This window comes from Pseudomonas sp. CHM02 (genome assembly GCF_000612585.1).
In the GTDB taxonomy this organism is placed as follows: Bacteria; Pseudomonadota; Gammaproteobacteria; order Pseudomonadales; family Pseudomonadaceae; genus Aquipseudomonas.
The window spans coordinates 56,351-103,522 of sequence record NZ_JFCA01000028.1; the positions used below are offsets into that span (position 1 = coordinate 56,351).

The 47,172-nt window shown below is 56.8% G+C and carries 56 protein-coding genes and 4 tRNA genes (1 of these 60 running past the window's edge); 5 read left to right on the forward strand and 55 right to left on the reverse strand.

Features of this window, described 5'->3' with window-relative positions:
* Both clsB and BM70_RS0117440 read left to right on the forward strand, forming a co-directional pair.
* Positions 1-90 carry the 3' end of a cardiolipin synthase ClsB gene (gene clsB / locus BM70_RS0117435; RefSeq protein WP_025857193.1) on the forward strand. It extends 1,173 nt beyond the left edge of the window, so the window shows 90 of its 1,263 coding nt (coding positions 1,174-1,263); its start codon lies off the left edge, out of view; its stop codon occupies positions 88-90.
* The gene (locus tag BM70_RS0117440) at positions 80-1,036 is read left to right on the forward strand and encodes a lysylphosphatidylglycerol synthase domain-containing protein (RefSeq protein WP_025857194.1); all 957 of its coding nucleotides are present in this window, start codon (positions 80-82) and stop codon (positions 1,034-1,036) included. Before clsB ends, BM70_RS0117440 begins: the two co-directional genes overlap by 11 nt.
* Positions 1,037-1,125: 89 nt before the next feature.
* Here BM70_RS0117440 and BM70_RS0117445 read toward each other — a convergent pair whose 3' ends face one another.
* The 3 genes from BM70_RS0117445 to BM70_RS0117455 all read right to left on the reverse strand — a co-directional run bounded on the left by BM70_RS0117445 (position 1,126) and on the right by BM70_RS0117455 (position 4,111).
* Positions 1,126-1,881 (reverse strand): S9 family peptidase, encoded by a 756-nt coding sequence (locus BM70_RS0117445; RefSeq protein ID WP_025857195.1) that lies wholly within the window; start codon positions 1,879-1,881, stop codon positions 1,126-1,128.
* Positions 1,871-2,980 (reverse strand): DUF3182 family protein, encoded by a 1,110-nt coding sequence (locus tag BM70_RS0117450; RefSeq protein ID WP_025857196.1) that lies wholly within the window; start codon positions 2,978-2,980, stop codon positions 1,871-1,873. Before BM70_RS0117450 ends, BM70_RS0117445 begins: the two co-directional genes overlap by 11 nt.
* 171 nt (positions 2,981-3,151) lie before the next feature.
* On the reverse strand, positions 3,152-4,111 hold the full coding sequence (locus BM70_RS0117455) for a GlxA family transcriptional regulator (RefSeq protein ID WP_025857197.1): 960 nt from the start codon (positions 4,109-4,111) through the stop codon (positions 3,152-3,154).
* 96 nt (positions 4,112-4,207) lie between these two features.
* Between BM70_RS0117455 and BM70_RS0117460 the strand changes: the two genes are divergently transcribed.
* Entirely contained in the window at positions 4,208-4,759 is a 552-nt protein-coding gene (locus tag BM70_RS0117460; protein ID WP_025857198.1) for a cysteine hydrolase family protein, read from the forward strand.
* A gap of 33 nt (positions 4,760-4,792) precedes the next feature.
* Here BM70_RS0117460 and tam read toward each other — a convergent pair whose 3' ends face one another.
* Positions 4,793-5,554 (reverse strand): trans-aconitate 2-methyltransferase, encoded by a 762-nt coding sequence (gene tam / locus BM70_RS0117465; RefSeq protein WP_025857199.1) that lies wholly within the window; start codon positions 5,552-5,554, stop codon positions 4,793-4,795.
* A 101-nt stretch (positions 5,555-5,655) separates the two neighbouring features.
* On the opposite strand from tam, the gene BM70_RS0117470 reads away from it, so the two are divergent.
* Complete coding sequence (locus BM70_RS0117470; RefSeq protein WP_025857200.1) at positions 5,656-6,564, forward strand: LysR family transcriptional regulator; 909 nt, start codon at positions 5,656-5,658, stop codon at positions 6,562-6,564.
* Positions 6,565-6,631: 67 nt separating this feature from the next.
* Here BM70_RS0117470 and BM70_RS0117475 read toward each other — a convergent pair whose 3' ends face one another.
* Positions 6,632-7,147: a single-stranded DNA-binding protein gene (locus BM70_RS0117475; protein ID WP_003232445.1), complete on the reverse strand. Its 516-nt coding sequence runs from the start codon at positions 7,145-7,147 to the stop codon at positions 6,632-6,634.
* 9 nt (positions 7,148-7,156) lie between these two features.
* Positions 7,157-8,551: an MFS transporter gene (locus tag BM70_RS0117480; protein ID WP_025857201.1), complete on the reverse strand. Its 1,395-nt coding sequence runs from the start codon at positions 8,549-8,551 to the stop codon at positions 7,157-7,159.
* A 178-nt stretch (positions 8,552-8,729) separates the two neighbouring features.
* Here BM70_RS0117480 and uvrA point away from each other — a divergent pair, with 178 nt between their 5' ends.
* Entirely contained in the window at positions 8,730-11,564 is a 2,835-nt protein-coding gene (gene uvrA / locus BM70_RS0117485; RefSeq protein WP_025857202.1) for an excinuclease ABC subunit UvrA, read from the forward strand.
* A gap of 66 nt (positions 11,565-11,630) precedes the next feature.
* Here the strand turns inward: uvrA and bfr are convergent, their stop codons facing one another.
* From bfr to birA, 49 genes are all read right to left on the reverse strand, one after another.
* Complete coding sequence (bfr, locus tag BM70_RS0117490; RefSeq protein ID WP_003176400.1) at positions 11,631-12,095, reverse strand: bacterioferritin; 465 nt, start codon at positions 12,093-12,095, stop codon at positions 11,631-11,633.
* 155 nt (positions 12,096-12,250) lie between these two features.
* Positions 12,251-13,699 (reverse strand): catalase, encoded by a 1,449-nt coding sequence (locus BM70_RS0117495; RefSeq protein WP_025857203.1) that lies wholly within the window; start codon positions 13,697-13,699, stop codon positions 12,251-12,253.
* 238 nt (positions 13,700-13,937) lie between these two features.
* Positions 13,938-14,324 (reverse strand): 50S ribosomal protein L17, encoded by a 387-nt coding sequence (gene rplQ / locus BM70_RS0117500; RefSeq protein WP_003176402.1) that lies wholly within the window; start codon positions 14,322-14,324, stop codon positions 13,938-13,940.
* A 41-nt stretch (positions 14,325-14,365) separates the two neighbouring features.
* Complete coding sequence (gene rpoA, locus BM70_RS0117505) at positions 14,366-15,367, reverse strand: DNA-directed RNA polymerase subunit alpha (protein WP_003176403.1); 1,002 nt, start codon at positions 15,365-15,367, stop codon at positions 14,366-14,368.
* A 22-nt stretch (positions 15,368-15,389) separates the two neighbouring features.
* Positions 15,390-16,010, reverse strand: a complete 621-nt coding sequence (gene rpsD, locus BM70_RS0117510; protein ID WP_003176404.1) for a 30S ribosomal protein S4 — start codon at positions 16,008-16,010, stop codon at positions 15,390-15,392.
* An 18-nt stretch (positions 16,011-16,028) separates the two neighbouring features.
* Positions 16,029-16,418 (reverse strand): 30S ribosomal protein S11, encoded by a 390-nt coding sequence (gene rpsK, locus BM70_RS0117515; protein WP_002555466.1) that lies wholly within the window; start codon positions 16,416-16,418, stop codon positions 16,029-16,031.
* Positions 16,419-16,448: 30 nt separating this feature from the next.
* The gene (gene rpsM, locus BM70_RS0117520) at positions 16,449-16,805 is read right to left on the reverse strand and encodes a 30S ribosomal protein S13 (RefSeq protein ID WP_003194635.1); all 357 of its coding nucleotides are present in this window, start codon (positions 16,803-16,805) and stop codon (positions 16,449-16,451) included.
* Between the two features lie 129 nt (positions 16,806-16,934).
* Positions 16,935-17,051, reverse strand: coding sequence for a 50S ribosomal protein L36 (gene rpmJ, locus BM70_RS32510; RefSeq protein WP_002555468.1), 117 nt, complete (start codon positions 17,049-17,051; stop codon positions 16,935-16,937).
* 28 nt (positions 17,052-17,079) lie between these two features.
* The gene (gene secY, locus BM70_RS0117525) at positions 17,080-18,408 is read right to left on the reverse strand and encodes a preprotein translocase subunit SecY (protein WP_003194637.1); all 1,329 of its coding nucleotides are present in this window, start codon (positions 18,406-18,408) and stop codon (positions 17,080-17,082) included.
* Positions 18,409-18,846, reverse strand: a complete 438-nt coding sequence (gene rplO, locus BM70_RS0117530) for a 50S ribosomal protein L15 (RefSeq protein ID WP_003176407.1) — start codon at positions 18,844-18,846, stop codon at positions 18,409-18,411.
* Between the two features lie 3 nt (positions 18,847-18,849).
* Complete coding sequence (gene rpmD / locus BM70_RS0117535) at positions 18,850-19,026, reverse strand: 50S ribosomal protein L30 (RefSeq protein WP_003176408.1); 177 nt, start codon at positions 19,024-19,026, stop codon at positions 18,850-18,852.
* 2 nt (positions 19,027-19,028) lie between these two features.
* Entirely contained in the window at positions 19,029-19,529 is a 501-nt protein-coding gene (rpsE, locus tag BM70_RS0117540; RefSeq protein WP_003176409.1) for a 30S ribosomal protein S5, read from the reverse strand.
* A 3-nt stretch (positions 19,530-19,532) separates the two neighbouring features.
* Positions 19,533-19,883, reverse strand: a complete 351-nt coding sequence (gene rplR, locus BM70_RS0117545) for a 50S ribosomal protein L18 (protein WP_003186037.1) — start codon at positions 19,881-19,883, stop codon at positions 19,533-19,535.
* 10 nt (positions 19,884-19,893) lie between these two features.
* Positions 19,894-20,427, reverse strand: coding sequence for a 50S ribosomal protein L6 (gene rplF, locus BM70_RS0117550; protein ID WP_003194640.1), 534 nt, complete (start codon positions 20,425-20,427; stop codon positions 19,894-19,896).
* A gap of 12 nt (positions 20,428-20,439) precedes the next feature.
* Entirely contained in the window at positions 20,440-20,832 is a 393-nt protein-coding gene (gene rpsH, locus BM70_RS0117555) for a 30S ribosomal protein S8 (protein ID WP_010566853.1), read from the reverse strand.
* A 208-nt stretch (positions 20,833-21,040) separates the two neighbouring features.
* Positions 21,041-21,346, reverse strand: coding sequence for a 30S ribosomal protein S14 (gene rpsN / locus BM70_RS0117560; protein ID WP_003176414.1), 306 nt, complete (start codon positions 21,344-21,346; stop codon positions 21,041-21,043).
* Positions 21,347-21,359: 13 nt separating this feature from the next.
* Positions 21,360-21,899, reverse strand: a complete 540-nt coding sequence (gene rplE / locus BM70_RS0117565) for a 50S ribosomal protein L5 (RefSeq protein ID WP_003194642.1) — start codon at positions 21,897-21,899, stop codon at positions 21,360-21,362.
* A gap of 22 nt (positions 21,900-21,921) precedes the next feature.
* Positions 21,922-22,236, reverse strand: coding sequence for a 50S ribosomal protein L24 (gene rplX, locus BM70_RS0117570; RefSeq protein ID WP_007896770.1), 315 nt, complete (start codon positions 22,234-22,236; stop codon positions 21,922-21,924).
* A gap of 11 nt (positions 22,237-22,247) precedes the next feature.
* On the reverse strand, positions 22,248-22,616 hold the full coding sequence (gene rplN, locus BM70_RS0117575) for a 50S ribosomal protein L14 (protein ID WP_002555479.1): 369 nt from the start codon (positions 22,614-22,616) through the stop codon (positions 22,248-22,250).
* Between the two features lie 23 nt (positions 22,617-22,639).
* Positions 22,640-22,906 carry a 30S ribosomal protein S17 gene (gene rpsQ, locus BM70_RS0117580; protein ID WP_003176419.1) on the reverse strand — a complete coding sequence of 89 codons (267 nt, stop codon included), beginning with the start codon at positions 22,904-22,906 and terminating at the stop codon, positions 22,640-22,642.
* A gap of 2 nt (positions 22,907-22,908) precedes the next feature.
* The gene (gene rpmC, locus BM70_RS0117585) at positions 22,909-23,100 is read right to left on the reverse strand and encodes a 50S ribosomal protein L29 (protein ID WP_002555481.1); all 192 of its coding nucleotides are present in this window, start codon (positions 23,098-23,100) and stop codon (positions 22,909-22,911) included.
* Positions 23,100-23,513, reverse strand: a complete 414-nt coding sequence (rplP, locus tag BM70_RS0117590; protein WP_003176421.1) for a 50S ribosomal protein L16 — start codon at positions 23,511-23,513, stop codon at positions 23,100-23,102. Before rplP ends, rpmC begins: the two co-directional genes overlap by 1 nt.
* A 12-nt stretch (positions 23,514-23,525) precedes the next feature.
* Positions 23,526-24,212: a 30S ribosomal protein S3 gene (gene rpsC, locus BM70_RS0117595; protein WP_003176422.1), complete on the reverse strand. Its 687-nt coding sequence runs from the start codon at positions 24,210-24,212 to the stop codon at positions 23,526-23,528.
* 13 nt (positions 24,213-24,225) lie between these two features.
* Complete coding sequence (gene rplV, locus BM70_RS0117600; protein WP_003103908.1) at positions 24,226-24,558, reverse strand: 50S ribosomal protein L22; 333 nt, start codon at positions 24,556-24,558, stop codon at positions 24,226-24,228.
* An 11-nt stretch (positions 24,559-24,569) separates the two neighbouring features.
* A complete protein-coding gene (gene rpsS, locus BM70_RS0117605; protein WP_002555486.1) occupies positions 24,570-24,845 on the reverse strand; it encodes a 30S ribosomal protein S19 in 276 nt (91 codons plus the stop codon).
* A 16-nt stretch (positions 24,846-24,861) separates the two neighbouring features.
* Entirely contained in the window at positions 24,862-25,686 is an 825-nt protein-coding gene (gene rplB / locus BM70_RS0117610) for a 50S ribosomal protein L2 (RefSeq protein WP_003186055.1), read from the reverse strand.
* A gap of 14 nt (positions 25,687-25,700) precedes the next feature.
* The gene (rplW, locus tag BM70_RS0117615; protein ID WP_002555488.1) at positions 25,701-26,000 is read right to left on the reverse strand and encodes a 50S ribosomal protein L23; all 300 of its coding nucleotides are present in this window, start codon (positions 25,998-26,000) and stop codon (positions 25,701-25,703) included.
* The gene (gene rplD / locus BM70_RS0117620; RefSeq protein WP_003176424.1) at positions 25,997-26,599 is read right to left on the reverse strand and encodes a 50S ribosomal protein L4; all 603 of its coding nucleotides are present in this window, start codon (positions 26,597-26,599) and stop codon (positions 25,997-25,999) included. Before rplD ends, rplW begins: the two co-directional genes overlap by 4 nt.
* A 12-nt stretch (positions 26,600-26,611) precedes the next feature.
* The gene (gene rplC / locus BM70_RS0117625) at positions 26,612-27,247 is read right to left on the reverse strand and encodes a 50S ribosomal protein L3 (protein WP_003194649.1); all 636 of its coding nucleotides are present in this window, start codon (positions 27,245-27,247) and stop codon (positions 26,612-26,614) included.
* An 81-nt stretch (positions 27,248-27,328) separates the two neighbouring features.
* Positions 27,329-27,640, reverse strand: a complete 312-nt coding sequence (rpsJ, locus tag BM70_RS0117630; RefSeq protein WP_003186070.1) for a 30S ribosomal protein S10 — start codon at positions 27,638-27,640, stop codon at positions 27,329-27,331.
* Between the two features lie 158 nt (positions 27,641-27,798).
* On the reverse strand, positions 27,799-28,992 hold the full coding sequence (gene tuf, locus BM70_RS0117635) for an elongation factor Tu (protein ID WP_025857206.1): 1,194 nt from the start codon (positions 28,990-28,992) through the stop codon (positions 27,799-27,801).
* A 30-nt stretch (positions 28,993-29,022) separates the two neighbouring features.
* Positions 29,023-31,128: an elongation factor G gene (fusA, locus tag BM70_RS0117640; protein ID WP_003210087.1), complete on the reverse strand. Its 2,106-nt coding sequence runs from the start codon at positions 31,126-31,128 to the stop codon at positions 29,023-29,025.
* Between the two features lie 30 nt (positions 31,129-31,158).
* Positions 31,159-31,629, reverse strand: coding sequence for a 30S ribosomal protein S7 (gene rpsG / locus BM70_RS0117645; protein ID WP_002555493.1), 471 nt, complete (start codon positions 31,627-31,629; stop codon positions 31,159-31,161).
* 118 nt (positions 31,630-31,747) lie between these two features.
* Positions 31,748-32,119, reverse strand: coding sequence for a 30S ribosomal protein S12 (gene rpsL / locus BM70_RS0117650; protein ID WP_002555494.1), 372 nt, complete (start codon positions 32,117-32,119; stop codon positions 31,748-31,750).
* Between the two features lie 217 nt (positions 32,120-32,336).
* Positions 32,337-36,536 (reverse strand): DNA-directed RNA polymerase subunit beta', encoded by a 4,200-nt coding sequence (gene rpoC / locus BM70_RS0117655; RefSeq protein ID WP_025857207.1) that lies wholly within the window; start codon positions 36,534-36,536, stop codon positions 32,337-32,339.
* Positions 36,537-36,600: 64 nt separating this feature from the next.
* Positions 36,601-40,674, reverse strand: a complete 4,074-nt coding sequence (rpoB, locus tag BM70_RS0117660) for a DNA-directed RNA polymerase subunit beta (RefSeq protein ID WP_025857208.1) — start codon at positions 40,672-40,674, stop codon at positions 36,601-36,603.
* 219 nt (positions 40,675-40,893) lie between these two features.
* Positions 40,894-41,259 carry a 50S ribosomal protein L7/L12 gene (gene rplL / locus BM70_RS0117665; RefSeq protein ID WP_025857209.1) on the reverse strand — a complete coding sequence of 122 codons (366 nt, stop codon included), beginning with the start codon at positions 41,257-41,259 and terminating at the stop codon, positions 40,894-40,896.
* A 78-nt stretch (positions 41,260-41,337) separates the two neighbouring features.
* Complete coding sequence (gene rplJ, locus BM70_RS0117670) at positions 41,338-41,838, reverse strand: 50S ribosomal protein L10 (protein WP_016969477.1); 501 nt, start codon at positions 41,836-41,838, stop codon at positions 41,338-41,340.
* A 200-nt stretch (positions 41,839-42,038) separates the two neighbouring features.
* Positions 42,039-42,734, reverse strand: coding sequence for a 50S ribosomal protein L1 (gene rplA, locus BM70_RS0117675; protein WP_003176434.1), 696 nt, complete (start codon positions 42,732-42,734; stop codon positions 42,039-42,041).
* Positions 42,734-43,165 carry a 50S ribosomal protein L11 gene (gene rplK / locus BM70_RS0117680; protein WP_003176435.1) on the reverse strand — a complete coding sequence of 144 codons (432 nt, stop codon included), beginning with the start codon at positions 43,163-43,165 and terminating at the stop codon, positions 42,734-42,736. The genes rplA and rplK overlap by 1 nt, the downstream gene beginning before the upstream one ends.
* 117 nt (positions 43,166-43,282) lie before the next feature.
* Positions 43,283-43,816 carry a transcription termination/antitermination protein NusG gene (gene nusG, locus BM70_RS0117685; protein WP_003176436.1) on the reverse strand — a complete coding sequence of 178 codons (534 nt, stop codon included), beginning with the start codon at positions 43,814-43,816 and terminating at the stop codon, positions 43,283-43,285.
* A gap of 9 nt (positions 43,817-43,825) precedes the next feature.
* Positions 43,826-44,194 (reverse strand): preprotein translocase subunit SecE, encoded by a 369-nt coding sequence (gene secE / locus BM70_RS0117690; RefSeq protein ID WP_025857211.1) that lies wholly within the window; start codon positions 44,192-44,194, stop codon positions 43,826-43,828.
* A 45-nt stretch (positions 44,195-44,239) separates the two neighbouring features.
* A tRNA-Trp gene (locus BM70_RS0117695) sits at positions 44,240-44,315 on the reverse strand.
* Between the two features lie 158 nt (positions 44,316-44,473).
* A tRNA-Thr gene (locus tag BM70_RS0117700) sits at positions 44,474-44,549 on the reverse strand.
* A 25-nt stretch (positions 44,550-44,574) separates the two neighbouring features.
* A tRNA-Gly gene (locus BM70_RS0117705) sits at positions 44,575-44,648 on the reverse strand.
* A gap of 24 nt (positions 44,649-44,672) precedes the next feature.
* A tRNA-Tyr gene (locus BM70_RS0117710) sits at positions 44,673-44,757 on the reverse strand.
* A gap of 143 nt (positions 44,758-44,900) precedes the next feature.
* Positions 44,901-45,347: a hypothetical protein gene (locus tag BM70_RS0117715; protein WP_025857212.1), complete on the reverse strand. Its 447-nt coding sequence runs from the start codon at positions 45,345-45,347 to the stop codon at positions 44,901-44,903.
* Positions 45,348-45,354: 7 nt separating this feature from the next.
* Positions 45,355-46,104, reverse strand: a complete 750-nt coding sequence (locus BM70_RS0117720; RefSeq protein WP_025857213.1) for a pantothenate kinase — start codon at positions 46,102-46,104, stop codon at positions 45,355-45,357.
* Complete coding sequence (gene birA, locus BM70_RS0117725; RefSeq protein ID WP_025857214.1) at positions 46,094-47,053, reverse strand: bifunctional biotin--[acetyl-CoA-carboxylase] ligase/biotin operon repressor BirA; 960 nt, start codon at positions 47,051-47,053, stop codon at positions 46,094-46,096. The genes BM70_RS0117720 and birA overlap by 11 nt, the downstream gene beginning before the upstream one ends.
* Positions 47,054-47,172: the final 119 nt, after the last annotated feature.

A 47,172-nucleotide genomic window follows, 5' to 3' on the forward strand; every position in this document is an offset into this window, starting at 1 on the left:
GTGATGCGCCACTTCCCGGCGCTGACGGGCTGGTTGCCGGCGCACAAACCGCGACTCAAACCGTTTGAGGCCCAGCACCATGACGCCTGAAACCAAAGCCTCGCGGTTCAAGCGCTGGAAGAAACCGCTGACCATTGCGTTCTTCCTGGTGCTGATCGTCCTGTTCACGCTACTCGCGCGGCGCATCGACTGGAGCGAAGTGGTGCAGACCCTGGGCGACTTCAAGGTGCGCACCTTGGTGATCGCCAGCGCGCTGACGTTGTGCAGCTTCCTCGTCTACGCCAGCTTCGACCTGATCGGCCGCACCTACATTCGCCAGAACCTGGTGTGGAAGCAGATCCTGCCGGTGGGCATCATCAGTTATGCATTCAACCTCAACCTGAGCGCGTGGGTCGGCGGTATCGCCATGCGTTATCGGCTGTATTCGCGGCTGGGCGTGAGCACCAGCAATATCGCCAAGATCCTCGGCCTGAGCCTGGCCACCAACTGGTTTGGCTACATGGCGATCGCCGGGGTGATTTTCAGCAGCGGCCTGGTCACCATGCCGCCGGGCTGGAAAGTCAGCACCACGGCATTGCAGGGCATCGGCGCGTTGTTGGTACTGGCCAGCCTGGGTTATCTGGTGGCCTGCCAGTTTTCGAAAAAGCGTGCGTGGACCATTCGCGGCATGGAAATCAACCTGCCGTCGGTGCGCATGGCATGTCTGCAGTTGCTGCTGGGCGCGTTGAACTGGTCGCTGATGGCGGCGGTGATCTTCACCCTGCTGCCGGCCAAGCTGGACTATCCGCTGGTGCTGGGCGTGTTGCTGATCAGCGCGATTGCCGGGGTGCTCACCCATATTCCGGCCGGGCTGGGCGTGCTGGAGGCGGTGTTTATCGCACTGCTGCAGCATGAGGCGTCGCGGGGCAGTTTGCTGGCCGGGTTGATTGCGTATCGGGCCATCTATTTTATTGTGCCGTTGCTGATTGCGCTGGTGATGTACCTCGGTGTGGAGGCCAAGGCCAAGGCGTTGCGGGTGAAGAAGACACCGGCTTGATCGCTATCGTTGGCAAGCCAGCGCCTACAGTTGGAATGCGCCCCTATAGGAGCCAGCTTGCCGGCGATAACAATCTAAAGCACACCCACCTATTGAGATTGAATGATGCTCAACCGCTCACCCACCACCATCTCGGTGATCCAATCCACCAGGATTGAGGTGTAAGCCTGCTGTGACACCGGATCGCTGAGGGAATGGTCGGCACCGTCGATGATGCGATGGGTCAGCGAGTGCGTCTGCTGGCACGCCGCGCGGTAACTCATGATCGTGGCGTGGGGCACATGATCATCGGTTTCCGATTCGACGATCAGCACATCCCCGGTAAACGCCGAACACGCGTGCAAGGCGCGGTTGGTTTCGGCGTGGACCAGCGTGCTGCGATAATCCATCAAGTCCGCTTTATCCAGATCGCGCTTGGGCTTGAGCCATTCCTGGTCGCGGTACAGCGCCGGCACGCGCAGCGCCAGCCAGCGCACCGGGCGCAGTGAAGTGAGGATGGCCGCCAGGTAACCGCCGTAGCTGGTACCCACCACGGCGACCGCCGAAGTGTCGATGGCTGGGTGGGACAGTAGCCGGTCGTAGGCCGCCAGGAGGTCGCGCAGGTTGTCCTCACGGGTGACGCGGGACAACGGAATGCCGGTACCGGCGTGGCCGCGCAGGTCGAAGGTCAGGCACACGCACCCAAGGCCGGCGATGCCTTTGGCGCGTTCAAGGTCGCGCTCCTGGCTACCGCCCCAGCCGTGCACAAACAACACGCCCGGCACTTTGGATTTGGGGCTCAGGAAAGTGCCGCTCATCTGTTCGTCGTCGATATCGATCGCAATGCTTTCGCTTCTAGCCGTCATAAGATTTAACCGTCACGTACTTGAGAAGAAACTCGCTGTGTTCCGCCGGGCCGCGATACACCTCGATGGCATCGGCCGGCAATGGTTGGTCCACGTAGGTTTCCACCGAGGACACATGGATCGCGCGCAAGCCGGGGTTATTGATAAAACTCTGCAGCGCCGCGACTTCCGCACTGCTCGCCCCGCCCATGCGCCAGGATTGTTCAAGCACGCCACTGCGCCGCTGGCCGTCGCTGTCCAGGCCCTGGGCGATGTCGTAGTTGCGCCGCGAGGCGTAAAAGCCGGGGTAAGCCTCATCGGCGGCATGGTCGAAAACCTGGGCTTGCTGGATGGCTTCGCGCACATCGTCGGCCAGGTCGAGCGTTAACAAGTCGTCGTAGTCACCCGGCACCACCAGCAGGTTGGAGCCGCCGTAGACGTCTTCACCCTGCCCATCTTTCGTCAGGTATTGCTCACCGCAGTAACTGAACACGTATTCGCCGATAAAGCTCTGGCCGACGCTGTGGGTGACCACGTCGCGCAGGTCTTGCTCCAGCACCACGCCTTGGTTGAACACGTTCGCGGCGTCAGGTCGCGCCAGCACGGCGTCGAGTTCGTCGAGGCTGTGGATAACTTCCTGCCCACGGCCCGCGCAGGCGTGCACGGGTTTCAAGCGGACGGGCCCGCTGTAGAGCAAGCGCGTGGCGGCGGGCCGTGCGTCCTCCAGGGCGAAGACGCTCAGGCCATCCAGCACGACGTCTCGCACACGCTCGCAGAACAATGCCGACCAACCTTCCGGCGCTTTGGCCTCAGGTCCGAGCAAACCGTGGCTGATGGCTTTGGTGCAGATAAAGTCGTGGTCCACGTACCCGCCCCACAGGTCCTCCAGGCCGTTGATATTGAGCGCCCGCGCCTGGTCCGGGCCGACCAGGGTTTGCGTGGGCAGCAGGTACAGCGCGCGCCCTGCATGCAGGTCGGGGTCGTAGCTGCCACCGAATGTGAGCCCAAGAATCTGCGCCAGCCAACGCGCCAGGGCGCGATTGGTTTCGATCTCATGCAGCGGCGCGCCCTCACGCAACGAGTGAGCGACGACCAGCTTCTTGCGTTGAGTCGGGGTCATGCGTCCCCCTTGGCCTTACCGCCATGTGTGTGCAAGCAAGGTTGCAGGGATCAGGCCAAGGCGCTTTCGGGACGCAGGGTTGTTAAATCAAGCAGTTGCCGAAAAACCGATGGCAGTTGGCCTGCCCCATTCTGCACGACATGCCGTTGGCGTCGCGGCGTTCTGCACGATTCAGACGCCAAAACGGCTGCGGTAATCGCTGGGCGTCAGGCCGGTGATTTTCTTGAAGGTGGCACGGAAGGCGCTGGGGTCCTGGTAACCCACGGTCCAGGCAATATGGTCGATGGTGCCGTTGGTGAACTCGAGCATCTGCCGCGCCTTGCCCACGCGCAGGTGCTGGCAGTATTCAGTGGGTTTCAAGCCGGTGGCGCTGCGAAAACGCCGCAGGAACGTACGCTCCTCCAGGCCGGCCTCCTGGGCCATCGCCGCCACGGAAACATCCACCGCGCCGCTGGCCTGCAGCCAGTGCTGAACCTTGAGGATGGCCGCGTCACCGTGGCCGAGAATGGGCGCGAAGTTGCTGCCGCACTGGCTGGCGCTGTCACTGTGTTCGATCACCAGGAAACGCGCCGTGTCTGCCGCGATGCTTGGCCCCATCAGCCGGTCCACCAAGCGCAAGCCGAGTTCAGACCAGGCCATCAAGCCGGCGGTGGTGATCAGGTCACCGTCATCGACGATCGGTTTATCCGCCTCCAGGCGTACGGCCGGGTAGCGAGCGGCGAAGGATTTGGCGGACGACCAGTGGGTGGTAGCGCTGCGGCCATCCAGCAACCCGCTGCGCGCCAACATGATCGAGCCAATACACACGCCGCCCAGCACCGTACCGGCTGCGTGTTGCTGGCGAAGCCATTCCAGCAGCGCAGGGGGCGCCTGGTCTTCGGTGAACTCACCAATCGACGGCGGCACCAGCACGGCCATCATCGGCTGATCGGGGCCGGGATGACTGCTGAATACGCGCTCCGGTTTGCCGCGGGTATCCACCTGCCAATGGCTGACCCGCAGCAGCGGCAACTGCGCGGATCGATGCTCGGCGGCGATGCGGTTGGCCACGCCGAACAGGTCGGTCAAGCCATGCACGGCCGCCAACTGCGCACCTTGGTAGATCAACACGCCCAACTCGACAACGACCATTGTCAGTTTTCCCCCTGTTATTGTCGGTGCAGCCAATCCCAGGTGCAGGCGCCAGCTAAGATACTGGCCCCATCAACCCATCACGAGGCAATACACATGGCCAAGCAAGCGCTCATCCTAATCGATATCCAGAACGACTACTTCCCCCAGGGCAAGTGGCCACTTGACGGTGTGGACGCCGCGGCAGACAAGGCCGCGCAGGTGCTGCAGGCGTTTCGCCAGGCGGGCGATGCGGTGATTCACGTGCGCCATGAGTTCACCTCAGAGGATGCGCCGTTCTTCACACCGGGCTCCGAGGGCGCGCACCTGCATAGCAAAGTGCTGAACGAGGGCAACGAGCCGGTGGTGCTCAAGCACTTCGTGAATGCGTTCCGCGAGACCAACCTGCGCGCCCTGCTGGAACAACGCAGCATCACGGACCTGGTGGTGGTCGGCAGCATGAGCCACATGTGCATCGACGCGGTGGTGCGGGCGTCGGCGGACCTGGGCTACAAGGTCACGCTGATCCATGACGCGTGCGCCACCCGGGATCTGGAATTCAAGGGCAAGGTGATCCCGGCGGCGCAGGTGCATGACGCTTATATGGCATCACTGGCGTTCGGCTACGCAACCGTAGTGTCGACCGATGAATTCCTCGCCCCCGTGTAGGCGCCGGCTTGCCAGCGATAGCATCATCACGGCTTACGCAGTGGCAATGATGAACAGGCGCGGAAAGGGCAACAGCACGGTGCCATCGGCCAGCGCGGGATAAGCCTGGCTGATCCGCGCCTGGTATTCCCGTAGGAAGGCAGCTTTTTCGCCGTCATTCAAAGGCGCGAGGAATGGCCTCAGCGCCGAAGCCTTGAACCACTCCACCACCGCCGCGTGATCTGCCAGCGGATGCAAATACATGGTGCGCCACACATCGACAGTGCTGCAGTGCTGACTCAGCAGCTCGTAGTAGTAACTCGCGGTGTGGCGCTCATTGTGTTTGACCGCGCCGATCCTGGCGGACCATGGGCCGTCCGCCGCGACTTCGCGGGCAAGCCGGTGGGCGGGCTCGTCGAGGTTGTCCGGCGTTTGCACCGCCAGCGTACCGCCCGGTGTCAGTTGGCGGACCAGGTGCGGGTACAGCGCTGCGTGGTCGGGCAGCCACTGCAGCGACGCATTGGCCAGGATCACATCGAAGGCTTGCGTCGGGTTCCACGCAGCGATATCCGCCAGTTCAAAATTCAGCGCCGGCAGCCGCTTGCGGGCGTCGACCAGCATGTCATCGGAGCTGTCCATGCCAGTCACGTGCGCCTGCGGGAAGCGTTCGGCCAGGACTTCGGTGGAGTTACCGGGGCCGCAGCCCAGGTCGACGGCAGTACGCACCTCAGTATTCGGGATAGCCGCGACCAGGTCACGGACGGGACGGGTGCGTTGCTGTTCGAACATCGTGTACTGCTTGGCTGACCAGGTCATCACGGCTTTCCTTCTTTTTGAGGTTGGCTACAGCCTAATTCTTGTGAGCCATGAGAACAAATGCCAGGATTGGAGCCCTCCCATACCTGAAAAGTATTCATATGCTGGAACTTCGCCAACTCAAGGCCTTCGTGGCCATTGCCGAGGAAGGCTATATCACCCGTGCCGCCGAACGCCTGGGCATGCAGCAACCACCGTTGACACGCATGCTGCAAAGCCTGGAGGCCGAGTTGGGTGTGGTATTGATGGAGCGTCTGCCCCGTGGCGTGCGCCCCACTACCGCCGGGCTCGCCTTACTGGACGAAGCGCGGGACATTCTTGCCCAAGCCGAAGGGATTGCAGAGGTGGTTCGCCGCGCGGCACGCGGTGAGCGCGGGCGCCTGGCGATCGGTTTCACCAGTTCGGCGGCGCTGCATCCCTTCGTACCGAGTGTGCTGCGGCGGTTTCGCGAAACCTTTGTCGGCGTCACCGTGGTGCTGGAGGAAGCCGGTACCGGCGAACTGCTGGACGCGTTGCTGCACGAGAAACTCGACGCGGCGTTTATCCGCTCGCCACTCAGCGGAACGCAATCGCTGCAGGACGAACCGATCCTGGTGGAGCCCATGTTGCTGGCGCTGCCGACGGATCACCCGTTGGCAATCGATTCAGCATCACCCCTGCCCTTGGCGGCATTGGCGACCGAGTCCTTCGTGCTGTATCGCCGTCGCGTGGGCCTGGGGTTGTATGACGCGATTCTGGTGGCCTGCCGCGAGGCGGGGTTCAGCCCGCAGGTGGTACAGGAAGCCCCACGCATGACCGCGACATTGAGCCTGGTGGCAGCGGGACTTGGGGTGTCCATCGTGCCGGCGTCGATGCAGCGGTTGCGCGGCGACGGGATTGTTTATCGGGAACTGACGGAGTGCCGGAGCCTGGTGGCGCCGTTGCATTTGGCGACGCGGATTGGGGATGGCTCGGCGGTGTTGCAGCGTTTCCGGGCAATGGTTGTCACGGCAGCCTCGACCGACGCTTGATCACCGGCAATAAAAAACCCCCGTGGCATGAGCCATCGGGGGTTTTGTTCGTTCAGGGTCGTGGACCTTAGAACGGGATATCGTCATCAAAGCTGTCGAAATCCGGAGCTGGCTGCGGCGCGGCCTGTTGTGGCGCTGGGCGCGACTCACGCTGTGGCTGCTGGCTTGGCTGCGGACGGGACTGCTGTGGACGCGGTGCCGAGTTGGACATGCCGCCCTGACCCTGTTGGTCGCCCTGTGGACGGCCGCCCAGCAGTTGCATGGTGCCTTGCATGTCGACCACGATTTCAGTGGTGTAGCGCTTGATGCCGTCTTTTTCCCACTCGCGGGTCTGCAGTTTGCCTTCGATGTAGACCTGCGAACCTTTGCGCAGGTACTCACCGGCGATCTCTGCGACCTTGCCGAACATCGACACACGGTGCCATTCGGTTTTCTCGACCTTCTGGCCGGTCTGCTTGTCGGTCCACTGTTCGCTGGTCGCCAGACTCAGGTTGGTCACGGCGTTACCGTTAGGCAAGTAGCGAACTTCGGGATCCTGGCCGCATGTACCGACCAATATGACTTTGTTAACCCCACGGGCCATAACGTTCTCCTAGGCTGGGCGCGCTGTCGGCACTGGGTTGACCAGTTGCTCGAGCGTCGCGCGATCCAATAATTCGGTGTCCAATTTGATGTAAATGGCCGCCTCTTCCGCGACCACGACTGCATCTGTTACTCCAACAACGGCCTTAAGGCGCTCGACCAGGCCAGCTTCACGAATGGCTTCGGGCGACAACGGCAGGCGCAGGCTTGTGACGTATGGAGGTTCGCGCATGGTAACAGCAAAGGCTAGCCAAAGTGCAGCCAGCCCGGCGCATCCCAGGAAGACAACCGACAAACCGCCATGCTGGAACATCCAGCCACCCATGATGCCGCCCAGTGCAGAACCCAGGAACTGGCTGGTGGAATACACCCCCATCGCCGTTCCTTTGCCGCCGGCCGGTGAAACTTTGCTGATCAGCGAAGGCAACGAAGCCTCCAGCAGGTTGAACGCGGTGAAGAACACCACCGTGCCGATTACCAGCGCCCGCAGGCTGTCGCCGAACTGCCAGAAGAATAGCTCAGTGAGCATCAGCGTCGCGACGGCGCCGAGCAGGATTCGTTTCATTTTGCGTTTTTTCTCGCCATAGATGATGAACGGGATCATGGCGAAGAACGAAATCAGCAGCGCGGTGAGGTACACCCACCAGTGCTGCTCCTTGGGCAGGCCGGCTTTTTCCACCAGGGCCAGGGGCAAGGCGACGAAGCTGCACATCAGCATTGCGTGCAACACGAAGATACCTAAATCCAGGCGCAGCAGGTCCGGGTGCTTGAGCGTCGGCAGCAATGCCTGGCGGGCGACGCCGGACTCGCGGTGCTGCAACGTGCCGGTAGAACGCGGCACCATAAAGGCCACGATCACGATACCGAACAGCGCCATGCCGCCGGTGGCCAGGAACAGCCCGTGCAGGCCGAACGCGCGGGTCAGCAAGGGGCCGACCACCATGGCCACGGCAAACGACAGGCCGATAGTCATGCCGATCATGGCCATGGCCTTGGTACGGTGTTGTTCGCGGGTCAGGTCGGACAACAACGCCATGACCGCGGCGGAAATCGCACCGGCTCCCTGCAGGATGCGTCCGGCGATCACGCCCCAGATCGAATCGGACTGCGCCGCGAGCACACTGCCGAGGGCGAACACGACCAGCCCCAGGTAGATCACCGGGCGACGGCCGATACGGTCGGAAATGATCCCGAACGGAATCTGGAAAATAGCCTGGGTCAGGCCATAGGCGCCAATCGCCAGGCCGATCAATGCGGGGGTCGCACCTGCGAGATCCATTCCATAGGTCGCCAGCACCGGCAACACCATAAACATGCCCAGCATACGGAAGGCGAACACCAGGGCCAGACCGCTTGCTGCTCGGGTCTCGCCGCTACTCATGCGTTCGCTGTGGGGATCGTGCATGGAAAAACCTCGTGTGAACCGGCGGCGATTCTACCAGTCCCATCGATTGAGAGGGTATATGCGGCGCTTTGCCGCGCAGCTTTCATCTAAGGCTGCACACGGCCTTTTGACAGTGTATATTCATCCAGTCTTTAGCCGTATACTCCGGCATTATTTACGCCCGCCGTGCGAGGCCATCTTGGACAAGATCCTGATTCGTGGGGCTAGAACCCACAACCTGAAGAACATCGACCTGACCCTGCCCCGGGACAAACTGATCGTCATCACCGGCTTGTCCGGGTCCGGCAAATCGTCGCTGGCGTTCGACACGCTGTATGCCGAGGGCCAGCGTCGCTATGTGGAATCGCTGTCGGCCTATGCCCGCCAGTTCCTGTCGATGATGGAAAAGCCCGATGTCGACACCATTGAAGGCCTGTCGCCGGCGATTTCCATCGAGCAGAAGTCGACCTCCCATAACCCACGCTCCACCGTGGGCACCATTACCGAAATCTACGACTACCTGCGCCTGCTGTACGCACGGGTAGGTATTCCGCGTTGCCCGGACCACGACATTCCCCTGGAAGCCCAGACCGTCAGCCAGATGGTCGACCTGGTGCTGGCCCAACCGGAAGGCGCCAAGCTGATGCTGCTGGCACCGGTGATCCGTGAGCGCAAGGGTGAACACCTTTCCGTCTTCGAAGAGCTGCGCGCCCAAGGGTTTGTGCGTGCGCGGATCAACGGTAAGCTGTATGAGCTGGACGAAGCGCCGAAGCTCGACAAGCAGAAGAAGCACTCCATTGATGTGGTCGTCGACCGTTTCAAAGTGCGCGCCGACCTGCAGCAGCGCCTGGCGGAATCCTTCGAAACCGCGTTGAAGCTGGCCGACGGCATTGCCCTGGTGGCGCCGATGGATGACGAGCCAGGTGAAGAGATCATCTTCTCCGCGCGCTTTGCCTGCCCGATCTGCGGCCATGCCATCAGCGAGCTGGAACCCAAGCTGTTTTCCTTCAACAACCCTGCCGGCGCCTGCCCGACCTGTGATGGCCTGGGGGTGAAGCAGTTCTTCGATATCAAGCGCCTGGTCAACGGTGACCTGACGCTGGCGGAGGGCGCGATTCGTGGCTGGGACAGGCGCAACGTCTATTACTTCCAGATGCTGGGGTCATTGGCGTCGCACTATAAATTCAGCCTGGAAGTGCCGTTCAACCAACTGCCGGCGGACCAGCAGAAAGTCATCCTCAATGGCAGCGGGTCGCAGAACGTCGACTTCAAGTACCTGAATGACCGTGGCGATATCGTCAAGCGCTCTCACCCGTTCGAAGGCATCGTGCCCAACCTCGAACGTCGCTACCGCGAGACCGAGTCGGCCAGCGTGCGCGAAGAGTTGGCGAAATTCCTCAGCACACAACCTTGCCCGGATTGCCGCGGCACTCGCCTGCGTCGTGAGGCGCGGCATGTGTGGGTGGGCGAGAAGACATTGCCGGCGGTGACCAACCTGCCGATCGGGGATGCCTGTGAGTACTTTGGCGTACTCAAGCTGACCGGCCGCCGTGGGGAAATCGCAGACAAGATACTCAAGGAGATTCGCGAGCGGCTGCAGTTCCTGGTCAACGTTGGCCTGGATTACCTGTCGCTGGATCGCAGTGCCGATACCTTGTCCGGCGGTGAAGCACAGCGCATCCGCCTGGCCAGCCAGATTGGCGCCGGCCTGGTGGGCGTGCTGTACATCCTCGATGAACCATCGATTGGCCTGCACCAGCGCGACAACGATCGCCTGCTGGGTACGTTGAAACACCTGCGGGATATCGGCAACACGGTGATTGTGGTCGAGCATGATGAAGACGCGATTCGCCTGGCAGACTACGTGGTCGACATCGGCCCGGGCGCGGGTGTGCATGGCGGGCATATTGTCGCCGAGGGCACGCCTGCCGAAGTCATGGCCCATCCGGATTCGCTGACCGGCAAATACCTGTCCGGCCGCGTGAAGATCGAAGTACCGGCCAAACGTACACCACGCAACAAGAAGCTGGCGCTGCACCTCAAGGGCGCGCGTGGCAACAACTTGCGCAATGTCGACCTGGAAATCCCACTTGGCCTGCTGACCTGCGTGACCGGTGTTTCCGGCTCGGGCAAATCGACACTGATCAACAATACGCTGTTTCCCCTGAGTGCCACCGCCCTGAACGGCGCGACCACCCTGGAAGCCGCTGCCCACGACAGCATCAAGGGCCTGGAACACCTGGACAAGGTGGTCGATATCGACCAGAGCCCGATTGGCCGTACACCGCGTTCCAACCCGGCGACCTACACCGGGTTGTTCACGCCGATTCGTGAGCTGTTTGCTGGCGTTCCGGAATCCCGCTCACGGGGTTACGGGCCGGGCCGGTTCTCGTTCAACGTCAAGGGCGGTCGCTGCGAAGCGTGCCAGGGCGATGGCCTGATCAAGGTGGAGATGCACTTCCTCCCTGACATCTACGTGCCGTGCGATGTGTGCAAGAGCAAGCGCTACAACCGCGAGACCCTGGAGATCAAATACAAGGGCAAGAGCATCCACGAAACCCTGGAGATGACCATCGAGGAAGCGCGGGTGTTCTTCGACGCGGTCCCGGCGTTGGCGCGCAAGCTGCAGACGCTGATGGACGTGGGCTTGTCGTACATCAAGCTGGGACAATCGGCGACCACGCTCTCGGGGGGTGAGGCGCAGCGGGTAAAACTGTCTCGCGAGCTGTCCAAACGCGATACCGGCAAGACCCTGTATATCCTCGATGAGCCGACCACCGGCCTGCACTTCGCGGATATCCAGCAACTGCTGGACGTGCTGCACCGCTTGCGCGACCACGGCAACACCGTGGTGGTGATCGAGCATAACCTTGACGTGATCAAGACCGCGGATTGGCTGGTCGACCTGGGGCCGGAAGGTGGTTCCAAGGGTGGCCAGATCATCGCCGTCGGCACGCCAGAGCAGGTCTCCGAGATGCCTCAGTCGCACACCGGTTACTACCTGAAACCGTTGCTGGAACGCGACCGGGCCTGACTTTATCGAGCCCAATGAAAAGCCCCTGTCACGTTGCGGTGACAGGGGCTTTTTTGCAGCCGGGAATCAGAACTGCGATTGCAGGTAATTCTCCAGGCCGATCAGCTTGATCAGGCCCAACTGCTTTTCAAGCCAGTAGGTGTGATCTTCTTCGGTGTCATTCAACTGCACCCGCAGAATTTCGCGGGTAACATAGTCGTTGTGCTGCTCGCAGAGCTCGATGCCTTTGCAAAGCGCGGCACGGACCTTGTACTCGAGGCGCAGGTCGGCAGCGAGCATGTCAGGCACCGTGGTACCCACATCCAGATCGTCGGGACGCATACGCGGCGTGCCTTCGAGCATGAGGATACGGCGCATCAATGCGTCGGCGTGCTGTGCCTCTTCTTCCATCTCGTGATTGATACGCTCGTAGAGCTCGGTAAAGCCCCAGTCTTCGTACATACGCGAGTGGATGAAATATTGGTCACGAGCAGCCAGTTCGCCCGTCAGCAACGTGTTGAGGTAATCGATTACGTCGGGGTGACCTTGCATCGCCCTACATCTCCCTGCTTGAAAGTCTGTAGTTTGAACCATGATGACTCGAAGGTCACGGGACCAACGGCAGAAAAGTGAAGATTTCCGGAGAAAAGTAGCTGAAATAACGCAAAAACCGCCCAAATGAGGGCGGTTCTGCTTATCGTTTAGAGTTAGTTAAGCGATACACCCAGTGCCTTTGCGATTGCTTCTCCATAAGCAGGATCTGCCTTGTAGAAGTGCTGCAGTTGACGCTGGACCACATCGCTGGAAACGCCACCCATCGCACCGGCGATGTTGCTGGTGAGCAACGCTTTCTGCTCATCGTTCATCAGGCGGAACAGCGCACCGGCGTGGCTGTAGTAATCAGTGTCTTCACGGTGATCGTAACGATCAGCGGCACCGCTCAAAGCCAAGGCAGGCTCAGCGTACTGAGGTGCTTGTTTCGGTGCATCAGCGTAGCTGTTCGGCTCGTAGTTGGGCGCCGCGCCACCGTTGCTGCCGAATGCCATCGAGCCGTCACGCTGGTAGCTGTTGACTGGGCTGCGCGGGGCATTCACCGGCAGTTGCTGGTGGTTGGTACCGACGCGGTAGCGGTGGGCATCGGCGTACGCGAACACACGACCTTGCAGCATGCGGTCTGGCGACAGGCCGACACCGGGAACCATGTTGCTCGGGCCGAATGCAGCCTGTTCCACTTCAGCGAAGTAGTTCTGCGGGTTGCGGTTCAATTCCAGCTCGCCGACTTCGATCAACGGGAACTCCTTCTGCGACCAGGTTTTGGTCACATCGAAAGGGTTCTCGTAATGAGCGTTGGCCTGGGCCTCGGTCATGATCTGGATGCAGACACGCCATTTCGGGAAATCACCGCGCTCGATCGCACCAAACAGATCGCGCTGGGCGTAATCAGGGTCGGTACCGGCCAGGCGTGCAGCTTCGGCCGGCGCCAGGTTCTTGATGCCCTGCTTGGTCTTGTAGTGCCACTTGACCCAGTGACGCTCGCCCTTGGCGTTGATCAGGCTGTAGGTGTGGCTGCCGAAGCCGTGCATATGACGGTAGCCATCAGGGATGCCACGGTCCGAAAACAGAATGGTGACCTGGTGCAGCGCCTCTGGGGAGTGCGACCAGAAGTCCCACATCATTTGTGCGCTTTTCAGGTTGCTTTGTGGCAAGCGCTTCTGGGTGTGGATAAAGTCGGGGAACTTCAATGGATCACGAATGAAGAAGACAGGGGTGTTGTTACCCACGATGTCCCAGTTGCCTTCTTCGGTGTAGAACTTCAGGGCAAAACCACGTGGGTCACGCTCGGTGTCAGCCGAACCGCGTTCGCCGCCTACAGTCGAAAACCGCAGGAAGGTCGGGGTTTGCTTGCCGATGGACTCAAACAGCTTGGCGCTGGTGTACTGCGTAATGTCTTGGGTAACGGTGAAGGTGCCATAGGCGCCCGAGCCCTTGGCGTGTACGCGGCGCTCAGGAATGTTTTCACGGTTGAAGTGAGCGAGCTTCTCGATCAGATGAAAATCGTCGAGCAGCAACGGACCGCGCGGACCGGCGGAACGGGAATTCTGGTTATCCGCAACGGGCGCACCGCTGGCGGTAGTAAGGATTTTATTCTGGCTCATGCTCAATTTCCCTCAGGTCGGACTTGGAACTGCCGGCTAATCGGCTTGGAGGAAGTATTGATCATCAATATGACGTCTACAAATTCATTAAATTGTAGGTGGCGATAGAGAATAACTACCAAGATCCCCAAACCTCATAGTGCCAGGTACAACCCATGAAGGCTGGTTTGCATCGCGCTTTTATTACGCGCACAAAAAACCGGGCACTAGGCCCGGTTCTTCGATACAGCTTGTCGTCTTACTCGGCGCTTACAGCTTCGCCAGCAGTAGCACGATCAACCAACTCGACGTACGCCATAGGCGCGTTGTCGCCAGCGCGGAAACCGCACTTGAGGATGCGCAGGTAGCCACCCTCACGGGTAGCGTAACGCTTGCCCAGGTCGTTGAAAAGCTTACCAACGATAGCTTTCGAACGAGTACGGTCGAAAGCCAGACGGCGGTTAGCCAGGCTGTCTGTCTTGGCCAAAGTGATCAGCGGCTCAGCAACGCGACGCAGTTCTTTAGCTTTCGGCAGTGTAGTTTTGATCAGCTCGTGCTCGAACAGCGACACCGCCATGTTTTGGAACATGGCCTTGCGGTGCGAGCTGGTACGGCTCAGGTGACGACCACTTTTACGATGACGCATGGTTCATTCCTTACCAAACTCACGTTCGGTGATTACGACGATCAGGCAGTCGCCTTGTCGTCCTTCTTAAGACTTGCAGGCGGCCAGTTGTCGAGGCGCATGCCGAGGGACAGACCGCGGGAGGCCAGAACGTCCTTGATTTCAGTCAAGGATTTCTTGCCCAGGTTCGGAGTCTTCAACAGTTCTACTTCGGTACGCTGAATCAGGTCGCCGATGTAGTAAATGTTTTCCGCCTTAAGGCAGTTAGCCGAACGTACAGTCAGTTCCAGATCGTCAACCGGGCGAAGCAGGATCGGATCGATCTCGTCTTCCTGCTCGATTACCACTGGTTCGCTATCACCTTTGAGGTCGACGAACGCAGCCAACTGCTGTTGCAGGATGGTTGCAGCGCGGCGGATAGCCTCTTCAGGATCCAGGGTACCGTTGGTTTCCAGATCAATAACCAGCTTGTCCAGGTTAGTACGCTGCTCGACACGGGCGTTTTCCACCACGTATGCGATGCGGCGAACCGGGCTGAACGAAGAGTCAAGCTGCAAGCGACCAATGCTGCGGCTTTCGTCTTCATCGCTCTGACGCGAGTCGGCCGGTTCATAACCACGACCACGAGCTACGGTGAGCTTCATGTTCAGGGCGCCGTTAGACGCCAGGTTAGCGATTACGTGATCGGGGTTAACGATCTCGACATCATGATCCAGCTGAATATCGGCAGCGGTAACCACCCCCGAACCCTTCTTCGACAAGGTCAGCGTAACTTCGTCACGGCCGTGCAGCTTGATAGCCAGACCTTTAAGGTTCAACAGGATTTCAATTACGTCTTCCTGTACACCTTCGATGGCGCTGTACTCGTGGAGCACACCGTCAATCTCGGCCTCGACTACTGCACAGCCGGGCATTGAGGACAACAGGATGCGGCGCAGCGCGTTGCCCAGGGTGTGGCCAAAACCACGCTCGAGAGGCTCGAGAGTAATTTTGGCGCGGGTTGGACTGACAACCTGCACATCAATGTGGCGGGGTGTCAGGAACTCATTTACCGAAATCTGCATGGATGCACCTATTTTCTAGCCCTTACTTGGAGTAGAGCTCGACAATCAGGCTTTCGTTGATGTCGGCGGACAGATCACTGCGAGCAGGAACGTTCTTGAAAACGCCCGACTTCTTCTCAGTGTCTACTTCTACCCATTCTACGCGGCCACGTTGGGCACACAGATCGAGAGCTTGGACAATGCGAAGTTGGTTTTTTGCTTTCTCGCGAACTGCGACCACGTCACCAGCACGAACCTGGTAGGACGGAACGTTTACGGTCTGACCGTTAACGCTGATCGACTTGTGCGATACCAGCTGACGGGATTCGGCACGAGTCGAACCAAAGCCCATACGGTATACAACGTTGTCCAGACGGCATTCGAGCAGTTGCAGCAGGTTTTCACCGGTTGCACCTTTCTTGCCAGCAGCTTCTTTATAGTAGCCGCTGAACTGACGCTCGAGAACGCCGTAGATACGACGGACCTTCTGCTTTTCACGCAGTTGGGTGCCGTAATCGGACTGGCGACCGCGGCGTTGGCCGTGGATACCAGGTGCTGCTTCAATGTTGCACTTCGATTCGATCGCGCGCACGCCGCTCTTCAGGAAGAGATCGGTGCCTTCGCGACGAGCGAGTTTGCATTTTGGACCAATGTAACGAGCCATTCTTTACAATCTCCTGGATTACACGCGGCGCTTCTTCGGCGGACGGCACCCGTTGTGCGGGATTGGCGTCACGTCGGTGATGCTGGCGATCTTATAGCCACAGCCGTTCAAAGCACGGACAGCAGACTCACGACCTGGACCTGGACCTTTGACGTTAACGTCGAGGTTTTTCAGGCCGTATTCCAGCGCAGCTTGACCAGCACGTTCAGCAGCTACTTGAGCAGCAAACGGGGTGGACTTGCGGGAACCGCGGAAACCCGAACCACCGGAGGTAGCCCAAGAAAGCGCGTTACCTTGACGGTCGGTGATGGTCACGATGGTGTTGTTAAAAGAAGCATGGATGTGGGCGATGCCATCAACCACTGTCTTTTTAACTTTTTTACGAGGACGAGCAGCAGGTTTTGCCATGATAATTTTCCTGTCGATTCGCTGGGGCGATTACTTGCGGATCGGCTTACGCGGACCTTTACGGGTACGCGCGTTAGTCTTGGTACGCTGACCGCGTACTGGAAGACCACGACGATGACGCAGACCGCGATAGCAACCGAGGTCCATCAAACGCTTGATTTTCATGTTGATTTCGCGACGCAGGTCACCTTCAGTGGTGAACTTCGCCACTTCGCCACGCAGCTGTTCAATCTGCTCGTCGCTCAGATCCTTGATCTTAGCGGCTGGGTTTACCCCAGCAACCGCGCAAATTTTCTGCGCAGTAGTGCGACCAACACCATAGATGTAGGTCAGCGAGATAACAGTGTGCTTGTTATCTGGAATGTTAACGCCTGCAATACGGGCCATTCAGTGGGACTCCAATTGACAGCTACCTACGCCCCGGAAGCCAAGAAATAGGGCGCGAGATAATATCGCTGTAATAACAAATAATCAACCCGGCAGCGCACTAGCTGCCGGGCTTCAAGCGGATCACACTCAGCCTTGGCGCTGTTTGTGACGCGGTTCCGCGCTGCAAATTACTCGAACAACACCTTCGCGGCGAATAATCTTGCAGTTACGGCACAGCTTTTTCACCGATGCACGAACTTTCATCACCAACTCCTCGAACCTTATGGGGTACTCAGCGCAACATGCCGCTGCCGTAGCCCTTCAGGTTGGCTTTCTTCATCAGGGATTCGTACTGGTGCGAAACGAGGTGCGATTGTACTTGGGACATGAAGTCCATCACAACCACGACCACGATCAGCAACGAGGTCCCGCCAAGGTAGAACGGAACGTTTGCTGCAACCACCAGGAACTGGGGCAGCAAGCACACGGCCGTCATATATAGAGCACCGAACAGGGTCAAACGAGTCAGAACACCATCAATGTAGCGCGCAGACTGCTCACCCGGACGGATGCCCGGAATAAAGGCACCGGACTTCTTCAGGTTTTCCGCTACGTCTTTCGGATTGAACATCAACGCCGTATAGAAGAAGCAGAAGAAAATAATCCCTGCACTAAACAGCAGAATATTCAACGGCTGACCAGGAGCGATCGACTGAGAGAGGTCCTGCAGCCAGCCCATATTTTCAGACTGACCAAACCAGGTACCCAACGAAGCCGGAAACAGCAAAATGCTGCTCGCGAAAATTGCCGGAATAACACCGGCCATATTCACTTTCAGCGGCAAGTGGCTGGTCTGCGCAGCAAAGACCTTGCGGCCCTGCTGACGCTTGGCGTAGTGAACAGCAATACGACGCTGGCCACGCTCAATGAACACCACAAAACCGATTATCGCTACTGCCAGCAAACCGATGGCAACCAGGGCGAAAATGTTGATATCACCCTGACGCGCAGACTCGAAAGACTGCCCGATCGCTCTCGGAAGACCGGCGACGATACCTGCGAAAATCAACATCGAGATACCGTTGCCAACACCACGCTCAGTAATCTGCTCACCCAGCCACATCATGAACATCGCACCAGCCACAAATGTGGATACCGCGACGAAATGGAAGCCAAAGTCACCAGTGAACGCAACGCCCTGCCCTGCCAGGCCAACGGACATGCCGATAGCTTGGACCAGGGCGAGGACGACAGTGCCGTAGCGGGTGTACTGGCTAATCTTGCGACGGCCAGCTTCACCTTCCTTCTTCAACTGCTCCAGCTGCGGGCTGACGGCGGTCATCAGTTGCATGATGATCGATGCCGAAATGTACGGCATGATCCCCAATGCAAAGATGCTCATCCGTTCCAGCGCGCCGCCGGAAAACATGTTGAACAAGCTAAGAATGGTCCCCTCATTCTGTCGAAACAGGTCTGCGAGTCGGTCCGGGTTGATACCTGGAACCGGGATGTGTGCGCCTATTCGGTAGACGATAATCGCCAGGAACAGAAAACGCAGACGAGCCCAAAGTTCAGACATACCGCCTTTGCCGAGCGCTGAGAGAGCACCTTGCTTAGCCATTTATTCCTCGAACTTGCCGCCAGCTGCTTCGATAGCCGAACGCGCACCTTTGGTGGCGCCGATTCCCTTGCCGATAGTGACAGCGCGAGTCACTTCACCGGACAGCATGATTTTCACACGCTGTACGTTGACGTTGATCACGTTGGCATCTTTCAGGGTCTGCACAGTAACGATGTCGCCTTCCACTTTAGCCAGCTCGGACAGACGCACTTCTGCGCGGTCCATGGCTTTCAGGGATACGAAACCGAACTTAGGCAGGCGACGATGCAGCGGCTGTTGACCGCCTTCAAAGCCTGGAGCGATGGTGCCACCGGAGCGGGAGGTTTGACCTTTGTGGCCACGGCCACCAGTCTTACCCAAACCGCTACCGATACCACGGCCCGGACGATGCTTTTCGCGACGGGAACCCGGCGCTGGACTCAGATCATTGAGCTTCATCGATTAACCCTCTACACGCAGCATGTAGTAAGCCTTGTTGATCATCCCGCGATTCTCGGGAGTATCCTGGACTTCTACAGTGTGACCTATGCGACGCAGACCCAGACCTTTAACACACAGTTTGTGGTTAGGGATGCGGCCGGTCATGCTTTTGATCAGCGTTACTTTAACGGTAGCCATGATCAGAAGATCTCCTTGACAGTCAGGCCACGCTTGGCAGCGATGGACTCAGGAGATTGCATAGCTTTCAAACCTTTGAAAGTGGCGTGAACCACGTTTACCGGGTTAGTCGAGCCGTAGCACTTGGCCAGAACGTTCTGAACGCCAGCAACTTCGAGGACAGCACGCATAGCGCCGCCAGCGATGATACCGGTACCTTCAGAAGCAGGCTGCATGTACACCTTCGAAGCGCCATGGGCGGACTTCATTGCGTACTGCAGGGTGGTGCCGTTCAGATCAACTTGGATCATGTTGCGACGAGCAGCTTCCATTGCCTTCTGGATCGCAGCAGGCACTTCACGTGACTTGCCACGGCCGAAGCCAACACGCCCTTTACCATCACCCACCACGGTCAACGCGGTGAAAGTGAAGATACGGCCGCCTTTAACGGTTTTGGCTACGCGGTTAACTTGAACCAGCTTCTCAATGTAGCCTTCGTCGCGCTTTTGGTCGTTATTTGACATAACTTAGAACTCCAGCCCAGCTTCACGAGCAGCATCAGCCAGCGCTTTAACGCGACCGTGGTACTTGAAGCCAGAGCGGTCGAAAGCCACTTGCGAGACGCCAGCGGCCTTAGCACGCGTAGCGACCAGCTGGCCAACCTTTGTGGCCGCGTCGATGTTGCCAGTGGCACCATCACGCAGTTCTTTATCCAAAGTCGAGGCGCTTGCCAGGACTTTGTTGCCGTCGGCCGAGATGACCTGGGCGTAGATGTGCTGCGACGAGCGGAACACGCAGAGACGCACGACTTCGAGTTCGTGCATTTTCAGGCGTGCTTTGCGAGCGCGACGCAGTCGAGTAACTTTTTTGTCGGTCATTTGCTATGCCCTACTTCTTCTTGGCTTCTTTACGACGGACGACTTCGTCCGCGTAGCGCACACCTTTGCCTTTGTACGGCTCTGGTGGACGGAAGTCGCGGATCTCAGCGGCCACTTGACCTACCAGCTGCTTGTCGATGCCCTTGATCAGGATATCGGTCTGGCTAGGGGTCTCAGCAGTGATGCCCGCTGGCAGTTCGTAATCCACAGGGTGCGAGAAGCCAAGGGCCAGGTTCAAAACCGTGCCTTTTGCTTGCGCTTTGTAACCAACACCGACCAGCTGGAGCTTACGCTCGAAGCCTTGGCTTACGCCTTGGACCATGTTGTTTACCAACGCACGCGTGGTACCGGCCATTGCGCGAGTTTGTTGATCGCCATTGCGAGCAGCAAAACGCAGCTCACCAGCTTCTTCAACGATCTCAACGGACGAATGGATGTTCAGTTCAAGAGTACCCTTGGCACCCTTCACCGAAAGCTGTTGGCCTGCGAATTTGACTTCGACACCGGCTGGCAGCTTAACGGGGTTCTTAGCGACGCGAGACATGCTTATCCCCCCTTAGAACACAGTGCAAAGAACTTCGCCGCCGACACCGGCAGCGCGCGCAGCACGATCCGTCATCACACCTTTGTTGGTGGAGACGATAGACACGCCCAGACCGCCACGAACTTTCGGCAGATCTTCAGCGGACTTGTACTGACGCAGGCCTGGACGGCTAACGCGCTTCACTTCCTCGATGACCGAACGGCCTTCGAAGTACTTCAGCTCGATGGACAGCAGTGGTTTTGTTTCGCTGCTGATCTGATAACCCGCAATGTAGCCTTCGTCTTTCAGGACTTTGGCAACAGCTACCTTCAACTTGGAAGATGGCATGCTTACGACGGACTTTTCAGCCATCTGGGCATTACGGATACGAGTTAGCATGTCCGCTAACGGGTCCTGCATACTCATGGGCTAGACGCTCCTAATACAAAAAAATTAGCCTTGCGGCTACATATGTCGCCGAGAATCTCCGGGCATAGAAAACACGGGCTCAGGCGAGCCGGGTATTCTAGACACACTCCGGAAATGAAACAAGCCCCAAAAGGGGCTTGTTCCAGATTCAAGGTCACCGGTGGTCGTTATCTTGCGATGCCGACCACCTGGACGCTGAAAGTACTTACCAGCTGGCTTTAACCAGACCTGGTACGTCACCACGCATTGCCGCTTCACGCAGTTTGTTACGGCCGAGGCCGAACTTGCGGTAAACGCCGTGTGGACGACCGGTCAGGCGGCAGCGGTTACGCATGCGCGAAGCGCTTGCGTCACGTGGCTGCTTCTGCAGGGCAACTGTAGCTTCCCAACGCGCTTCTGGACTTGCGTTCAGATCAACGATGATTGCTTTCAGTGCTGCACGCTTCTTGGCGTACTTGGCAACCGTGAGCTGACGTTTCAGCTCGCGGTTTTTCATGCTCATCTTGGCCATGGTCCTACTCCAATCAGTTGCGGAACGGGAATTTGAAAGCACGCAACAGGGCGCGACCTTCATCATCGTTCTTGGCAGTGGTGGTCAGGGTGATGTCCAGACCGCGGAGAGCATCGATCTTGTCGTAGTCGATTTCCGGGAAGATGATCTGCTCTTTCACGCCCATGCTGTAGTTACCACGACCATCGAAGGACTTGGCATTCAGGCCGCGGAAGTCGCGAACCCGAGGCAGGGAGATCGACAGCAGACGATCCAGGAATTCGTACATACGCTCACGGCGCAGAGTCACTTTGACGCCGATCGGCCAACCTTCACGGACTTTAAAGCCAGCGATGGATTTCCGAGCGTAAGTCACAACGACTTTCTGACCGGTGATCTTTTCCAGGTCAGCAACAGCGTGCTCGATGACTTTTTTGTCGCCGATCGCTTCGCCCAGACCCATGTTCAGGGTGATTTTGGTGACGCGCGGAACTTCCATCACGTTCCCGAGCTTAAGTTCTTCCTTAAGCTTGGGGGCGATTTCCTTCCGGTAAATCTCTTGTAGTCGTGCCATGGTCTTATCTACCTAGCAGTGTTCAAGCATCAACCGCTTTTTGGGTCGACTTGAAGACACGAATTTTCTTACCGTCTTCTACTTTGAAACCAACGCGGTCAGCCTTGTTGGTTTCGCCGTTGAAGATGGCGACGTTAGAAGCGTGCAGTGGCGCTTCTTTCTCGACGATACCGCCCTGTACGCCCGACATCGGGTTAGGCTTGGTATGACGCTTGACCAGGTTCAGACCACCAACGACCAGACGGTCGTCAGCGAGAACCTTCAGCACCTTACCGCGCTTACCTTTGTCTTTGCCGGCGATCACGATGATCTCGTCGTCACGACGAATCTTTTGCATGTCGGATCTCCTTACAGCACTTCTGGGGCGAGCGAGACGATCTTCATGAACTTCTCAGTACGAAGTTCACGGGTCACTGGCCCAAAGATACGGGTGCCGATCGGCTCTTGCTTGTTGTTCAGAAGAACAGCAGCGTTGCCATCAAAGCGGATAATGGAGCCATCTGCACGGCGTACGCCGTGACGAGTGCGGACTACAACAGCAGTCATCACTTGGCCTTTTTTCACCTTACCGCGAGGAATTGCTTCCTTCACGGTAACTTTGATGATGTCACCGATACCAGCGTAACGACGATGGGAGCCACCCAGCACCTTGATGCACATAACACGGCGAGCGCCGCTGTTATCGGCCACATCGAGCATGGATTGAGTCTGAATCATATAATTTCTCCGACCCCTAGTCCTTAGACTTCCACAGCGCGTTCGAGAACATCAACCAGTGCCCAAGACTTGGTCTTGGCCAGCGGACGAGTTTCACGAATAGTGACTTTGTCGCCGATGTGGCACTGATTGGTTTCGTCGTGCGCGTGCAGCTTAGTCGAACGCTTAACATATTTACCGTAGATCGGGTGCTTAACGCGACGCTCGATCAGAACGGTGATGGTTTTGTCCATCTTGTCGCTGACAACACGGCCAGTCAGCGTACGGACAGTCTTTTCGGCTTCAGCCATGATCACTTACCTGCCTGCTGGTTGAGCACAGTCTTCACGCGAGCGATGTCACGCTTAACTTGCGAGAGCAGATGAGACTGCCCCAACTGGCCAGTTGCTTTCTGCATACGCAGATTGAACTGGTCGCGCAGCAGGCCGAGCAGTTGCTCGTTCAGCTGCTGTGCGGATTTTTCACGAAGTTCATTCGCTTTCATCACATCACCGTCCGTTTAACAAAGGAGGTGGCGAGCGGCAGCTTTGCAGCAGCCAGGGCGAAAGCCTCACGCGCCAGCTCTTCAGAAACACCCTCGATTTCATACAGGACTTTGCCTGGCTGAATCTGGGCTACCCAGTATTCCACGTTACCCTTACCTTTACCCATACGAACCTCGAGAGGTTTTTTGGAGATCGGCTTGTCCGGGAATACACGGATCCAGATCTTGCCGCCACGTTTTACGTGACGGGTCAGAGCACGACGCGCTGACTCGATCTGACGAGCGGTGAGACGACCACGAGCTACAGACTTCAGCGCGAACTCGCCGAAGCTGACTTTGCTACCGCGCTGAGCCAGACCACGGTTGTGGCCTGTCATCTGCTTGCGGAACTTCGTACGCTTAGGTTGCAACATTTGGCGTACCCCTTACTTAGCAGCTTTTTTACGAGGCGCTGGTGCTTGTGGTTTCAGTTCTTCTTGGCGACCACCAATTACTTCGCCTTTGAAGATCCAAACCTTTACACCGATCACACCGTAAGTGGTGTGAGCTTCGTAGTTGGCATAGTCGATGTCGGCACGCAGGGTGTGCAGTGGCACACGACCTTCGCGATACCATTCAGTACGTGCGATTTCAGCACCGCCGAGACGACCGCTCACTTGGATTTTGATGCCTTTGGCACCAATGCGCATGGCGTTCTGTACGGCGCGCTTCATAGCGCGACGGAACATTACGCGACGCTCCAGCTGCTGAGCTACGCTCTGCGCAACCAGCATACCGTCGAGCTCCGGCTTGCGGATCTCTTCGATATTGATGTGCACAGGCACACCCATTTGCTTGGTCAGGTCCTGACGCAGTTTCTCAACATCTTCACCTTTCTTCCCGATAACGATACCTGGACGAGCGGTGTGGATGGTGATACGTGCAGTTTGGGCCGGACGATGGATATCGATACGGCTTACGGACGCGCTTTTTAGTTTGTCTTGGAGATACTCACGCACCTTCAGATCAGCGAACAAGTAGTCCGCATAAGTCCGACCGTCTGCGTACCAGACGGAGGTGTGCTCCTTGACGATTCCCAGGCGAATGCCAATGGGATGTACTTTCTGACCCATCTCTTCGACTCCGTTACTTGTCAGCAACCTTGACAGTGATATGGCAAGACCGCTTGACGATGCGATCAGCACGGCCTTTGGCACGTGGCATGATGCGCTTCAGCGAACGCCCTTCGTTGACGAAAACGGTGCTGACCTTCAGGTCATCAACGTCTGCGCCTTCGTTATGCTCGGCGTTGGCTACGGCCGACTCCAGCACTTTCTTCATGATCTCGGCGGCTTTCTTACTGCTGAAAGCCAACAGGTTGAGCGCTTCGCCCACCTTCTTCCCGCGGATCTGGTCGGCGACCAAGCGGGCTTTCTGGGCGGAGATTCGAGCGCCCGACAACTTAGCGGCTACTTCCATTTCCTTACCCCTTAACGCTTGGCTTTCTTGTCTGCCACGTGCCCACGATAAGTGCGGGTACCGGCAAACTCGCCTAGTTTGTGGCCGACCATGTCTTCGTTAACGAGAACTGGGACGTGTTGACGACCGTTGTGTACTGCGATGGTCAGACCGACCATTTGTGGCAGGATCATCGAACGACGCGACCAGGTCTTAACTGGTTTGCGATCGTTCTTTTCCGCCGCCACTTCGATCTTCTTCAGTAGGTGAAGATCAATAAAAGGACCTTTTTTCAGAGAACGTGGCACTGTCGTATCCCTCTATTTACTTGCGACGACGGACGATCATTTTGTCGGTACGCTTATTACCACGAGTCTTCGCGCCCTTAGTCGGGAAGCCCCATGGCGATACCGGATGACGACCACCAGAGGTACGACCTTCACCACCACCGTGTGGGTGGTCAACCGGGTTCATGGCAACACCACGAACGGTTGGGCGAACGCCACGCCAGCGTTTGGCACCAGCTTTACCCAGCGAACGCAGGCTGTGCTCGGAGTTCGAGACTTCACCTAGGGTCGCGCGGCATTCAGCCAGCACTTTACGCATCTCACCAGAACGCAGACGCAGGGTCACGTAGACACCTTCACGAGCGATCAGCTGAGCCGAAGCACCAGCGGAACGAGCGATTTGCGCGCCTTTACCTGGCTTCAATTCGATGCCGTGTACGGTGCTACCAACTGGAATGTTGCGCAGTTGCAGAGCGTTGCCCGGCTTGATCGGTGCCAGGGCACCTGCGATCAGCTGGTCGCCAGCGCTCACGCCTTTAGGGGCGATGATGTAGCGACGCTCGCCATCTGCGTACAGCAGCAGAGCGATGTGAGCAGTACGGTTTGGATCGTATTCGATACGCTCGACAGTGGCAGCGATGCCATCTTTGTCGTTGCGACGGAAGTCGACCAGACGATAATGCTGCTTATGGCCACCACCAATGTGACGAGTGGTAATACGACCATTGTTGTTACGACCACCAGACTTCGATTTCTTCTCGAGCAGCGGTGCGTGAGGAGCGCCTTTATGCAGCTCCTGGTTGACCACCTTGACCACAAAACGGCGGCCAGGGGAAGTCGGTTTGCATTTAACGATTGCCATGATGCACCCCTTCCTTACTCAGCACTGCTGCTGAAATCGAGATCTTGGCCTGGCTGAAGGGAGATAACTGCCTTCTTCCAGTCATTACGCTTGCCCAGACCGCGAGCAGTGCGCTTGCTCTTACCCAGAACATTCAGGGTAGTAACACGCTCTACTTTCACGCTGAACAGGCTTTCGACGGCCTTCTTGATTTCCAGCTTGGTTGCGTCAGTTGCAACCTTGAAAACGAACTGGCCTTTCTTGTCAGCCAGAACCGTAGCCTTTTCGGAAACGTGCGGGCCAAGCAGAACTTTAAATACGCGTTCCTGGTTCATCCCAGCAGCTCCTCGAATTTCTTCACGGCCGACACGGTGATCAACACCTTGTCGTATGCGATCAGACTAACTGGATCGGAACCTTGCACGTCACGTACATCAACGTGTGGCAGGTTGCGAGCAGCCAGGTACAGGTTCTGATCAACAGCTTCAGACACGATCAAAACGTCGGTCAGGCTCATGTTGTTCAGTTTGCCCAGCAGATCTTTGGTTTTTGGACTTTCAACAGCGAAGTCCTGAACCACCACCAGACGATCAGTACGCACGAGTTCAGCAAGGATGGAGCGCAGTGCTGCGCGGTACATCTTCTTGTTGAGCTTCTGAGAATGATCCTGTGGACGAGCTGCGAAAGTGGTACCGCCGCCGCGCCAGATTGGGCTACGGATAGTACCGGCACGAGCACGGCCAGTACCTTTCTGACGCCAAGGGCGCTTACCGCCACCACGAACGTCGGAACGGGTCTTTTGCTGCTTGCTACCTTGACGGCCGCCGGCCATGTAGGCCACGACTGCTTGGTGAACCAGCGTCTCGTTGAATTCGCCGCCAAATGTCAGTTCGGAAACTTCGATCGCTTGAGCGTCATTTACATTTAATTGCATGTCAGCTTCCCCTTAACCGCGAGCCTTGGCCGCTGGACGTACAACCAGGTTGCCGCCAGTAGCGCCAGGAACAGCACCCTTGACCAACAACAGATTGCGTTCAGCGTCGACGCGCACTACTTCGAGGGACTGCACGGTCACGCGCTCAGCGCCCATATGACCGGACATTTTTTTGCCCTTGAATACACGACCAGGAGTCTGGCACTGGCCAATAGAGCCCGGGACGCGGTGGGAAACGGAGTTACCGTGAGTGTTGTCTTGGCCACGGAAATTCCAACGCTTGATCGTACCCTGGAAGCCTTTACCCTTGGACTGACCGGTTACATCAACCAGTTGACCAGCGGCGAAGATTTCAGCGTTGATCAGATCGCCAGCCTGGTAGTCGCCGTCTTCGAGACGGAACTCCATGACAGTGCGACCAGCTGCAACGTTTGCTTTAGCGAAGTGACCTGCTTGAGCAGCAGTCACGCGCGAAGCACGACGCTCGCCGACAGTGACTTGCACTGCACGATAGCCATCGGTTTCTTCAGTTTTGAACTGGGTGACGCGATTCGGCTCGATCTCAATGACCGTGACCGGAATGGAGACACCTTCTTCGGTGAAAATACGGGTCATACCGCATTTACGACCGACTACACCAATAGTCATGTTGTAAACCTCATGAGTGTACGGGGCTTTCACCCGCTATGGCCGCCCATTTCAGAGCGTTACACGACTAAGACCCGAGTCTTAGCCGAGGCTGATCTGTACTTCCACACCGGCCGCCAGATCAAGCTTCATAAGTGCATCAACGGTTTTATCCGTTGGCTGGACGATGTCCAGTACGCGCTTATGAGTACGGATCTCGTACTGGTCACGCGCGTCTTTGTTGACGTGCGGGGAGACCAGAACGGTGAACCGCTCTTTACGGGTAGGCAGTGGAATTGGACCACGCACTTGAGCACCAGTACGTTTCGCGGTTTCCACGATTTCCTGGGTGGATTGGTCGATCAGGCGATGGTCAAAAGCCTTCAACCTGATACGGATTTGCTGATTTTGCATTGGATTTCAGACTCCGGCTGCTATTCCCAGCGAGCGCAATACGCCCGTTAAAAGGAGGCGCAATTCTATAGACGCCCCAGATAGGTGTCAACCCAATAAAAAAGGCCCCCGCCAAGCGGGAGCCTTCTCAAAAAATCGAGCTATCTCAGAAGAGATAATTACTCGATGATTTTAGCTACAACACCAGCACCAACGGTACGGCCGCCTTCACGGATAGCGAAGCGCAGACCGTCTTCCATTGCGATGGTTTTGATCAGGGTAACAGTCATTTGAATGTTATCGCCTGGCATTACCATTTCAACGCCTTCTGGCAGTTCGCAGTTACCAGTCACGTCAGTAGTACGGAAGTAGAACTGTGGACGGTAGCCTTTGAAGAACGGAGTGTGACGACCGCCTTCTTCCTTGCTCAGAACGTAAACTTCTGCGGTGAACTTGGTGTGCGGCTTAACCGAACCTGGTTTAACCAGAACCTGACCACGCTCAACGTCGTCACGCTTGGTACCACGCAGCAGAACGCCGCAGTTCTCGCCAGCACGACCTTCGTCGAGCAGTTTGCGGAACATTTCAACACCGGTGCAGGTGGTGACGGTGGTGTCACGCAGACCAACGATTTCCAGTGGATCCTGAACGCGAACGATACCGCGCTCGATACGACCAGTCACAACAGTACCACGACCGGAGATCGAGAATACGTCTTCGATTGGCATCAGGAACGGCTTGTCAGTCAGACGAACTGGCTCTGGGATGTAGGTATCCAGAGTTTCAACCAGTTTACGAACGGCAGTGGTGCCCATTTCGTTTTCGTCGTTGCCTTCCAGCGCCATACGAGCAGAACCGATGATGATCGGAGTGTCGTCACCTGGGAAGTCGTAAGTGCTCAGCAGATCGCGCACTTCCATCTCAACCAGTTCCAGCAGCTCAGCGTCGTCTACCAGGTCAGCCTTGTTCAGGAAAACCACGATGTACGGAACGCCTACCTGACGGGACAGCAGGATGTGCTCACGGGTTTGTGGCATCGGACCATCAGCTGCCGAGCAAACCAGGATCGCGCCATCCATCTGAGCAGCACCGGTGATCATGTTCTTCACATAGTCAGCGTGACCTGGGCAGTCAACGTGAGCGTAGTGACGAATAGTCGAGTTGTACTCAACGTGAGCGGTGTTGATGGTGATACCACGAGCTTTTTCTTCTGGTGCGCTGTCGATCTTGTCGAAGTCAACACGAGCCGAACCGAAAACTTCGGAGCAGACGCGAGTCAGAGCAGCGGTCAGAGTGGTTTTACCGTGGTCAACGTGGCCGATGGTGCCAACGTTTACGTGCGGTAGGGAACGATCAAATTTTTCTTTAGCCACGACAATTAACTCCTTGCCTAAAGGACTGAATCAGCCTTGTTTTTTGGATACAGTTTCAGCGATGTGCGCCGGAGCTGTGTTGTATTTTTTGAATTCCATAGAGTAGCTTGCGCGACCCTGGGACATGGAGCGAACGTCGGTCGCGTAACCAAACATCTCACCCAACGGAACCTCGGCGCGAATCACTTTGCCGGAAACCGTGTCTTCCATACCCAAGATCATGCCGCGACGACGGTTAAGGTCGCCCATGACATCACCCATATAGTCTTCAGGTGTAACAACTTCTACCGCCATGATTGGCTCAAGCAACTCACCACCGCCCTTCTGGGCCAGTTGCTTGGTTGCCATGGAAGCAGCCACCTTAAACGCCATCTCGTTGGAGTCGACGTCGTGGTAAGAACCGTCAAAAACGGTTGCTTTCAGGCCGATCAGCGGATAGCCGGCAACAACACCGTTCTTCATCTGCTCTTCGATACCCTTCTGGATAGCAGGGATGTATTCCTTAGGAACAACACCACCTACTACTTCGTTCACGAATTGCAGACCTTCCTGACCTTCGTCAGCAGGAGCAAAACGGATCCAGCAGTGACCGAACTGACCACGACCGCCGGACTGACGAACGAACTTGCCTTCGATTTCACAGTTCTTCGTGATGCGCTCACGATAGGAAACCTGAGGCTTACCGATGTTGGCTTCGACGTTGAACTCACGGCGCATCCGGTCAACCAGGATGTCCAGGTGCAGCTCGCCCATGCCGGAGATGATCGTTTGACCAGTCTCTTCATCAGTCTTGACGCGGAAAGATGGATCTTCCTGAGCAAGCTTGCCCAGAGCGATACCCATTTTTTCCTGGTCATCCTTGGTCTTAGGCTCTACGGCAACCGAAATAACCGGCTCCGGGAAGTCCATGCGAACCAGGATGATTGGCTTGGCAGCGTCGCACAAAGTCTCACCAGTGGTGACGTCCTTCATGCCGATCAGGGCCGCGATGTCACCAGCGCGCACTTCCTTGATCTCTTCACGGGCGTTTGCGTGCATTTGCACCATACGACCCACGCGCTCTTTCTTGCCTTTAACCGAGTTGATCACGCCGTCGCCGGAGGCCAACACGCCCGAGTAAACGCGGACGAAGGTCAAAGTACCCACGAATGGGTCGGTTGCGATCTTGAACGCCAGAGCCGAGAACGGCTCGCTGTCATCGGCGTGACGCTCCATCTCTTCTTCCTCGTTATCAGGGTTGGTACCCTTGATAGCAGGAATGTCGGTTGGAGCAGGCAGGTAGTCGATAACGGCGTCGAGAACCAGGGGAACACCCTTGTTCTTGAAGGAAGAACCACAAACAGCCAAGACGATCTCACCAGCGATAGTACGCTGACGCAGAGCAGCCTTGATCTCCACGTTGGTGAGCTCTTCACCTTCGAGGTACTTGTTCATCAGCTCTTCGCTGGCTTCGGCGGCAGCCTCAACCATGTTGTTACGCCACTCGTCAGCCAGCTCCTGCAGTTCTGCAGGGATAGGCTTACGAACAGGAACCATGCCTTTGTCAGCGTCATTCCAGTAAACAGCTTCCATGTTGATCAGGTCGATCTGACCCTGGAAGTTGTCTTCGGAACCGATAGCCAATTGGATTGGCACCGGGGTGTGACCCAGACGCTGCTTGATCTGACCGATCACGCGCAGGAAGTTGGCACCAGCACGGTCCATCTTGTTTACGTAAACAAGACGTGGAACGCCGTACTTGTTGGCTTGACGCCATACGGTTTCCGACTGAGGCTCAACACCCGAAGTACCGCAGAACACAACGACAGCGCCGTCGAGTACGCGCAGGGAACGCTCAACTTCAATGGTGAAGTCTACGTGGCCAGGGGTATCGATTACGTTGAAGCGATGCTCGTCTTTGTACTGCTTCTCGGAACCTTTCCAGAAGGCGGTAATAGCAGCAGAAGTAATGGTAATACCACGCTCCTGCTCCTGAACCATCCAGTCTGTGGTCGCGGCGCCATCATGCACCTCGCCCATTTTGTGACTTTTGCCGGTGTAAAACAGCACGCGCTCGGTGGTGGTGGTTTTACCAGCATCCACGTGAGCAACGATACCGATGTTACGGTAGCGGCTAATCGGAGTAGTACGAGCCATAAAGCCCTCGCAAAATTAGTGAAGCTAAGATTAGAAGCGGTAGTGCGAGAAAGCTTTGTTAGCTTCAGCCATACGGTGCACGTCTTCACGCTTCTTAACAGCAGCACCTTTACCTTCAGCAGCGTCCAACAATTCGCCAGCCAAACGCAGAGCCATAGACTTCTCGCCGCGCTTACGGGCGAAGTCTACCAACCAGCGCATTGCCAGAGCGTTACGACGGGACGGACGAACTTCAACCGGAACCTGGTAAGTAGCACCGCCTACACGGCGCGACTTCACTTCGACCAGCGGAGCGATGGCGTCGAGAGCTTTCTCGAAGATTTCCAGGGGGTCGCTGTTCTTGCGTTCTTTAACCTTTTCCAGCGCGCCATAAACGATACGCTCGGCAACGGCTTTCTTGCCGCTCTCCATCACGTGGTTCATGAACTTGGCCAGGATTTGGCTTCCGTATTTTGGATCGTCAAGCACTTCGCGCTTGGCTGCTACGCGTCTTCTTGGCATGGATAAGCCCTCAAACGGTCTTCAGGTTCGCTCGGAATCGGTGCCCTTTCGGGACGCCTCCGACCTTACTCTTATCGACTCAGAAAATAAGATGATTCAGTTTTACAAAAAGCCGCTACTACTTAGGCTTCTTGGTACCGTACTTCGAACGACCCTGGTTACGACCTTTAACGCCGGAAGTATCCAAGGAGCCGCGTACGGTGTGGTAACGAACACCTGGCAAGTCTTTTACACGACCGCCGCGGATCAGTACCACGCTGTGCTCTTGCAGGTTGTGACCTTCACCACCGATGTACGAGGAAACCTCGAAACCGTTGGTCAGGCGCACACGGCATACTTTACGCAGTGCCGAGTTAGGTTTTTTCGGCGTAGTGGTATACACGCGAGTGCATACGCCACGACGTTGCGGGCAGTTCTGCAGCGCAGGCACGTCGGATTTCTCGACGATACGCTTACGCGGCTGACGTACCAGCTGGTTGATAGTTGCCATCTACTAGCTCCACTGTTGTCTTGCGACGCTATTGTCTTGCAAGAAAAGCAAAATGGCAGGAACGAATTCCCGCCAAATTTAGGGGTACAAGAGTCTAAAGAGGATCTTGCCCCCAGTCAAGGCAAGGCCCCGACCTCCCCTCTCATCGAACCGGGGCAAAAATGCCTCGATCCGACGAATGGGGGCTGCCAGGGCCCGGACTTATTTATCGCAGAACTCAGTTACCGCTAGAGTTCAGCGCTTCGGTCAGTGCAGCTTCCACTTCACTGGCGCTTACGCGCAGCGGCTTGTCAGCATCACGGCGGCGTTTACGCTCGCTATGGTAAGCCAAACCGGTACCAGCCGGGATCAGACGACCCACGACCACGTTTTCTTTCAGGCCGCGCAGGTAATCGCGCTTGCCGGTTACCGCTGCTTCGGTCAATACGCGAGTGGTCTCCTGGAAGGAGGCCGCCGAGATGAACGATTCAGTCGACAACGACGCCTTGGTGATACCCAGCAGCACGCGAGTGAACTTGGAAACGAATTTCTCTTCGTTCGTCAGGCGCTCGTTTTCCACCAGTACGTGAGTCAGTTCCATCTGGTCGCCCTTGATGAAACTGGAATCGCCGGATTCAGCGATTTCAACTTTACGCAGCATCTGACGCAGGATGGTCTCGATGTGCTTATCGTTGATCTTCACGCCTTGCAGGCGGTAAACGTCCTGGATCTCGTTAACGATGTACTTGGCCAGCGCACTCACACCCAGCAGACGCAGGATGTCGTGTGGATCGCTTGGACCGTCGGAGATAACTTCGCCGCGGTTTACCTGTTCGCCTTCGAACACGTTCAGGTGACGCCACTTCGGAATCAGCTCTTCATACGGGTCGCTACCGTCGTTCGGGGTAATGACCAGACGGCGCTTGCCCTTGGTCTCTTTACCGAACGCGATGGTGCCGCTGACTTCAGCCAGAATCGATGCTTCTTTCGGACGACGAGCTTCGAACAAGTCGGCAACACGCGGCAGACCACCGGTGATGTCACGGGTCTTCGAAGTTTCTTGCGGGATACGCGCGATAACATCACCGATCGCGATCTTCGCACCATCCGCTACACCGACCAGGGCGTTGGCTGGCAGGAAGTACTGAGCGATTACGTCAGTGCCTGGCAGTAACAGATCCTTGCCGTTGTCATCGACCATCTTCACGGCAGGACGGATGTCTTTACCGGCAGCTGGACGATCTTTCGCGTCGAGTACTTCAATGTTGGTCATACCGGTCAATTCGTCAGTCTGACGCTTGATCGTGATGCCTTCTTCCATGCCCACGTAGGTCACGGTACCTTTCATTTCGGTAACGATTGGGTGAGTGTGCGGATCCCACTTGGCCACGATTGCGCCAGCGTCGACCTTGTCACCTTCTTTAACCGAAATCACAGCACCGTACGGCAGCTTGTAGCGCTCGCGCTCACGACCGTAGTCATCAGCGATTGCCAGCTCGCCGGAACGGGACACAGCAACCAAGTGGCCATCCACTCGCTCAACGTGCTTCAGGTTGTGCAGACGGACGGTACCGCCATTCTTCACCTGAACGCTGTCAGCTGCGGAGGTCCGGCTTGCCGCACCACCGATGTGGAACGTACGCATGGTGAGCTGGGTACCCGGCTCACCGATGGACTGGGCAGCGATAACGCCGACCGCTTCACCGATGTTCACCTGGTGACCACGAGCCAAGTCACGGCCGTAGCACTTGGCGCAAATTCCGTAGCGGGTTTCGCAGCTGATCGGCGAGCGAACGATCACTTCGTCGATGCTGTTGAGTTCGATGAACTCGACCCACTTCTCGTCGACCAGAGTGCCGGCAGGAACGATAACTTCCTCGGTACCTGGCTTGAATACATCACGGGCAATAACACGACCCAATACACGCTCACCCAGCGGCTCTACAACGTCACCGCCTTCAATGTGCGGAGTCATCAGCAGGCCGTGCTCGGTGCCGCAATCGATCTCGGTCACTACCAGATCTTGTGCAACGTCTACCAGACGACGAGTCAGGTAACCGGAGTTAGCGGTTTTCAACGCGGTATCCGCCAGACCTTTACGAGCACCGTGAGTCGAGATGAAGTACTGAAGTACGCTCAAACCTTCACGGAAGTTCGCAGTAATCGGCGTTTCGATGATGGAGCCGTCCGGCTTGGCCATCAGGCCACGCATACCGGCGAGCTGACGGATCTGCGCAGCAGAACCCCGTGCGCCCGAGTCGGCCATCATGTACATCGAGTTGAAGGACTCTTGGTCAACTTCATCGCCGTGACGGTCGATGACTTTCTCTTTCGAGAGGTTGGCCATCATCGCCTTGGAAACTTCGTCGTTCGCCTTGGACCAAAGGTCGATTACTTTGTTGTACTTCTCGCCCTGGGTTACCAGGCCGGAGGCGTACTGGCTCTCGATCTCTTTCACTTCGTCGGTGGCTGCACCGATGATGCGGGCTTTTTCATCCGGGATAACGAAGTCGTTAACGCCGATGGAAACGCCGGAAATGGTCGAGTAAGCAAAACCGGTGTACATCAACTGGTCAGCGAAGATCACGGTCTCTTTCAAACCAACCACGCGGTAGCACTGGTTGATCAGCTTGGAGATCGCCTTTTTCTTCATCGGCAGGTTGACTACGTCGTACGACAGACCTTTTGGCACAACTTGATACAACAGCGCACGGCCGACAGTGGTGTCGACGATACGGGTGTTGGTCACGCTGCCGCCGTCACGGTCGTTGACGGTTTCGTTGATCCGCACCTTGACCTTGGCGTGCAGTGCGGCTTCGCCGGCACGGAACACACGGTCAACTTCCTGCAGGTCAGCGAACACACGACCTTCGCCCTTGGCGTTGATCGCTTCACGGGTCATGTAGTACAGACCCAGTACAACGTCCTGCGACGGAACGATGATTGGCTCACCGTTGGCTGGCGACAGAATGTTGTTGGTCGACATCATCAACGCACGCGCTTCCAACTGGGCTTCCAGTGTCAGCGGTACGTGCACGGCCATTTGGTCGCCGTCGAAGTCGGCGTTGTACGCAGCACAGACCAGCGGGTGCAGCTGAATAGCCTTACCTTCGATCAGTACCGGTTCAAACGCCTGGATACCCAGACGGTGAAGGGTCGGTGCACGGTTGAGGAGAACCGGGTGTTCACGGATCACTTCAGCGAGAACGTCCCAAACCTCTGGCAGTTCGCGCTCGACCATTTTCTTGGCCGCTTTGATGGTGGTCGCGAGACCGCGCATTTCCAGCTTGCCAAAAATGAACGGCTTGAACAGCTCGAGAGCCATCTTCTTCGGCAGACCGCACTGGTGCAGACGCAGGGTCGGGCCTACGGTAATTACCGAACGACCGGAGTAGTCAACACGCTTACCGAGCAAGTTCTGACGGAAACGGCCTTGCTTACCCTTGATCATGTCAGCCAGGGATTTCAGAGGACGCTTGTTCGAACCGGTGATAGCGCGGCCACGACGACCGTTGTCGAGCAGGGCATCGACCGCTTCTTGCAACATACGCTTTTCGTTGCGCACGATGATGTCCGGAGCGGACAGATCAAGCAGGCGCTTCAAGCGGTTGTTACGGTTGATCACGCGACGGTACAGGTCGTTGAGATCGGACGTCGCGAAACGACCACCATCCAACGGTACCAGCGGACGCAGGTCTGGCGGCAGAACCGGCAGAACGGTCAGCACCATCCACTCTGGCAGGTTGCCGGAACCCTGGAAGGCTTCCATCAACTTCAGACGCTTGGACAGCTTCTTGATCTTGGTTTCGGAGTTGGTTTGCGGAATTTCTTCACGCAGACGGCCAATCTCGTGTTCCAGGTCGATAGCGTGCAGCAGTTCGCGGACAGCTTCGGCACCCATGCGGGCATCGAAATCGTCGCCGAACTCTTCCAGCGCTTCGAAGTACTGCTCGTCGTTCAGCAGCTGACCTTTTTCAAGGGTGGTCATGCCTGGATCGATAACGACATAGCTCTCGAAGTAGAGAACGCGTTCGATATCACGCAGGGTCATGTCCATCAGCAAACCGATACGGGACGGCAGCGATTTCAGGAACCAGATATGGGCAACCGGCGAAGCCAACTCGATGTGCGCCATGCGCTCACGACGAACCTTGGCCAGCGCAACTTCAACGCCGCACTTCTCGCAGATCACACCACGGTGCTTCAAGCGCTTGTACTTACCGCACAGGCACTCGTAATCCTTAACCGGGCCAAAGATCTTGGCGCAGAACAGGCCGTCACGCTCAGGTTTGAACGTACGGTAGTTGATGGTTTCCGGCTTTTTAACTTCACCGAACGACCACGAACGGATCATCTCAGGCGATGCCAGCCCAATACGGATGGCGTCGAACTCTTCGACTTGACCCTGGTTTTTCAGCAAATTCAGTAGGTCTTTCAAGGCCTTTCCTCCTGGCGGAGCAGAGAGCGGGCTAAACAGCCCCGCTCTCGATTCGCGTCACGTGTTATTCGGTTTCCAGATCGATATCGATGCCGAGGGAACGAATTTCTTTGATCAACACGTTGAAGGACTCGGGCATGCCCGGCTCCATACGGTGATCGCCGTCCACGATGTTTTTGTACATCTTGGTCCGACCGTTCACATCGTCCGACTTCACTGTGAGCATTTCTTGCAGAGTGTAAGCAGCACCGTATGCTTCCAGTGCCCAGACCTCCATCTCCCCGAAACGCTGACCACCGAACTGAGCCTTACCACCCAGCGGCTGCTGGGTAACCAGGCTGTACGAACCGGTAGAACGAGCGTGCATCTTGTCGTCTACCAAGTGGTTCAGCTTCAGCATGTACATGTAGCCAACAGTAACCGGGCGCTCGAACTTGTTGCCGGTACGGCCGTCGAACAGCTGCATCTGGCCGCTTTCTGGCAGGTCTGCCAGTTTCAGCATGGCCTTGATTTCGCTTTCCTTGGCACCGTCGAACACTGGGGTAGCCATTGGAACGCCGCCGCGCAGGTTCTTCGCCAGATCCAGGATTTCCTGGTCGGAGAAGGTGTCCAGTTCTTCGTTGCGACCGCCGATCTCGTTGTAGATCTCGTGCAGGAACTTACGCAGGTCTGCGACCTTGCGCTGCTCTTCGATCATACGGTTGATCTTCTCGCCCAGACCTTTGGCCGCGAGGCCCAGGTGGGTTTCAAGGATCTGACCAACGTTCATACGCGAAGGTACGCCCAACGGGTTGAGGACGACGTCGACCGGGGTGCCATTGGCATCGTGCGGCATGTCTTCAACCGGCATGATCACGGAGACCACACCTTTGTTACCGTGACGACCGGCCATCTTGTCGCCCGGCTGGATGCGGCGACGGATTGCCAGGTAAACCTTGACGATTTTCAGCACGCCTGGAGCCAGGTCATCGCCCTGCTGCAGTTTGCGCTTCTTGTCTTCGAACTTATCGTCCAGCAGACGGCGACGATCAACGATATAGGCCTGGGCCTTCTCGAGCTGCTCGTTCAGAGCATCTTCAGCCATGCGCAGTTTGAACCACTGGCCGTGCTCAAGACCGTCGAGAACTTCGTCGGTGATGTCCTGACCTTTCTTCAGACCTGCGCCGCCTTCAGCCTTGTGGCCTACCAGGGCGGAACGCAGACGTTCGAAGGTCGCGCCTTCAACGATACGGAACTCTTCGTTCAGATCCTTGCGGATCTCGTCGAGCTGGGTCTTCTCGATGGACAGTGCACGAGCATCACGCTCAACGCCGTCACGGGTGAAGACCTGTACGTCGATGACAGTACCCTTGGTACCGGTAGGTACGCGCAAGGAGGTGTCTTTAACGTCGCTGGCTTTTTCACCGAAGATCGCACGCAGCAGTTTTTCTTCCGGAGTCAGTTGGGTCTCGCCTTTAGGAGTGACCTTACCTACCAGGATGTCGCCTGCGCCGACTTCAGCACCCACATAAACGATACCGGCTTCGTCCAGCTTGTTCAGTGCAGCTTCACCCACGTTCGGGATGTCTGCAGTGATTTCCTCTGGCCCAAGCTTGGTATCACGTGCCACACAGGTCAGTTCCTGAATGTGGATCGTGGTGAAACGGTCTTCCTGAACAACACGCTCGGACAGGCAGATGGAGTCTTCGAAGTTGAAGCCGTTCCATGCCATGAACGCGATGCGCATGTTCTGACCCAGAGCCAGCTCACCCATGTCGGTGGACGGGCCATCGGCCATGATGTCGCTACGCTGAACGCGATCACCTTTGCTCACCAGCGGGCGCTGGTTGATGCAGGTGTTCTGGTTCGAGCGGGTGTATTTGGTCAGGTTGTAGATGTCGACACCGGCTTCACCAGTTTCAACTTCGTCATCGGCAACACGAACCACGATACGGCTGGCATCAACAGAGTCGATCACGCCGCCACGACGAGCCACGACGCAAACGCCGGAGTCACGGGCTACGTTACGCTCCATGCCGGTACCTACCAGCGGCTTGTCAGCACGCAGAGTTGGTACAGCTTGACGCTGCATGTTGGAACCCATCAACGCACGGTTGGCGTCATCGTGCTCCAGGAACGGGATCAGCGACGCGGCAACCGAAACTACCTGCTTCGGCGAAACGTCCATCAAGGTGACGTCTTCCGGCGCCTTGACGGTGAACTCGTTCAAGTGACGAACAGCTACCAGCTCGTCGACCAGGACTTTCTTGTCGTTCATCGTGGCCGAAGCCTGAGCGATCACGTGATCAGCTTCTTCGATGGCGGACAGGAACACGATCTCGTCGGTGACCAAAGCGTCTTTCACCACACGGTATGGGCTCTCGAGGAAGCCATACTGGTTGGTGCGCGCATAAGCGGCCAGGGAGTTGATCAGACCGATGTTCGGACCTTCCGGCGTTTCGATCGGGCAAACACGACCGTAGTGCGTCGGGTGTACGTCACGAACTTCAAAGCCTGCACGCTCACGGGTCAGACCGCCTGGGCCCAGTGCGGATACACGGCGCTTGTGGGTGATCTCGGAGAGCGGGTTGTTCTGGTCCATGAACTGGGAAAGCTGGCTGGAACCAAAGAACTCTTTCACCGCCGCAGCCACTGGCTTGGCGTTGATCAGGTCTTGCGGCATCAGGCCTTCGCTTTCAGCCATCGACAGACGCTCTTTGACCGCACGCTCAACACGTACCAGGCCAACGCGGAACTGGTTCTCGGCCATTTCGCCTACGCAGCGAACACGACGGTTACCCAGGTGGTCGATGTCATCGACGATGCCTTTACCGTTACGGATGTCGACCAGAGTCTTCAGTACCGCGACGATATCTTCCTTGCACAGCACACCCGAACCTTCGATCTCGGTACGACCGATACGACGGTTGAACTTCATCCGGCCGACCGCAGACAGGTCATAACGCTCAGGGCTGAAGAACAGGTTGTTGAACAGGGTTTCGGCAGCGTCTTTGGTTGGTGGCTCGCCAGGACGCATCATGCGATAGATCTCGACCAGCGCTTCCAATTGGTTGCTGGTGGAGTCGATCTTCAGAGTATCGGAGATGAACGGACCGCAGTCGATGTCGTTGGTGTACAGGGTCTCGATGCGAACAACCTGAGCCTTGGCGATTTTGGCCAGGATCTCGGTGTTCAGTTCGGTGTTGCACTCAGCCAGGATTTCGCCTGTAGCCGGGTGAACGATGACCTTGGCGGTAGTGCGCCCCAGGACGTAGTCCAGAGGCACTTCCAGCTCTTTGATACCGGCTTTTTCGATCTGGTTGATGTGGCGCGCAGTGATACGGCGGCCAGCCTCAACAATGACCTTGCCTTTTTCATCCTGGATGTCCAGAACGGCAATTTCACCACGCAGACGCGAAGCAATCAGTTCCAGCTTGAGGGTTTCATCCTTCAGGCTGAATACGTTGGTGGTGTAGAAGGCATCCAGCACTTGCTCAGTGGTATAGCCGAGCGCGCGCAGCAGTACCGAGGCCGGCAGCTTACGACGACGGTCGATACGCACGAACACGCAGTCTTTAGGGTCGAACTCGAAGTCCAACCACGAACCACGGTACGGAATGATCCGCGCGGAGTACAGGAGCTTACCGGAGCTGTGCGTCTTGCCGCGGTCGTGGTCGAAGAACACGCCCGGGGAACGGTGCAGCTGGGAAACGATCACACGCTCGGTACCGTTGATAACGAAGGTACCGTTCTCAGTCATCAATGGGATTTCGCCCATGTAGACTTCTTGCTCTTTGATGTCCTTGATCGCTTTGTTCGACGATTCTTTGTCGAAAATGATCAGGCGGACTTTTACCCGCAAAGGTACGGCGTACGTAACACCGCGCAACACGCATTCTTTGACATCAAATGCCGGTTCGCCCAGGCGATAACCCACGTACTCCAGCGCAGCATTGCCGGAGTAGCTGATGATCGGGAAAACGGATTTGAAGGCCGCATGCAGGCCCACGTCGCGGAACTGATCTTTGGTCGCTCCCGCCTGCAAGAATTCACGATACGAATCCAGCTGGATAGCCAGAAGGTACGGGACATCCATGACGTCCGGCAACTTGCTAAAGTCCTTGCGGATACGTTTTTTCTCAGTATATGAGTAAGCCATCAGCGTTCCCCAGCTTGGTCACCTGCTTGTTTGGCCCCTCCGACGGGAGCAGCCAGAAAATCTTGCAAACCCCATGGTTTGCACCACCGCATCGGGTGGCTACAGCGCGTTAATGGCGGCGACCGAGTCGGCAGCCAAGAACGGAAAAAGGCCGGTGGCAAGAGCCACCAGCCATCAGCCTTCAGCTTAACGCTTGGGCTGGAGACGCAAGGTCGATGCTTACTTCAGCTCGACTTTAGCGCCTGCTTCTTCCAGTGCTGCTTTGGCTTTGTCAGCTGCGTCTTTGGCAACAGCTTCCAGAACCAGGGCAGGAGCGCCGTCAACTACAGCCTTGGCTTCTTTCAGGCCCAGACCGGTCAGTTCACGTACTGCCTTGATCACGTTTACTTTCTTCTCGCCAGCTTCGGTCAGCATGACGTTGAATTCGGTTTGCTCTTCAACAACGGCAGCAGCAGCAGCTGGGCCAGCGGAAGCAGCGGCAGCGGAAACGCCGAATTTTTCTTCGAAAGCTTTGATCAGCTCAACAACCTGCAGAACCGACATTTCAGCTACGGCGTTGAGGATATCGTCTTGGGAGATAGACATTGCTGTATTTCCTGAATTGGGGGACGGCCTACTCGGCCATCGAAATAAACAAAAATACGCGAGAGAAGTCGCTCAGCCTTAGGCTGCGGCAGCTTCTTTTTGCTCGCGAACTGCGGCCAGAGTACGAGCCAGCTTGCTGGTAGCGCCTTGAATCACGCTCATCAGCTGCGAAATGGCTTCGTCGCGGGTCGGCAGTGTTGCCAGTACGTCGATTTGGTTAGCTGCGAGGAACTTGCCCTCGAACGCAGCTGCCTTGATCTCGAACTTATCCTGACTCTTGGCGAACTCTTTGAACAAACGGGCAGCAGCGCCTGGATGCTCTTTGGAGAACGCGATCAGAGTCGGGCCGGTGAACACGTCGTTGAGAACACTGTATTCAGTGTCAGCAACAGCGCGCTTGAGCAGGGTGTTACGTACAACACGTACGTATACGCCAGCTTCACGAGCCTCTTTACGGAGTCCGGTCATAGCGCCTACTGTCACACCACGGGCATCAGCCACGACAGCGGACAGAGCAGCTTTGGCAGCCTCGTTGACTTCAGCGACGATGGCCTTCTTGTCTTCGAGATTAATTGCCACGGGTTTAACTCCTGCTTGTTACCGTTTCATCTGGCCGGAGCCGGATGTCGTTTTGGTGTCTGATTCGGTAAGGAACCGGGAGCACCATCTGCGTAGGCTTGTGGTTTAAGACTTGCGTCGCCTACGGTCTTGGATAGCCCCCGCCAGGCAGGGACCCCAATTTTTTTCAATTGGCGCAATCTCTCGCGCCAATCTGTGTCTTATACGTCCAGCGAACCCTGGTCGATGACCAGACCCGGGCCCATAGTGGTGCTCAGGGTAACGCGCTTGACGTAGATACCTTTCGAGGAAGCTGGCTTGATACGCTTCAGATCAGCGATCAGGGCTTCAACGTTTTCCTTCAGCTTGACGGCATCGAAGCCGACTTTGCCAACGGAGGTGTGAATGATGCCGTTTTTGTCGGTGCGATAACGAACCTGACCGGCCTTGGCGTTTTTAACCGCGGTAGCTACGTCTGGAGTTACGGTGCCGACTTTCGGGTTAGGCATCAGACCACGTGGACCGAGGATCTGACCCAGTTGACCTACAACGCGCATTGCATCCGGGGAAGCAATAACTACGTCATAGTTCAGGTCGCCGCCTTTCATTTCGGCAGCCAGGTCGTCCATGCCAACGCGGTCAGCGCCGGCAGCCAGAGCAGCTTCAGCTGCCGGGCCTTGGGTGAAGACAGCTACACGTACAGTCTTGCCAGTACCGTGTGGCAGCACAGTTGCGCTACGAACGACCTGGTCGGATTTACGCGGGTCAACACCCAGGTTTACAGCAACGTCAACGGACTCGCTGAACTTGACAGTCGACAGCTCGGTCAGCAGGGCAGCAGCGTCTACAAAGTTGTAGGACTTGCCCGCTTCGATTTTGCCGGCGATAGCCTTTTGGCGCTTGGTCAGCTTAGCCATTACACACCCTCCACGTTAAGGCCCATGCTACGAGCAGAACCGGCGATGGTACGCACGGCTGCATCCATATCAGCTGCAGTCAGATCCGCGTTTTTGGTCTTCGCGATTTCTTCCAGCTGAGCACGAGTTACGGTGCCAACCTTAACGGTGTTCGGACGAGCGGAACCGCTAGTCAGACCAGCAGCTTTCTTCAACAGAACCGAAGCCGGGGTCGACTTGGTTTCGAAGGTGAAGCTACGGTCGCTGTATACAGTGATGATCACTGGAGTCGGCAGACCTGGCTCAAGACCCTGAGTACGGGCGTTGAAGGCCTTGCAGAATTCCATGATGTTCACGCCGTGCTGACCCAGAGCTGGACCGACGGGTGGGCTAGGGTTGGCCTGAGCGGCCTTCACTTGCAGCTTGATGTAAGCGGTAATCTTCTTGGCCATGAGGCACTCCAATTACGGGTTCAAACGCCTCGAAAGGCTCCCCGGTTACTTGCGCGTTTATCCCAGTGACGACAAAACCCCACAGCCTAAGGCTGCGGGGTTGGGATGCTTGCTCAGCTAGACCTTCTCGACCTGGCTGAACTCCAACTCTACCGGAGTAGAGCGACCGAAAATGAGCACTGCCACTTGGATCCGGCTCTTTTCGTAGTTAACTTCTTCGACGGTACCGTTGAAATCAGCAAACGGACCATCTGTGACACGAACAACCTCACCCGGCTCGAAAAGTGTCTTCGGCTTGGGCTTGTCACTACCATCAGCAACACGACGCAGAATCGCTTCTGCTTCTTTGTCAGTGATAGGAGCAGGCTTATCAGCAGTACCGCCGATAAAACCCATCACACGAGGAGTGTCCTTGACCAAGTGCCAAGTACCTTCATTCATGTCCATCTGAACCAGCACATAGCCAGGGAAGAACTTGCGTTCGCTTTTACGCTTCTGGCCATTCCGCATTTCAACCACTTCTTCAGTGGGAACCAGAATTTCGCCGAAGCCATCTTCCATGCCTGCCAGCTTTACGCGCTCTAGCAAAGAGCGCATAACATGCTTCTCGTAACCCGAGTAAGCATGCACAACGTACCAACGCTTAGCCACGGGACACCCTTAGCCAACAATCAAGGAAACAAGCCAGCCGAGCAGGGAATCAAGCCCCCACAACAGCAACGCCATAACCAGAACAACAGCCACAACAATCAACGTGGTCTGCGTGGTTTCTTGGCGAGTCGGCCAAACGACTTTACGGATTTCGGTGCGAGCTTCCTTTACCAGGACCGCGAAGGACTTGCCTTTGGCAGTCTGCAGACCTACAAAGGCAGCTACAGCAGCAAGGACAAGCAAAGCGAGTACGCGGTACAGGATCGGCGAAGCAGAATAGTACTGATTGCCAACAACGCCTACGACCACCAAGGCGACTACAGCGAGCCACTTGACCAGATCGAAACGAGAGCTTTGAGCTTCAGCCTTAGGAGTCATCTATGAAGATCCTGTGAAAAGAAAGCCAGATACACCACGTGAATCTGGCAGGTCAGGAGGGAATCGAACCCCCAACCTACGGTTTTGGAGACCGTCGCTCTGCCAATTGAGCTACTGACCTAAAACAAAATCAGGCCGACCATTATGCAGGCCTGAAAAAGACTTTACAACAGCCAACCCCGAGAGACTTGAAATCACCTGACAACGTCAGGCGGAACACCATCAAGCCGAGACAGCCATTAAAACAAAGGCAGATATTTTCATATCTGCCTTGTTATATGGAGCTCTTGAGCGGATTTGAACCGCTGACCTCACCCTTACCAAGGGTGTGCTCTACCAACTGAGCTACAAGAGCAAAACACCTGCACAACCTGCAAACTTGGAGCGGGTAGCGGGAATCGAACCCGCATCATCAGCTTGGAAGGCTGAGGTTCTACCACTAAACTATACCCGCGGAGCTTGCAGCTCACGCTAAAAATGGTGGAGGGGGAAGGATTCGAACCTTCGAAGTCGTAGACGTCAGATTTACAGTCTGATCCCTTTGGCCGCTCGGGAACCCCTCCTAAGCGAGCCGGCATTTTACATTACGCCGACCTTCTGTCAAGCATTTTCTCATTTAAAAATATGAGGTTAGCTGCATTGACCTTCGCTTCACACTGCTGACCTCAAAGGTCTTCACTGCGAAGCGGGCGCCATTCTATGCAAACTATTCGAGAGTTGCAACGCCTTCGCACAACATTATTTTATGTTTTAACTCATTGAATTCCTTAGCAAGGTTTTCAAAGGGTAGATCTTCAGCCAGGCGTCGACTTTCGGGGGCCACACGGAGCCAGTAGCCAGAGGCATCGGCAGTATTCAGCAGTTGAACCTTGACCTTTATATCCAGGCTTGTGAGGCGCTGCTCAACAGACTGCGCCTGCCGCTGGTCCGCGAAACCACCGATGTAGAGGCAAGTATTCTGCGCTTCAGATGCTTTCGCACGATCCTTGCGCACCACAGCATCCGAGGATTCACTGAGCAGGCGTATGTCTTGCTGCGAGCCCTTGTAAAGACTCAGAGGCGTGACATCTTTAGCGCGCAGCGGCGCTTCTTGCTGATGCCAAATGTAGTAGAAGGCGTTGAGGACAAGTAAAAGCAAAAACAGCCAACGCATAATCACCTCAGGACAAAGGGCAAGCCATTGCCAAACCGACAAATACCAGGTCAGGAACAAGCCGCGCCTGGGGCACTGCATCTGCCACCAAATCAGCATCCCCACCAGTCAGGAACACGGTGAAGTCATTCCCCCAATAGCTTCGCGCCAACTCCAACTGAGTCAGCACAAACCCTCTCAGCATCAGCGTACAGCCGCGCTCCACAGCCTCTACGGTCGTACGACCCGGAGAAAGATGCTCCAGCGCCCTTTCGGCAGCAGCGTCGTCGTAGCGTATCTTGCGCGTATGAGTTCTCAGTTGGTTGCGCATAAGGGGCATACCCGGGCAAATGAAACCACCGAAGTGCTCACCATCCGCTGCAATAAAATCTGCCGTGGCTGCCGTACCAAAATCAAGCACCAGGCAAGCGCCCCGCGCGAGCTTGAATCCACCCAGCATCGCCAACCAGCGATCAAGCCCCAAACGCTCGAAGTCTTCGTAGCCGTTATGCACCCCAGCCATCTCTCGCGCAGGAGCCGCGCAGGAAACAGCAACGCCGAAAGCCTCATGCAGAGCCGCGACCAGCTTGCTTGTTTCCTCCAGGGCACGGACGCTCACCAATCGGCAGCGCGTCAGCAACAACCCAGGAAGCGCTACCAGGCTTTCAACCAATGCCAGATCCGAACCAACAACCCCTTCCGCCAAGGCAATCGCCTTTTCCGAATCAAGCACACGCCATTTGATAAAGCTATTCCCACAGTCGAGCTCAAGAATCATCACGCAACCTCAGGCTTAACTCACCACCACTGTATATTTTCTCAACACCATCGACATTCAGGCGCAATGCTCCCTGACGGTCTACACCCAGCACAACTCCATCGACCTGATTGACGCCCGCGATCAGGGACACGGGTCGCCCCTGCCAGGCGTGATTCTGCTCCCACTCATCTTGGAGCGCGACAAAACCTCCCTCCCGGTGCCGCTCAAGGTAGCCTTGCAGCTGCAGCCCCAATTGCGCAACCAGAGCGTTGCGATCCACCGCTGACCCCGTTTGGAGCTGCACCGAAGTCCACTGCTGATCGACCTCGTCAGCCCTCTGCATATTCACGTTGATACCTATTCCGAGGACGACGTGACAGATATCAGCGGGGTCTCCCACCAACTCCAGCAATATACCGGCAATCTTTTTCTGCCCGACCAGGACATCGTTTGGCCACTTCAGCGCAGCGCCCTGCACACCAGACTCGCGCAAGGCCCGCACGACTGCCAGGCCCACAACGAGACTTAGCCCCTCCAACTGCCGCAGACCGGCCTCAATACGTAATACAAGGCTGTAATAAACGTTTTGTGCGAACGGACTGACCCACTTTCGCCCCCTCCTGCCCCTTCCCGCTGTTTGCTGCTCCGCAAGCACTAGGAACGGCGCCGAGCTCCCAGCATCAACAAGGCGCAAGGCTTCGGCATTCGTGGAGTCAATGGAGTCAGAGATATGAACAGGCCATGCCAAAGAGGGCGCATTCAACGCAATGTCTTCAGCACTCAAGAAAATCAGCGGAGATGCCAACTGATACCCCTTACCCCGTACCTTGTGGATGGGCAGATTCAATTCGGCCTCCAGGTGCCGGAGCTGCTTCCAGACAGCACTGCGACTGACGCCAAGGGCCGCGCCAAGGGCTTCTCCGGAGTGGAATCGGCCATCTTTCAGAAGTTTTAACAACGTCAGCATGCAAGTATCGCCTCACAATGAGGCACGCATGATAGCCATGCGCAGGGTCATTGCATAGAAACGCCGGACTTTAGCAGTGAAGGCGTGAGCAATAGCCTCAACGTACTTTTCGACCGTCC

Coding starts and splice junctions, on each gene's coding strand:
- BM70_RS0117440 (WP_025857194.1), top strand. CDS start 80: ATGACGCCTGAAACCAAAGCCTCGCGGTTCAAGCGCTGGAAGAAACCG.
- BM70_RS0117445 (WP_025857195.1), bottom strand. CDS start 1,881: ATGACGGCTAGAAGCGAAAGCATTGCGATCGATATCGACGACGAACAG.
- BM70_RS0117450 (WP_025857196.1), bottom strand. CDS start 2,980: ATGACCCCGACTCAACGCAAGAAGCTGGTCGTCGCTCACTCGTTGCGT.
- BM70_RS0117455 (WP_025857197.1), bottom strand. CDS start 4,111: ATGGTCGTTGTCGAGTTGGGCGTGTTGATCTACCAAGGTGCGCAGTTG.
- BM70_RS0117460 (WP_025857198.1), top strand. CDS start 4,208: ATGGCCAAGCAAGCGCTCATCCTAATCGATATCCAGAACGACTACTTC.
- tam (WP_025857199.1), bottom strand. CDS start 5,554: ATGACCTGGTCAGCCAAGCAGTACACGATGTTCGAACAGCAACGCACC.
- BM70_RS0117470 (WP_025857200.1), top strand. CDS start 5,656: ATGCTGGAACTTCGCCAACTCAAGGCCTTCGTGGCCATTGCCGAGGAA.
- BM70_RS0117475 (WP_003232445.1), bottom strand. CDS start 7,147: ATGGCCCGTGGGGTTAACAAAGTCATATTGGTCGGTACATGCGGCCAG.
- BM70_RS0117480 (WP_025857201.1), bottom strand. CDS start 8,551: ATGCACGATCCCCACAGCGAACGCATGAGTAGCGGCGAGACCCGAGCA.
- bfr (WP_003176400.1), bottom strand. CDS start 12,095: ATGCAAGGTCACCCCGACGTAATCGATTACCTCAACACGTTGCTGACG.
- BM70_RS0117495 (WP_025857203.1), bottom strand. CDS start 13,699: ATGAGCCAGAATAAAATCCTTACTACCGCCAGCGGTGCGCCCGTTGCG.
- rplQ (WP_003176402.1), bottom strand. CDS start 14,324: ATGCGTCATCGTAAAAGTGGTCGTCACCTGAGCCGTACCAGCTCGCAC.
- rpoA (WP_003176403.1), bottom strand. CDS start 15,367: ATGCAGATTTCGGTAAATGAGTTCCTGACACCCCGCCACATTGATGTG.
- rpsD (WP_003176404.1), bottom strand. CDS start 16,010: ATGGCTCGTTACATTGGTCCAAAATGCAAACTCGCTCGTCGCGAAGGC.
- rpsK (WP_002555466.1), bottom strand. CDS start 16,418: ATGGCAAAACCTGCTGCTCGTCCTCGTAAAAAAGTTAAAAAGACAGTG.
- rpsM (WP_003194635.1), bottom strand. CDS start 16,805: ATGGCCCGTATTGCAGGCGTTAACATTCCAGATAACAAGCACACTGTT.
- rpmJ (WP_002555468.1), bottom strand. CDS start 17,051: ATGAAAGTTCGTGCATCGGTGAAAAAGCTGTGCCGTAACTGCAAGATT.
- secY (WP_003194637.1), bottom strand. CDS start 18,408: ATGGCTAAGCAAGGTGCTCTCTCAGCGCTCGGCAAAGGCGGTATGTCT.
- rplO (WP_003176407.1), bottom strand. CDS start 18,846: ATGAAGCTCAATGATCTGAGTCCAGCGCCGGGTTCCCGTCGCGAAAAG.
- rpmD (WP_003176408.1), bottom strand. CDS start 19,026: ATGGCTACCGTTAAAGTAACGCTGATCAAAAGCATGACCGGCCGCATC.
- rpsE (WP_003176409.1), bottom strand. CDS start 19,529: ATGTCAAATAACGACCAAAAGCGCGACGAAGGCTACATTGAGAAGCTG.
- rplR (WP_003186037.1), bottom strand. CDS start 19,883: ATGACCGACAAAAAAGTTACTCGACTGCGTCGCGCTCGCAAAGCACGC.
- rplF (WP_003194640.1), bottom strand. CDS start 20,427: ATGTCTCGCGTCGCTAAGAACCCCGTTAAGCTGCCAGCCGGTGTCGAA.
- rpsH (WP_010566853.1), bottom strand. CDS start 20,832: ATGAGTATGCAGGACCCGTTAGCGGACATGCTAACTCGTATCCGTAAT.
- rpsN (WP_003176414.1), bottom strand. CDS start 21,346: ATGGCCAAGATGAGCATGAAAAACCGCGAGCTGAAACGTCAGCTCACG.
- rplE (WP_003194642.1), bottom strand. CDS start 21,899: ATGGCACGACTACAAGAGATTTACCGGAAGGAAATCGCCCCCAAGCTT.
- rplX (WP_007896770.1), bottom strand. CDS start 22,236: ATGCAAAAGATTCGTCGTGACGACGAGATCATCGTGATCGCCGGCAAA.
- rplN (WP_002555479.1), bottom strand. CDS start 22,616: ATGATTCAGACTCAATCCATGCTCGATGTGGCCGATAACAGCGGCGCT.
- rpsQ (WP_003176419.1), bottom strand. CDS start 22,906: ATGGCTGAAGCCGAAAAGACTGTCCGTACGCTGACTGGCCGTGTTGTC.
- rpmC (WP_002555481.1), bottom strand. CDS start 23,100: ATGAAAGCGAATGAACTTCGTGAAAAATCCGCACAGCAGCTGAACGAG.
- rplP (WP_003176421.1), bottom strand. CDS start 23,513: ATGTTGCAACCTAAGCGTACGAAGTTCCGCAAGCAGATGACAGGCCAC.
- rpsC (WP_003176422.1), bottom strand. CDS start 24,212: ATGGGTCAGAAAGTACATCCCATTGGCATTCGCCTGGGAATCGTCAAG.
- rplV (WP_003103908.1), bottom strand. CDS start 24,558: ATGGAAGTAGCCGCTAAGTTGTCGGGCGCTCGAATCTCCGCCCAGAAA.
- rplB (WP_003186055.1), bottom strand. CDS start 25,686: ATGGCAATCGTTAAATGCAAACCGACTTCCCCTGGCCGCCGTTTTGTG.
- rplW (WP_002555488.1), bottom strand. CDS start 26,000: ATGAACCAGGAACGCGTATTTAAAGTTCTGCTTGGCCCGCACGTTTCC.
- rplD (WP_003176424.1), bottom strand. CDS start 26,599: ATGCAATTAAATGTAAATGACGCTCAAGCGATCGAAGTTTCCGAACTG.
- rplC (WP_003194649.1), bottom strand. CDS start 27,247: ATGACTATTGGTGTAGTCGGTCGTAAATGCGGTATGACCCGTATTTTC.
- rpsJ (WP_003186070.1), bottom strand. CDS start 27,640: ATGCAAAATCAGCAAATCCGTATCAGGTTGAAGGCTTTTGACCATCGC.
- fusA (WP_003210087.1), bottom strand. CDS start 31,128: ATGGCTCGTACTACTCCGATTAGCCGCTACCGTAACATCGGTATCGTT.
- rpsG (WP_002555493.1), bottom strand. CDS start 31,629: ATGCCAAGAAGACGCGTAGCAGCCAAGCGCGAAGTGCTTGACGATCCA.
- rpsL (WP_002555494.1), bottom strand. CDS start 32,119: ATGGCAACTATCAACCAGCTGGTACGTCAGCCGCGTAAGCGTATCGTC.
- rpoB (WP_025857208.1), bottom strand. CDS start 40,674: ATGGCTTACTCATATACTGAGAAAAAACGTATCCGCAAGGACTTTAGC.
- rplL (WP_025857209.1), bottom strand. CDS start 41,259: ATGTCTATCTCCCAAGACGATATCCTCAACGCCGTAGCTGAAATGTCG.
- rplA (WP_003176434.1), bottom strand. CDS start 42,734: ATGGCTAAGCTGACCAAGCGCCAAAAGGCTATCGCCGGCAAAATCGAA.
- rplK (WP_003176435.1), bottom strand. CDS start 43,165: ATGGCCAAGAAGATTACCGCTTACATCAAGCTGCAAGTGAAGGCCGCT.
- secE (WP_025857211.1), bottom strand. CDS start 44,194: ATGACTCCTAAGGCTGAAGCTCAAAGCTCTCGTTTCGATCTGGTCAAG.
- BM70_RS0117715 (WP_025857212.1), bottom strand. CDS start 45,347: ATGCGTTGGCTGTTTTTGCTTTTACTTGTCCTCAACGCCTTCTACTAC.
- BM70_RS0117720 (WP_025857213.1), bottom strand. CDS start 46,104: ATGATTCTTGAGCTCGACTGTGGGAATAGCTTTATCAAATGGCGTGTG.
- birA (WP_025857214.1), bottom strand. CDS start 47,053: ATGCTGACGTTGTTAAAACTTCTGAAAGATGGCCGATTCCACTCCGGA.